53 protein-coding genes (2 of these 53 cut by a window edge) are annotated in these 57,671 nt (G+C 31.1%); 46 read left to right on the forward strand and 7 right to left on the reverse strand.

What is annotated here, in order from left to right; translation table 11 throughout:
* The 4 genes from recQ to OCU55_RS01695 form a co-directional block, all read left to right on the forward strand.
* On the forward strand, positions 1 to 597 hold the end of the coding sequence (gene recQ, locus OCU55_RS01680) for a DNA helicase RecQ (RefSeq protein ID WP_261850586.1). The gene continues 1,641 nt to the left of window position 1, outside the view; only the last 597 of its 2,238 coding nucleotides appear in the window; its start codon lies off the left edge, out of view; its stop codon occupies positions 595 to 597.
* 19 nt (positions 598 to 616) lie between these two features.
* Entirely contained in the window at positions 617 to 1,408 is a 792-nt protein-coding gene (locus OCU55_RS01685; protein WP_261850587.1) for an EFR1 family ferrodoxin, read from the forward strand.
* A gap of 465 nt (positions 1,409 to 1,873) precedes the next feature.
* Positions 1,874 to 3,106: an ammonium transporter gene (locus OCU55_RS01690; RefSeq protein WP_261850588.1), complete on the forward strand. Its 1,233-nt coding sequence runs from the start codon at positions 1,874 to 1,876 to the stop codon at positions 3,104 to 3,106.
* A gap of 31 nt (positions 3,107 to 3,137) precedes the next feature.
* Positions 3,138 to 3,503 (forward strand): P-II family nitrogen regulator, encoded by a 366-nt coding sequence (locus OCU55_RS01695; protein ID WP_261850589.1) that lies wholly within the window; start codon positions 3,138 to 3,140, stop codon positions 3,501 to 3,503.
* Positions 3,504 to 3,639: 136 nt separating this feature from the next.
* Here OCU55_RS01695 and OCU55_RS01700 read toward each other — a convergent pair whose 3' ends face one another.
* Positions 3,640 to 4,653 carry a polysaccharide deacetylase family protein gene (locus OCU55_RS01700; protein ID WP_261850590.1) on the reverse strand — a complete coding sequence of 338 codons (1,014 nt, stop codon included), beginning with the start codon at positions 4,651 to 4,653 and terminating at the stop codon, positions 3,640 to 3,642.
* A gap of 382 nt (positions 4,654 to 5,035) precedes the next feature.
* Here OCU55_RS01700 and OCU55_RS01705 point away from each other — a divergent pair, with 382 nt between their 5' ends.
* The 4 genes from OCU55_RS01705 (at position 5,036) to OCU55_RS01720 (ending at position 10,724) form a co-directional block, all read left to right on the forward strand.
* Positions 5,036 to 7,669, forward strand: coding sequence for an EAL domain-containing protein (locus tag OCU55_RS01705; protein WP_261850591.1), 2,634 nt, complete (start codon positions 5,036 to 5,038; stop codon positions 7,667 to 7,669).
* Between the two features lie 592 nt (positions 7,670 to 8,261).
* Entirely contained in the window at positions 8,262 to 8,390 is a 129-nt protein-coding gene (locus OCU55_RS01710) for a hypothetical protein (protein WP_261850592.1), read from the forward strand.
* A gap of 251 nt (positions 8,391 to 8,641) precedes the next feature.
* The gene (locus OCU55_RS01715; RefSeq protein ID WP_261850593.1) at positions 8,642 to 9,604 is read left to right on the forward strand and encodes a serine hydrolase; all 963 of its coding nucleotides are present in this window, start codon (positions 8,642 to 8,644) and stop codon (positions 9,602 to 9,604) included.
* A 133-nt stretch (positions 9,605 to 9,737) separates the two neighbouring features.
* Positions 9,738 to 10,724, forward strand: coding sequence for a Gfo/Idh/MocA family protein (locus OCU55_RS01720; protein WP_261850594.1), 987 nt, complete (start codon positions 9,738 to 9,740; stop codon positions 10,722 to 10,724).
* 96 nt (positions 10,725 to 10,820) lie between these two features.
* Here the strand turns inward: OCU55_RS01720 and ytaF are convergent, their stop codons facing one another.
* A complete protein-coding gene (gene ytaF / locus OCU55_RS01725; protein ID WP_261850595.1) occupies positions 10,821 to 11,519 on the reverse strand; it encodes a sporulation membrane protein YtaF in 699 nt (232 codons plus the stop codon).
* A 195-nt stretch (positions 11,520 to 11,714) separates the two neighbouring features.
* Positions 11,715 to 12,566: a C1 family peptidase gene (locus OCU55_RS01730; RefSeq protein ID WP_261850596.1), complete on the reverse strand. Its 852-nt coding sequence runs from the start codon at positions 12,564 to 12,566 to the stop codon at positions 11,715 to 11,717.
* Between the two features lie 268 nt (positions 12,567 to 12,834).
* Here OCU55_RS01730 and msrA point away from each other — a divergent pair, with 268 nt between their 5' ends.
* Complete coding sequence (gene msrA, locus OCU55_RS01735; RefSeq protein ID WP_261850597.1) at positions 12,835 to 13,308, forward strand: peptide-methionine (S)-S-oxide reductase MsrA; 474 nt, start codon at positions 12,835 to 12,837, stop codon at positions 13,306 to 13,308.
* 434 nt (positions 13,309 to 13,742) lie between these two features.
* Positions 13,743 to 14,603 carry a hypothetical protein gene (locus OCU55_RS01740; protein ID WP_261850598.1) on the forward strand — a complete coding sequence of 287 codons (861 nt, stop codon included), beginning with the start codon at positions 13,743 to 13,745 and terminating at the stop codon, positions 14,601 to 14,603.
* Between the two features lie 133 nt (positions 14,604 to 14,736).
* On the opposite strand, the gene OCU55_RS01745 is transcribed toward OCU55_RS01740, so the two are convergent.
* Entirely contained in the window at positions 14,737 to 15,297 is a 561-nt protein-coding gene (locus OCU55_RS01745; RefSeq protein WP_261850599.1) for a hypothetical protein, read from the reverse strand.
* Between the two features lie 245 nt (positions 15,298 to 15,542).
* On the opposite strand from OCU55_RS01745, the gene OCU55_RS01750 reads away from it, so the two are divergent.
* Entirely contained in the window at positions 15,543 to 15,818 is a 276-nt protein-coding gene (locus tag OCU55_RS01750; RefSeq protein WP_261850600.1) for a putative Se/S carrier protein, read from the forward strand.
* Between the two features lie 21 nt (positions 15,819 to 15,839).
* Complete coding sequence (locus tag OCU55_RS01755) at positions 15,840 to 16,985, forward strand: aminotransferase class V-fold PLP-dependent enzyme (RefSeq protein ID WP_261850601.1); 1,146 nt, start codon at positions 15,840 to 15,842, stop codon at positions 16,983 to 16,985.
* Positions 16,986 to 17,114: 129 nt separating this feature from the next.
* Here OCU55_RS01755 and OCU55_RS01760 read toward each other — a convergent pair whose 3' ends face one another.
* Both OCU55_RS01760 and OCU55_RS01765 read right to left on the reverse strand, forming a co-directional pair.
* Complete coding sequence (locus OCU55_RS01760) at positions 17,115 to 18,749, reverse strand: hypothetical protein (RefSeq protein WP_261850602.1); 1,635 nt, start codon at positions 18,747 to 18,749, stop codon at positions 17,115 to 17,117.
* A gap of 145 nt (positions 18,750 to 18,894) precedes the next feature.
* Positions 18,895 to 20,220: a hypothetical protein gene (locus tag OCU55_RS01765; protein ID WP_261850603.1), complete on the reverse strand. Its 1,326-nt coding sequence runs from the start codon at positions 20,218 to 20,220 to the stop codon at positions 18,895 to 18,897.
* Between the two features lie 229 nt (positions 20,221 to 20,449).
* Here OCU55_RS01765 and OCU55_RS01770 point away from each other — a divergent pair, with 229 nt between their 5' ends.
* From OCU55_RS01770 to recJ, 7 genes are all read left to right on the forward strand, one after another.
* The gene (locus tag OCU55_RS01770; protein WP_261850604.1) at positions 20,450 to 20,716 is read left to right on the forward strand and encodes a DUF1294 domain-containing protein; all 267 of its coding nucleotides are present in this window, start codon (positions 20,450 to 20,452) and stop codon (positions 20,714 to 20,716) included.
* A 256-nt stretch (positions 20,717 to 20,972) separates the two neighbouring features.
* A complete protein-coding gene (locus tag OCU55_RS01775; protein ID WP_261850605.1) occupies positions 20,973 to 22,385 on the forward strand; it encodes a glycosyltransferase family 2 protein in 1,413 nt (470 codons plus the stop codon).
* 659 nt (positions 22,386 to 23,044) lie between these two features.
* Positions 23,045 to 24,997: a DNA gyrase/topoisomerase IV subunit B gene (locus OCU55_RS01780; protein WP_261850606.1), complete on the forward strand. Its 1,953-nt coding sequence runs from the start codon at positions 23,045 to 23,047 to the stop codon at positions 24,995 to 24,997.
* 17 nt (positions 24,998 to 25,014) lie between these two features.
* Positions 25,015 to 27,945, forward strand: a complete 2,931-nt coding sequence (locus OCU55_RS01785) for a DNA topoisomerase IV subunit A (RefSeq protein ID WP_261850607.1) — start codon at positions 25,015 to 25,017, stop codon at positions 27,943 to 27,945.
* A gap of 15 nt (positions 27,946 to 27,960) precedes the next feature.
* Positions 27,961 to 28,521 carry a DJ-1 family glyoxalase III gene (locus OCU55_RS01790; RefSeq protein ID WP_261850608.1) on the forward strand — a complete coding sequence of 187 codons (561 nt, stop codon included), beginning with the start codon at positions 27,961 to 27,963 and terminating at the stop codon, positions 28,519 to 28,521.
* Positions 28,522 to 28,578: 57 nt separating this feature from the next.
* Positions 28,579 to 29,790, forward strand: a complete 1,212-nt coding sequence (locus OCU55_RS01795) for a M16 family metallopeptidase (protein WP_261850609.1) — start codon at positions 28,579 to 28,581, stop codon at positions 29,788 to 29,790.
* A gap of 11 nt (positions 29,791 to 29,801) precedes the next feature.
* Positions 29,802 to 31,577, forward strand: a complete 1,776-nt coding sequence (gene recJ / locus OCU55_RS01800; protein ID WP_261850610.1) for a single-stranded-DNA-specific exonuclease RecJ — start codon at positions 29,802 to 29,804, stop codon at positions 31,575 to 31,577.
* A gap of 120 nt (positions 31,578 to 31,697) precedes the next feature.
* On the opposite strand, the gene OCU55_RS01805 is transcribed toward recJ, so the two are convergent.
* Entirely contained in the window at positions 31,698 to 31,880 is a 183-nt protein-coding gene (locus tag OCU55_RS01805; protein WP_261850611.1) for an alpha/beta-type small acid-soluble spore protein, read from the reverse strand.
* A 281-nt stretch (positions 31,881 to 32,161) separates the two neighbouring features.
* Between OCU55_RS01805 and OCU55_RS01810 the strand changes: the two genes are divergently transcribed.
* The 27 genes from OCU55_RS01810 to fliD all read left to right on the forward strand — a co-directional run.
* Positions 32,162 to 33,244 (forward strand): undecaprenyldiphospho-muramoylpentapeptide beta-N-acetylglucosaminyltransferase, encoded by a 1,083-nt coding sequence (locus tag OCU55_RS01810; protein ID WP_261850612.1) that lies wholly within the window; start codon positions 32,162 to 32,164, stop codon positions 33,242 to 33,244.
* A 271-nt stretch (positions 33,245 to 33,515) separates the two neighbouring features.
* Entirely contained in the window at positions 33,516 to 33,941 is a 426-nt protein-coding gene (locus tag OCU55_RS01815; protein WP_183278526.1) for a flavodoxin, read from the forward strand.
* Between the two features lie 126 nt (positions 33,942 to 34,067).
* On the forward strand, positions 34,068 to 37,589 hold the full coding sequence (nifJ, locus tag OCU55_RS01820; RefSeq protein WP_261851494.1) for a pyruvate:ferredoxin (flavodoxin) oxidoreductase: 3,522 nt from the start codon (positions 34,068 to 34,070) through the stop codon (positions 37,587 to 37,589).
* 532 nt (positions 37,590 to 38,121) lie between these two features.
* A complete protein-coding gene (locus OCU55_RS01825; RefSeq protein WP_261850613.1) occupies positions 38,122 to 38,496 on the forward strand; it encodes a DUF1292 domain-containing protein in 375 nt (124 codons plus the stop codon).
* Between the two features lie 434 nt (positions 38,497 to 38,930).
* Positions 38,931 to 39,755 carry an aminotransferase class IV gene (locus tag OCU55_RS01830; protein ID WP_261850614.1) on the forward strand — a complete coding sequence of 275 codons (825 nt, stop codon included), beginning with the start codon at positions 38,931 to 38,933 and terminating at the stop codon, positions 39,753 to 39,755.
* 102 nt (positions 39,756 to 39,857) lie between these two features.
* A complete protein-coding gene (locus OCU55_RS01835; RefSeq protein WP_261850615.1) occupies positions 39,858 to 41,759 on the forward strand; it encodes a FapA family protein in 1,902 nt (633 codons plus the stop codon).
* An 11-nt stretch (positions 41,760 to 41,770) separates the two neighbouring features.
* Positions 41,771 to 42,220 (forward strand): chemotaxis protein CheW, encoded by a 450-nt coding sequence (locus OCU55_RS01840; RefSeq protein WP_200272629.1) that lies wholly within the window; start codon positions 41,771 to 41,773, stop codon positions 42,218 to 42,220.
* A 9-nt stretch (positions 42,221 to 42,229) separates the two neighbouring features.
* Positions 42,230 to 42,718 carry a chemotaxis protein CheD gene (locus tag OCU55_RS01845; protein ID WP_261850616.1) on the forward strand — a complete coding sequence of 163 codons (489 nt, stop codon included), beginning with the start codon at positions 42,230 to 42,232 and terminating at the stop codon, positions 42,716 to 42,718.
* Positions 42,719 to 42,731: 13 nt separating this feature from the next.
* Positions 42,732 to 43,772: a protein-glutamate methylesterase/protein-glutamine glutaminase gene (locus OCU55_RS01850; RefSeq protein WP_261850617.1), complete on the forward strand. Its 1,041-nt coding sequence runs from the start codon at positions 42,732 to 42,734 to the stop codon at positions 43,770 to 43,772.
* Positions 43,773 to 43,782: 10 nt separating this feature from the next.
* On the forward strand, positions 43,783 to 44,547 hold the full coding sequence (locus tag OCU55_RS01855; protein WP_261850618.1) for a CheR family methyltransferase: 765 nt from the start codon (positions 43,783 to 43,785) through the stop codon (positions 44,545 to 44,547).
* Positions 44,548 to 45,014: 467 nt separating this feature from the next.
* Positions 45,015 to 47,066: a chemotaxis protein CheA gene (locus OCU55_RS01860; protein WP_261850619.1), complete on the forward strand. Its 2,052-nt coding sequence runs from the start codon at positions 45,015 to 45,017 to the stop codon at positions 47,064 to 47,066.
* A gap of 20 nt (positions 47,067 to 47,086) precedes the next feature.
* Entirely contained in the window at positions 47,087 to 47,689 is a 603-nt protein-coding gene (locus OCU55_RS01865; RefSeq protein WP_183278517.1) for a chemotaxis protein CheC, read from the forward strand.
* A gap of 15 nt (positions 47,690 to 47,704) precedes the next feature.
* Positions 47,705 to 48,064, forward strand: a complete 360-nt coding sequence (locus OCU55_RS01870; protein ID WP_128212445.1) for a response regulator — start codon at positions 47,705 to 47,707, stop codon at positions 48,062 to 48,064.
* Between the two features lie 15 nt (positions 48,065 to 48,079).
* Positions 48,080 to 48,481 (forward strand): chemotaxis protein CheW, encoded by a 402-nt coding sequence (locus tag OCU55_RS01875; protein WP_261850620.1) that lies wholly within the window; start codon positions 48,080 to 48,082, stop codon positions 48,479 to 48,481.
* Between the two features lie 21 nt (positions 48,482 to 48,502).
* Positions 48,503 to 49,498, forward strand: a complete 996-nt coding sequence (gene fliM / locus OCU55_RS01880) for a flagellar motor switch protein FliM (protein ID WP_261850621.1) — start codon at positions 48,503 to 48,505, stop codon at positions 49,496 to 49,498.
* Positions 49,491 to 50,657 carry a flagellar motor switch phosphatase FliY gene (fliY, locus tag OCU55_RS01885; protein WP_261850622.1) on the forward strand — a complete coding sequence of 389 codons (1,167 nt, stop codon included), beginning with the start codon at positions 49,491 to 49,493 and terminating at the stop codon, positions 50,655 to 50,657. The genes fliM and fliY overlap by 8 nt, the downstream gene beginning before the upstream one ends.
* 351 nt (positions 50,658 to 51,008) lie before the next feature.
* Positions 51,009 to 51,287: a flagellar biosynthesis anti-sigma factor FlgM gene (gene flgM, locus OCU55_RS01890; RefSeq protein ID WP_261850623.1), complete on the forward strand. Its 279-nt coding sequence runs from the start codon at positions 51,009 to 51,011 to the stop codon at positions 51,285 to 51,287.
* A gap of 1 nt (position 51,288) precedes the next feature.
* The gene (locus tag OCU55_RS01895; protein WP_261850624.1) at positions 51,289 to 51,699 is read left to right on the forward strand and encodes a flagellar protein FlgN; all 411 of its coding nucleotides are present in this window, start codon (positions 51,289 to 51,291) and stop codon (positions 51,697 to 51,699) included.
* A 14-nt stretch (positions 51,700 to 51,713) separates the two neighbouring features.
* Complete coding sequence (flgK, locus tag OCU55_RS01900; protein ID WP_261850625.1) at positions 51,714 to 53,534, forward strand: flagellar hook-associated protein FlgK; 1,821 nt, start codon at positions 51,714 to 51,716, stop codon at positions 53,532 to 53,534.
* Positions 53,535 to 53,549: 15 nt separating this feature from the next.
* On the forward strand, positions 53,550 to 54,545 hold the full coding sequence (gene flgL, locus OCU55_RS01905; protein ID WP_261850626.1) for a flagellar hook-associated protein FlgL: 996 nt from the start codon (positions 53,550 to 53,552) through the stop codon (positions 54,543 to 54,545).
* A 19-nt stretch (positions 54,546 to 54,564) separates the two neighbouring features.
* Complete coding sequence (gene fliW / locus OCU55_RS01910) at positions 54,565 to 54,993, forward strand: flagellar assembly protein FliW (RefSeq protein WP_261850627.1); 429 nt, start codon at positions 54,565 to 54,567, stop codon at positions 54,991 to 54,993.
* A gap of 1 nt (position 54,994) precedes the next feature.
* Positions 54,995 to 55,210, forward strand: coding sequence for a carbon storage regulator CsrA (gene csrA, locus OCU55_RS01915; RefSeq protein WP_261850628.1), 216 nt, complete (start codon positions 54,995 to 54,997; stop codon positions 55,208 to 55,210).
* A gap of 10 nt (positions 55,211 to 55,220) precedes the next feature.
* A complete protein-coding gene (locus tag OCU55_RS01920; protein WP_261850629.1) occupies positions 55,221 to 55,577 on the forward strand; it encodes a flagellar protein FlaG in 357 nt (118 codons plus the stop codon).
* Between the two features lie 29 nt (positions 55,578 to 55,606).
* Positions 55,607 to 55,912: a hypothetical protein gene (locus OCU55_RS01925; RefSeq protein ID WP_261850630.1), complete on the forward strand. Its 306-nt coding sequence runs from the start codon at positions 55,607 to 55,609 to the stop codon at positions 55,910 to 55,912.
* A gap of 9 nt (positions 55,913 to 55,921) precedes the next feature.
* Positions 55,922 to 56,308 (forward strand): flagellar export chaperone FliS, encoded by a 387-nt coding sequence (fliS, locus tag OCU55_RS01930; protein ID WP_261850631.1) that lies wholly within the window; start codon positions 55,922 to 55,924, stop codon positions 56,306 to 56,308.
* 1 nt (position 56,309) lies between these two features.
* Complete coding sequence (gene fliT, locus OCU55_RS01935) at positions 56,310 to 56,648, forward strand: flagellar protein FliT (RefSeq protein WP_261850632.1); 339 nt, start codon at positions 56,310 to 56,312, stop codon at positions 56,646 to 56,648.
* Between the two features lie 15 nt (positions 56,649 to 56,663).
* Positions 56,664 to 57,671, forward strand: the 5' portion of a protein-coding gene (gene fliD, locus OCU55_RS01940; RefSeq protein WP_261850633.1) for a flagellar filament capping protein FliD. Its footprint extends 888 nt past the window's final position; only the first 1,008 of its 1,896 coding nucleotides appear in the window; its start codon is at positions 56,664 to 56,666; the stop codon falls past the right edge of the window.

Here is a 57,671-nt window from a genome sequence, read left to right on the forward strand (position 1 = left end):
CCGCCATATATTGTGTTTGGAGATTCAACCCTGAAGGAAATCAGTGGAAGAATGCCAAGAACTATGGAGCAGCTTAGCGATATATCTGGAGTAGGTGAGCTTAAGCTAAATAAGTATGGAGAAAAATTTCTTAATGTGGTTTTAGAATATGTGGAAACCAATAAAATTGAAGTACAGTTTGAGTACAAGAAGAAAGAAAAGAATATAAAGAGCAATTTGCAATCAATTGATTTAGATGAAGTCACTTCTAAAAAAGAAAAAAAAGTAAAAGAATCAAAAGAAGGAAAGAAAAAATCATATATGTTAACAATTGAAATGCTTAGAGAAAATCTTAGTTTATTAAATATAGCAAAAGAGCGTGAAATAACTATTTCTACTGTCTGTAGCCATTTAGAACAGTATGCTTTGGAAGGGAATCAAATAGATTTTTCAGTAGACTTTAGCGATATACTTAGTAAAGAACAAGAAACGGTTATACTAGAAGTTGCTAAGGAAGTTGGGGATGATAAACTTAAGCCAATAAAAGAAAAGGTTGACGATGCCATAACTTATGATCATATAAAAGTGGCATTATTAAAGAAAAGACTAGCAATATAAATTTTTATGGGGTGAGGGAATGATATTTTATTTTTCAGGTACAGGTAATTCACTATATGTAGCTAAGTCTATAGCTAAAAATATAGGAGATGATTATACGTCGATAGCGTCAATAATAAATGATCCTAGTGAAGAATATGTTTATTGCTTAAAAGAAAATGAAGCAGTAGGTTTTGTTTTTCCAACTTATGCTTGGGCAGCACCAAAGGTAGTAGAAGCTTTTATAGATAAGTTAATATTAAAGAATTATAAAGATAATTATATTTATTCTGTAGCGACTTGTGGAGGAAATAGTGGACATTTATTAAAAGCCTTTGGAAAGTTAATAAAAGAAAAAAATATGAGCTTAAATAGCGGATTTGTAGTTCGTATGCCAAATAACTATATTGTGTCTTCAGATATTGATAATCAGAAGCTTACTGAAGAAAAGCTTAGCAAAGCAAAAGATTATATAGAATATATAACTGAAAATATAAAGAATAGAAAAATAAATGTATTTGAAAGTGTAAACACTTTTTATGATAGACCTTTAACAAAGATAGTGAGTCCTCTTTTTAACAAATTTGCGCTAAATAATACCAAAAAGTTTTATGCAAATAGCAAGTGTATTTCTTGTGGATTATGTGAGAAGATTTGTGTTTCAAATACCATAAAAGTTAATGGAAAGCCTGTATGGGGAGATAAGTGTACACAATGCTTAGCTTGTATAAATTGGTGTCCAGCTAAAGCAATACAATACGGAAAAGGAACGGAGAAAAGGCAGAGGTATACTAATAAAAATATAAAATCTAATGAATTAGTAATTAGATAATCATAAATGTTTATGAAATTTAAAATTTAATCAATAGTAAAAATAAAACTAATTAAAATGATGAAAGTTCCAAACTCTCATTTAGAAATGCAGATGTGTAAAGAAATCACTAGTTAAAGATATATTAGTGATTTTTTTGTTTTACTTTTTATGAAATTATAACTTGAATAAATTATCATATTTTGATGTATAAAGGCTAAATATTATATCAAGTTTATTATTAAAATACAATGATTATCATCATAAAATCTAAAATAATATTAAATTAATCTCTAGATACTAATGAAAACGTTAGTAAAATCTTATTTTCATAAAAATGAGACGTTTTTCATTGAAAAATTAACAGATTGTTGATAGCCCCCTTGAAGATTCATAAAATAAGAATATGAAATAATTAATAATTTTAAATTTGTAGTTTAATAAATTTAACTACTGAAAAATAATATTAAAAAGGGGGAAAATTTTATGAACGGGGTAAACGGAGCAGATACAACCTTTGTGATCTTTGCAACAGCATTAGTTATGCTAATGACTCCAGGACTAGCTTTATTTTATGGAGGAATGGTAAGAAGAAAGAATGTGCTAAGTACTACAATGCATAGTTATGCGGCAGTAGCAATAGTATCAATTCAATGGATATTAATTGGGTACACATTATGTTTTGGAACAGATATTAGGGGAATTCTAGGAGGATTCAATTTCTTAGGGCTAAATGGTGTAACATTTGCACCAAATGCTGATTATGCAGCTACAATACCTCAACAAGCATTTATGTTGTTCCAACTTATGTTTGCAATAATAACTCCAGCACTAATATCTGGAGCAGTAGCTGAAAGAGTTAAATTTTTATCTTTTGCATTATTCATATTACTTTGGAGTACTTTTGTGTATGATCCTGTTGCACACTGGGTATGGGGTGTAGGTGGATGGATTAGAAATCTTGGAGCATTAGATTTTGCAGGAGGTAACGTTGTTCATATAAGTTCTGGTGTTTCAGCGTTAGTTTTTGCATTAGTACTAGGTAAGAGAAAGAGATTAGAAACAATAACTCCACACAATATACCAATGACAGTCCTTGGGGCAGGAGTGTTATGGTTTGGTTGGTTCGGATTTAATGCAGGAAGTGCTTTAGCTATAAATGATGTTGCACTTAACGCATTTATAACAACAAATACATCTGCTGCTATGTCAGCAATCAGTTGGGGATTATGTGAGTATTTACACAGAAAGAAAGTTACTTCATTAGGTATAGCTAGTGGTGCTGTAGCAGGTCTAGTAGCAATAACACCAGGTGCTGGTTTTGTAACGCCGTTCTCAGCAATAGCAATAGGTCTTATAGGTGGAGCAGTATGCTTCTATGCAGTAACTGTTCTTAAGAAAAAATTCGGATATGATGATGCTTTAGATGCATTTGGATGTCATGGAATAGGTGGTATTTGGGGTGGTATAGCAACTGGTATATTCGCTTCAAAAGCAGTAAATTCAGCAGGTGCAGATGGATTAATCCACGGAAATCTTCATCTGTTGGGTGCTCAATTAGTTGCTATACTGGCAACAGTTGCATATTCTGCTATAATTACATTTATAATATTAAAAGCAATGAATGCAGTATCAGCTTTAAGAGTAAAAGACGAAGACGAGCAAGTAGGATTAGATGTATCGCAACATGGTGAAGAGGCTTATGGTGGAATTATCTAATTAGCATATGAATGAAAAGGAGGCTATATAAATGGGAGAAAAGCTTAGTAAAATAGACATAATAATATCACCAGCTAGATTTGATGAATTAAAAGATGCATTGTGTGCTATCGGAATAACAGGGATGACAGTATCTAATGTATTAGGCTGTGGTATGCAAAAAGGCCATAAGGAGTATTATAGAGGCCTAGCAGTAGAAATGAATTTACTTCCTAAAATAAAACTAGAAATCGTCGTATGTGATGTTCCAGTTGATTTAGTAGTGGATACAGCTAAGAAGATACTTCATACAGGTAAAATTGGGGATGGAAAGATTTTTGTCTATGATGTGGAAAATGTTATAAGAATAAGCACTGGGCAAGAAGGAAGAGATGCGCTTCAGTATTCAAAAGAATAGATTTTATTTACTCAACAAAGAAAGATCGAACGGGATTAATTCCCTTTCGATCTTTTTTGTTAGGCCCTATTAAAGGACTATACTGGAAACTTTAACATAGCCTATTATTATTTTACTACATTATATAGTAACCAAATTACTCTAGGGTTTTAAACTCGTAGCCTTGGGCACTTAGATATTCAATTATACTAGGCAAGGCTTTAGCGGTCTCCTCTTTGCCATAAGTATCGTGCATAAGTATTATTACCTTATTCTTATTTGATACAGATTCCTTAACCATTTGAAGTAATTCTTGAGAAATCTTTTTCTTTCCTTCTGCATCTGAGTCAGAGGCATTCCAATCTACAGAGAGATATTTTTCTTGTTTTAACCGTTGATCAAAGTAAGGGAGATTGGGATCATGATAGTAAGATCTACTCATGTATCCGCCGGGAAGTCTTATAAGCCTAGTATTGAATTTATTTCCTAGGATATCCTTCAAAATAGTATTAGTTCTATATACTTCTGACATAAAGTAGTCTGTATCTATCTTATTATTAGGATATAGCTTGTTTAAATCATGCGAATAGGTGTGATTGCCAATAGCGTTACCGTAAGTATATATATTTCTGACCAAGCTTCTAGTATGAGAATTTTTTTGTATATTATTACCTAATAGAAAGAATGTTGCATTTATATTATATTTCTTTAATGTTTCTAAGACTTTTGGGGTAATAGTAGTTGATGGACCATCATCAAAAGTTAAATAGACAATTTTCTTTCCATCCTCTAAGAGAGCATCTTCAAATCTAATTGAAGTTTTTGTTGAATTTATAGGAATTATATCATTAATAGGAGTATTGGTATTAGTATTAGTGGTGTTAGAAATATTTTTAGAAGAAAGTATGGAATCTAATTCAAGATACTTGAAGTTAAAAATAGTGTCATTAGCTTCATAGGTAATTATCCAATTCTTTTCATTATAGAGATTCGAAAAATTATTCTGTTTGACAGTGAGGTCGTAATTGCTACTAATGATATACCTATCTATTAGGATTACAGTGGAAAGTATTAGAGTTAGAGTAAGAAAAATGATTGAAAATATAAAGAATTTCAGCATCTTCATAAGTTTTGTAAAAGTTTTCTTTACAAACTTAAAAATCTTTAACATAATTAAACTTATTACCTCCCCTAACGAAAAGTAATTATTTGATGGGTAACCGATTAATTTCAACATGATGCTTTAACATCGTCAGTTTATAATATGCTGATGGAGTTAGAAATGGAATAGAGATATTATTACAATGTTGTTACTTATTCCCTAAGGTCTCATGATAGAATATTAAAAAGATGATGTATAAAGAGTTAAGGTTAGATTTAACGATGTTTATTAGGACGAGGTAAAGTTTTTAACTTCAAGATAACATCTTCAATGAATAAGTTTTAGGGTTAAAGTTGTCCATCTTTATTGATAACTTCATAGTTAATAAGGTATAATTTTAAGATATGGATATCTAGATTTGATACAGTTACCAAAACTGGGAGGATTAGAAATGAAATTTATTTATAGATTAAGAATGAGATCAAAACTCATAATAGCATTTACAATAATATCACTTTTTAGTGGAGTAATGGGATTAGTTGCATTAAAAAATATTAGAGATCTCAATAATAATAGTGCGATTATGTATGAAAGAAATTCAAGAGTAATAAAAGATATTACCTTAGTCAAGTCAAACTTAGTCCAAATCAATCTTGATATTTATATGATATTAGATGATAAAAATTCCAATAAAATAAAAACTTTAGTAGACGAAATAAATAACTTGAAAAACAAGGATGATGAATTACTAGCTGATTATGAGAAACATATAGTAGAAAGTGATGATAGAAAATTATTCGGTGACTTGAAAAATATATTGAGTGTATATAGGCAATATAGAGAAAGGTTACTAGCGTATATAGATGAAGGAAATTATGATAAAGCGTGGACCATATATAATGATCTAGAGATAGTCAGTGATAATATAGTAAAAAATGTTGAAAATTATATTGAATTTAACTCAAGTGTTGCTGAGAAGTATGACAATTATAATAGACAGTTATATCGTGATACTATCATATCAATGATTACTATAGGGGTATTAGGTTTTCTAATTTCAATATTTGTAGGGTATTTTATAGCCTATAGGATTTCTGGGAAAATCAAGACAATATTAGATTTTGCAAAATCTTTGACTGAAGGTAATCTTGACCACAAAATAATTATGGAATCCAGAGATGAGATCGGGCAATTAGCCATTGCATTAAATAAGGCCGCTGATAAAAGAAAAGAGTACGAAGAGAACTTAATGGGGAGTTACGAGGAACTTGAAGCATCCTATGAAGAAGTTAGAGCTTTAGAGCAGGAAGTAAGAGAAAAATATAATGATTTAGAAGCTTCATTTGAGGAAATAACTGCCTTAGAGCAGGAGTTAAGAGAAAAGTATACAGAGATATCAATAAATGAAGAATTGCTAAGAAATAATGAAGAGTGGTACAAACTTATAACTGAGGCATCTTATGATGCACTTTGGGATTGGAATATAAAAGATGGAAAAATGTTTTTTTCAGATCAATGGTACAAGATATTAGGATATGATAAGGAAAAAACAAAAGACATAGATTGGACTAAGCTAGTTAATGAAGAAGACTACGAAAGAATGGTAAATGTTATAAAAGAAAATTGGGAGAAAAAGAATTCAGTCTTTACAATAGAGTACAGAATCAAAGATGTTAATGGTATTTATACATGGATGCAGACTATAGGGAAAACATTATTTGATTCAGAAGGGAAACCCTATAGATTAGCTGGATCACATAAAAATATAACAGATATAAAAGAATACCAACACAGATTAGAATACATAGCATACCATGATTATTTGACCGATTTGCCTAATAGGCAGTATATGCATAAAGTAGCAGAAAAGTATTTTGATAAAAGAGACATCTGCGAACATAGTAAAAGAGCATTAATATTTGTTGATATTGATAATTTTAAATACATAAACGATACTTTAGGACACAACTTTGGGGATTTTTTAATATGTGCTATTGCTGATAGACTTAATAGAATCAAGGGAGCAGATGATTTATTGATTAGATTAGGTGGAGATGAGTTTGTAATAATATTAAATTCAATCCAGGATAGAACTCAAGTAGAGAATTTCTGCAATGTCATGCTAGAAAGTTTTGAATCTTCATTTAATGTAGACAGTAACTACTTGCAGGTAACGTCTAGCATTGGAATTGCAATTTTTCCGGAAGATGGTGAAAGAATAGATGATCTTTTAACTAAAGCGGATATAGCGATGTATAAATCCAAAAGTTTAGGTAAAAACAACTACACATTCTTCCATTCAGGAATGAATGATAAAGTTATTGAAAGAATGGAGATAGAAAAGTACTTAAGAAATGCGTTAGATAAAAATGAATTTATACTTTATTATCAACCTCAAGTTGATGCTAATAGTGGTATGATATGTAGCTTTGAAGCCTTAATTAGATGGAATAGTCCAGAACTAGGCTTTGTGCCTCCTGATAGATTCATTACCTTAGCGGAAGAGAACCATAGGATAATAGAGATTGGAAACTGGGTGCTAAGGAATGCATGCGAGTTTATAAAAGAAGTACATACAAATGGTCATGATAAATGTTATATATCAATAAATGTATCGGTAATTCAATTAATGCAAAGCGATTTTGTAGATAATGTTTTAAAGATTATAAGTGATATTACAATAGATCCAAATTATATTGAATTAGAGATTACTGAATCCATATTTATTGAAACTTATGACAGTATAAGTGACAAATTAAATAGATTGAGAGATATAGGGATTAAAATAGCTCTAGATGATTTTGGGAAGGGGTACTCTTCATTAAGTTATCTGAAACAGCTACCTATAAGTACTTTAAAAATTGATAAGATATTCATAGATGATGTTGCTGAAGAACACAAGATATCTTTAGTAGAAAATATAATAGATATAGGACATAAGATGAATCTAAAAGTTGTTGCAGAAGGTGTAGAAACTGAAGAACAGTTGAATTATCTAAATAAATATAGCTGTGATAGAATACAGGGATATTATTTTAGTAGGCCGGTTCCTCAGAATGAAGCAATTAGTTTGCTTAATAGATAAAGTTAATAATTAGGAAAGAGCTTAGTATTGAATAATATTTCAATACTAAGCTTTTTTATTCTTTAGGAATTTATATCTCAATTATATCTGGGGATAATTATGCGAACAGACTTAAGACGTAATATAAGTTAAAGAATAAACTCATCTAAGAATGTCCGTTAGTTGAATTTTTATTTAATTAATTATGAAATTATGGAAACAATATAATATAGAGGTGGTGAATTTTTTTGAAAGATATAAATAAAGTTTACAAAATAAACAGAAGAAACATTCAGGATTACTTAGAATCTTCCAATAAAATAGAGACTAAGATGCAATCAATTATAGTAAGGCTTTACCCGCAATTGAAGTAGAGAAGTTATTTGACATAGAATTCGAATAAAATAATCCATATAAGCTAAGTCTATATACGAGAGAAGAAAGGGGTGCTTCTATGTTTGGAAAATATGTAGAAATAATTTTTACATCCATATCTGTTCTTATTGTTGTGTGGACTGTTTTAGTACTTGTTGTTGATAGAGAAAAGGTATGAGTAATTAGAAGGTTTTGATATACAAGATATAATATTATTAAAAAGTGGTTAGAGGTTTTTATGAGAAATAAGAATATAAGAGAAGTACAAGGCCTTTATGAACTAGCTTGCAAGTATAACATAAAATATTTGTTAGATAGTTCTTATTTTAAAATTAACCCGGAATATGATTTGTATGAAAAAGAGTGAATTAACAGGCTGATTATATTAAATTATGTGTTAAGTTTGTGTAATAATTATTTAAAGGCACATAATCTCACACACTCATCTCACAGTTATTATAAAAATACATTTTATAATAAATTAATATGGATGTACCACTTCGTAATAAAATTTATATTTTTAAATTCTCTCACCAGAAGTCGTGAGAGTTTTAAAAATAGATTTCGGTACGAACTGTTACATCTTAGAAAGTAATATTGTATGAGAGGTTGATAGGTGTGAAAAAGAAATACGTGTATACTTGTATGGTTGCAGCTATATTCATGATAGTTTTTGTAGGCTATAGAAACAATGGACAGGCTCAGGGGTTGGTGAATCAAGATGGAATCACTGCAAGTTCTAATACCAATGTATCACAAAATACAAATATGTTAATAGCTCAGCATAAAGAAGTAGATGATGAGAAAATAGAAGAATTAAAAGAAGCTGAGGAAATAAAATTAGATAAACAAAAAAAACTAGATGAACTTAAAGCAAAGGTTGAAGAATTTATTAAAGACAATAAGGACAATGTTGGGATAGCTTATTATGATTTAAATTCATCTTTAGGATTTAGCATAAATGGGGACAAGGCTTTTAAAGCTGCTAGTACTGTAAAGGTTCCTATCAGTATGGCTACTGTTGACCTTATAAAAGAAAATAAATTAACTATGGATCAAGGTGTTGTTTACTTATCTCAGGATTATGAGGATGGAGCTGGTATATTGCAAGGTACCAGTAGACTAAGTAAACCGATAAATATAAGTACATTAATTGATTACTCAATAAAGTATTCAGACAATATAGCTGTAAATATGCTTTTAAGGACTATAACACCAGATTATAAATATTCGTATATTGAGAATATAGTCAAGCATACAGTAAACAGATCGGAAAACGAAACATCGGCTTTAGATTCTTTAGAAATATTAAAAAAGTTATATTTTAATAATGACAATAATGAGTATTTTAAGACAATTATTGATGATATGAAAAATACAGTTTATCATGATAGAATTGATAAGTACATACCGCAAGAAATTGTTGCGCATAAGATTGGAGATTATGAAGATTACGTAAATGATATAGGAATAATATATTCTAATGAGCCTTATATATTAACAGTATTTACAAAGAATACAAATGGAGATCCTGATGAGCTTATAGCAAAACTTTCTAAGTATATATATGAAAATAGATAAAGTTGAAATCTTTTACTGTTAATATTAAAATTATTTTAGTATACAATTATATACTTAGATTGTAATAATGGTGAGCTTTTTTATTGTTTATGAGCTAAAGTATATAATGTGATTCTTACCTTAGGAGGAAAGTATGATTAGATTTGGTGTTATAGGTACAAGTTGGATAACTCATGCATTTATAAAAGGTGCTAGTAATGTAAAGGATTTTAAGCTGACGGCTATTTATTCCCGTGACTTAGAGAAGGCTAAGGAATTTGGTAAAACATATGGGCAAATAACTTATTTTGAATCACTGGAAGAGATGGCTCAAAGTGATCTTATAGATGCAGTATATATAGCAAGTCCTAATTCATTGCACTGTGAACAGTCCATATTATTTCTTAAGAATAAAAAACATGTAATATGTGAAAAAGCATTTGCTTCTAACTCAAAGGAAGTAGAAGCTATGATAAAAGAGGCAGTGAAAAATAAGGTTGTATTGATGGAAGCTTTGAAGTCTCATTATCTTCCTAATTTTAAAGTTATAGAAGAAAATATCTATAAGTTAGGAAAAATAAGAAGATATTTAGGGAACTACTGTCAGTACTCATCAAGATATGATACTTATAAATCTGGAATAAGAGTTAACACTTTCGATGCAAGTTTCTCAAACGGATCAATAATGGATATAGGTATATATTGTGTTCACCCAATGGTAAAGCTTTTTGGGGTTCCAAAACAAATAACTGCATCTGCGTATATTCTGGAATCTGGGGTAGATGGAGAAGGCTCAGTGTTAGCAAAATACGATGATATGGATGCTGTAATAATGCACTCTAAAATAGCTTATTCCTATTCGCCAAGTGAGATACAAGGTGAGAATGGAACAATGATTATAGACAAAATAGGGTCTCCGGAAAAGGTTGAAATAATTTATAGGAATGGTACAAGAGAAGAGCTGACTGTTCCTCAAATTGAAGATAACATGTTTTATGAGGCAGAAGAATTTATTAATCTCATAAACGAAGGAAAGCTTGAATCAAAGATTAATTCTCATGAACATTCTCTAAATGTGATGAAGATAGTAGATGAGATAAGAGAGCAAACAGGAGTTCAATTTCCTGCTGATATTAAATAGTTTATTCAATTATAAAACACCAATTTAAATATATAAATTGGTGTTTTATAATTTTCATAATATATTATGATATCTTAAAATTGGTACTTTAGTTGTTCAATTTAATACCAATTCAAATAATCCCAAGGCTATTAATATTAATGCCGAAATTAATGGAGCTGCACTACCTAACTTTTTGGCTAAAAACTTATTGCCTAAAAACATACCAATTGGAATAACAATTATACTAAAAATAAAAGTGAATAAGGTGGTTTTAATTATATCTAAACCTGCTATGCTTCCACCTATACCAAGCCCTACATTGTTAATTGCTAATGCTACAGATAATGAAAAAGATTCCTTCAAATCTATTGTACCAGAATGATCAAAATCGGCTTCTTCAGGATTATCTAGCAGATTCATGCAACCTAGTTTGACATTAGAATCTGATTGTATGATTGAGCGTATGTTTTTAATGGATTTGTAATAGTCATATAAAAACCATAAGCCAATTAGCAATAAAATAGAACTGCCAATGATATTGGCTATATGGGGAGCAAGTAAATTTGCAAGGACCAAACCTAGAGACATAGATATAAAGGTACCTAAAGAAGAAACAATGCTTATGACTATATTACTAAAGAAGCTTATTTTTATATTCTTTACTCCGTAGGCAAGAGCCACAGTAAAGTTATCGATACTACTTGTAAAAACAAATAGTATTATTGCAAGTAAATTCATGGTATCCCTCCTTTGTGACTTAATTTCAATATATTGTAAGGGAGAGATATATGTTACAGATATTGAGAGGTGCAAATTAAAATTAAAATAGGAACATATTGAAAAATATACTCTTTCAAAGCATGAAATTTAGATTTACATATAATAGTTTATAGTGTACTAACTTGAAGTTTATAAATGTTCGAAAATCATTAATTCACATGATTTTCGAACAAATACAAATAGAGTTATTTATAACAAGTGTATATAGTTGTTCTAGCAAAGAATAGTTTAATTTTCAAACAACCAATTCTTGTTCAGGACATACCAAAAATCATTGGCTAGACCTTTTAAGATATATTCGTAAGGAAGATAACCATAACCATCTTCACCCCAGTTTTCACCCCATGAGTTTCTTATTATTAAGGCGCCTGAGCTAGAATGTCCGGTTAGTTTATTAATTGACAAGTATTTATCGTCATAACCTACAGCCATAACCGAATGACCACCTATTAGCTGATTATTGATAGTTGGAAATAATATCTCCCCTGATTTTTCGGCATAATCTATGCAGTCGTACACGGAAAAACCAAAAATACATGGAAGTTGTAAATATAGCAGTTCCTTAATTTTTTGAAGAAGATTCTCCGAATCTTTGTTTATATCGAGTTTAAAAAAAATCAAATCCTTATAGTTATCTCTAAACCCATAACAAAAGGCTTTGGGTTCTTCATCAATTTGAGTAGAGCTTGTAGAATAATATCTTTCAGGAGGCATACCAAATTGAATTAAGGACTTTAGTGCGGTGCGAAATGATACGCCCGTATCTCCAATGTTCCCTATAAGGGACCTGGAATTTTTATAAACAAAAAGAGATGAACCATCAGTGTTTTTTCCGAACACTCTATTTTCAAAGTATTCAATTAGACTTACCAATGCCTCAGTTGTGGAAGAATTGATTAGTCCTTGGTTTTTTATTGGTGAACACCATTTTCTGAGATCTATAAAACTTGGGAGATTATCTTCAGTTTTTTTATTTGATGCATAAATATTGTTTATAATAACTTTGACTTCAGGGGTATCCTCTGTATAATCATTTATGTCGTTGTAATCAGGAATCCAGCCCAATCTATGATGTAGCATAAAAAAACCTCCTTAGTAAAGAAATAGTTTATAAGTAATTATTTCTCTCATATACATATATGCAAGAAAAGTGTAATTTGAAATAGAAAAAAGTCAAAAAAACACAAATAAAGGTAAAGATATTGTATTATAGTTATATTTTGATAAAATATAATTACAATTAATTAATATTTATTACAAGTTAGTTTGCGTAATTTAGCCAATTAGGTATAAGTTAGCATTGTGCAGAAAATCCTATATAAAATATAGGAATAAGGAGGGCATGTATATGAATGAAATAGTATTTGCAGGTGGTTGCTTTTGGGGAGTAGAAGAGTTTATGTCTAGAAAAAATGGTGTGAAAGAAACTAAAGTTGGATATGCAAATGGAGAAAAAAATGATCCTACTTATGAACAAGTATGCACAGGAACCACTGGGCATGCAGAAGCTTGTTATGTAAAGTACGATGAAGAAGCTATATCTTTGAATCAGCTATTAGAGGAATATTGGAGTATAGTAGAACCAACAGTAATTAATAGGCAAGGAAATGATATAGGGCATCAATATAGAACTGGAATTTACTATATTGATAAAGAGGATTTGAAAGTGATTGAACAAAGTAAGGAAGAACAGCAGAAAAACTATAGTAAACCAATTGTAACTGAAATAACACCGCTAAAATGTTTCTATGATGCAGAGGAATATCATCAAAAATATTTAAAGAAAAACCCAGGCGGTTATTGCCATATAAAATTAGATTAGTGCTAATTTACTTAAAGTCCAATATTGATTCTATCAGATAGAATCAATATTGGACTTTGTTTCTTTACAGGAAAAATCAGTTGTTTTTTATTTTAAAATTATTTATAAAAAATTTAAAATTTTTATAAATTATGGATAACAAATAGTGATGCTATTGAATATTATATACCGAACGACTCATAAATTATGTGTAATGATTAATTCAGTAGGAATTTACTGTATAAGAAGGTCTTAAATGATGACAGATTTATTCACAATATTTAATGATTTGCAAAAATATTTTTATGATTAACTACGTATTTATGCAAGTTAAAGAAATATATAAAAAATTTAGCAAAATGATGCTATATCACAAGGTAATAAGAACACTTTTATATTAGCAACATAATATATTATTGAAGTGTCTAACGTAAAATGGAATAGGAGGATATATTATGCAAGAAAATTTTGAGGTAAAAGGAATGGCTCCATGCCCTTCACCAATCAGCGATGAATGTATAATAGCTCACAGAGTATATGGAAAATGCAGACAACAAGATTGCTTGAGACCATTCGATAGTACAGTTTTAACACCACCTCCAGGAGCAATTGAAATAAGTTCATCTAGATTAGGAGAGGTAGGAACTATTGGTGGTAGTGTAATAGTTGGCGGACCTATCACTCCAGGCGAAATAATTGCTTTTAATAGCACAGTATCTACAGTAAGGATTGTGCCAGGATCATTTAGAGTATCTGACATAAGAGTTACAGTTAATCCAAGTGCATTTGGGCAAGATGGATTTTATGACGTAACAATAGTATATACTTTTACGTATTTAATCAATTTGCTTGATGCAACTGGAACTTCAATACCAGTAACTCTTACTGTAACTGGAGAAACACCAACTGCAATTACTAACATTTGTGCTTTCACAACTTACACAAAAACTCTATGTCTATTCGGCGGAGAAGCTAGTGAACAAACAATTACTACTGCTAATACTTTATATAGCCCACAAACAGCAAATGTAAACTTTGGCAATCTACCATACGCACTAGTTCAAGCAATTGCTAATCCATTACAACAACCTATAATTGGAGTATATGAAAATGCTCCAGGAACAATAGAATATCATGCTGATGTTGTTATAGGTTTATTCACAATTATCAAACTTTATAGAATAGTTAACATGACAGTTAGCTCAACTGGAGATTGTGATATACCAGAATGTGAACCTATTACAGGAGATCCATGTGAATTCTTTAATAGCTTACCATTCCCATTCGAAGACTTTGACCCACCAACAACTTTATAGAATAAATAGTGCCAACATATTTAACGATATGTTGGCACTATTTATTTCATCAACAAAATTTATTAAGGATAAATCTATAATTGACGATAATTTTATAAGAAAAAAGGGTTGCCTATTGGCAACCCTTATAAAATTATGGCACTATAACGTCTGGTATTACAGGATCACCTAATGCTCCTGCAATTGATTCTTCTTCAGCAGTGATATTGTAGAATAATCCCTGTGCAGTACTGTTAACAGTTAAACTAGCTGCAGCAACTGTGATTCCAGTAGTAACTACGTAAGCTCTAAAGAAATAATCGGTTTCTCCTCCACATAATGGAATAACTGGGTCATCCACAAATTGGAATGGAAGAATATCATAAATTGTTGTTCCAACAGTAGCAAGGGTCAATCCATTTATTATAGTTTGTCTTGATCTAAATATTGGAGCAGTTGAAGTATTGCTTCTAAAAACTTCTAAAACTACATCTAAGGATCCTGCTGCAGTTAGTGCTGCTAATGTAGTAAATACTAAAGGAATTGTCCCTTCGATGAAAACTACATCATTCTTAGAAGATAAAGGTAATGCTAAACTTCCTATGGTAACTGGAGTTCCAATACCAGCTGTAGTAGGAACAGTAATAGGAATATTTGTTGAACCTGTTATTGTAGCAAAATTAGTTGGGGTCTCAATTAAAAAAGGTGTAGCCATGAATTAAAAACCTCCCTTTCATGTAAATCTATTATATATTATGATATTTGTCGTATTTTGGTTACTAATGTAATAGTAAGAAAATGTTTTAAGAAATATACTAGAAAAGCTTAAGTGCAATCTACTTAGCTTTTATTCATGGGTCTAGAAAAAATCTGACTAGATACTTTATTTTAAATAAACAGTGTAATTTTTGTGTTTATTCGAATATATTATATTAAATCGATTTATAGCAGGTGAATTAAATGAGAGACTTAAATGTATGTATAATAGCTTTTTCTTCCACTAGTCAAAGTGTAAATCTTTATAAGATATTAAAAAATAAAAAATATAATGTGGTTATGATACAAACACCTTGTACAATATCAGCAGGCTGTGCTAGGTCAATAGAGATTAAAGAACAGGATTTAGAGGACATAGTAAATGAAATAAAGCAAAATAATCTCGAAATTAAAGGAATATACAGAAGAGTTTTAAATGAGAGTACAAGACGTTATTATTACTCAGAGCTTGATATCTAAATCAATTTTAGGGAGGTTAATATGGTTTATATAGATAATGCCGCCACATCTTTTCCTAAGCCAGAATCTGTTTATGATTCGGTTTTAGATTGCATGAAAAGATATTGTGCAAACCCAGGAAGAGGTTCCCATAAACTATCACTGGAATGTGAGATGAAGATATTAGATACAAGGCAAAGTATAAGTGAACTATTTAATATAGATAATATGATGAATCTTATCTTCACTAATAATACTACTGAGGGATTAAATATGGCAATTAAAGGTGTATTAAAGAGTGGGGATCATGTAATAACAACTTCTATTGAGCATAATTCTGTATATAGGCCTTTGAGAAAACTAACTGAAATAGGAGTTGAAGTCTCAATTGTTTCTGTGGATGAAAAAGGATATGTAAATTTACAGGAACTACAAAAAAATATAAAAACAAACTCTAAGGCATTGATAATAAACCATGGCTCAAACGTATTAGGGACAGTTCAAGATATTGAGGAAATAGGAAGTATAGCAAAAAAAAATAATCTTGTATTTATTGTAGATGTAGCCCAAACCGCTGGGGTTTTTAATATAGATGTAAAGAAAATGAATATTGATATTATGGCATTTCCTGGGCATAAATGCTTATATGGGCCACAAGGAATTGGAGGACTTTATGTAAGCGAATCAATTAAGATTGACACTTTTAAGGAAGGAGGTACTGGCAGTAATTCAAATATAATGGAGCAGCCAGATTTTATGCCAGATAAATTTGAAAGTGGTACATTAAATACTCCTGGGATTGTTGGGCTTGGCGCTGGAGTAAACTTTATTACAAGTGTAGGTCTAAATGAAATAAGAAGACATGATCAGGAATTAGCTTTATATCTAACCTCAGAACTACAAAAGCTACCATATATTATTATGTATGGAGAAGATGATTGTGAAAAGAAGTGTCCAGTAGTCTCTTTCAATATAGATGGGTATGATAGCTCAGAGGTAGGTGAATTTTTAAATAATAAGGATATATACTTGCGTACAGGATATCATTGTGCTCCTATCATTCATAATATAATAGGAACTAAGAATCTAGGTACAGTTAGAGCAAGTTTTGCATATTTTAATACAATAGAAGACGTAGAAAAGTTATTATCTGCAGTAAAAGAATTGTATGGACAAAATAGTATATAACATATAAAAGTTAGAGGAGTTGCATAGACTATAAGCTTTGCTACTCCTCTTAATTATTGGTTGAAAATATAGTTGTATGTTTTAAAATAAAAATAAATTAACAAGAGAAAAAGTTTATTAGCTATAAAGTTACTCCTCATCATTGAATATACGTTTTATAAATGAAGACTTTTTTTGCTTAGCACTAAGCTCTTCTATTGCGCTATTCAAATTATTTACCTGATTAAGAAGTTCTAAATTCTTTTGAGTAAGGGAAGATAAAGTTTTCTCTTTGCTTGTTAGCTGTTCTTTTAAGGTTTCAATTGTTTGAGTCAGCATAGCTATTTGATTAGCCTCGGCGGATTTTAAAGATTGTATCTGGTTCAAATTAGAGTTGCTTTTGTAGGTGTTTATTTGATTATCCAAATTAGATATTACCTTATTTAGCTCTTCTATCTTATTCTTATATGTGGATACGACGCTATGTTTATCTGCAAGTCTTTTTTCTAGATCAGTTATCTTATTTTCTTTATTAAGTAAGTTTTGATATAAAGATGCAATATTTGTCTTTAACTTTAAGTTTTCTTCATCATTTATATTAGTGGCCTTTGATAAATTCTTCATTTTATCCTCGTTGAGAGTTACTTTATATTTAAGATCTTTGATTGTATTTTCAAGTGTGTTTATATGCTGTTGTTTTTCAAAGAGCTGTTTCTCATATTCGATTAACTTTAATGCATTCATTTTCAATGAGTTGTCGCTAACTTGATCTGTTTTATCATAAGACTTTTCTTTATCAAGCAAGGAAATGTCAAAATAGTAAGAACTGCCAATAATCAAGTTATCTTTATTATTTTTAGAAAAGAATATATTATTTACTACTATTGGATTATTGGTTTGATAGCTAACTTTGAAAATGATATTGTTTGGTTCAAGTTGGATATCATTTGAACTAGATTCTCCTTTCAAGAAGTCCACAATCCTAGTTGATATCGCTTGATCAGTCACTGATGTAAAAAAGAATTTGCCGTGAAAAAAAGCTGTTGAGCAGGCTAGTAATCTAGAATTACTATTTATGGAGCTTCTAACCATATTGGAAGGAATTCCATAGCCATACTTAAGTTGGCCTTTTCTTTGACTATTAATCTTATAACAATATGATAGTACCTCGCCATCAGCTACAATAAAAGAGTAGTCTTCAATTGGCAGGTAAGAGGTATCTAAAATGTTAAAACCTTCCCAGTTATTTTTAACAGCGTCATATTTCCTAAAACCAAGACAGCTGGTTTTCATTTTTTTGTTATAGCATAGATAGATGCTATTACCTACTGTACACGATATAAACGAGTAAGGAATGGAGTTATCAATTATATCTAACATAAGTGGTGAAGTAAGTTTTAAATCTGATGTGATGAGTCTATGATATAAAAATGTTGTATTATCTGTTGTTTTTGAATAGATAATATTTAAATAATTATTAAGTGAAAGTATCTCTATGTAATCGCTGGCTAAATGATTATTGGTAATTATTGAACTTGTTAGGGATTCATCAATCATGCAATGCATGATTATACTATTGTTGAGAGCCTGAGTAAAAATGTATATGGTATCGTTCTTTGTCAAGATAGCACTAAGTAAGGCTTTACAATTGTCAATAATAACTCTTTCATTGCCAAAGCCATTATTATCAAAAGTTCTAAGACAAACTTGAGATTCATTCTGGTAGATATACCAAATAGAATTTCCTATTTCTAAGGCGTACTCGTTATATTTATTAGCTAACATAATATAATTACATCCTCCATACTTATATATTAATAATGGTCAAATTAGGCTTACTAATAGATGCCGCTCTAAAATAATTTTCATATCAAAGTGATAAATCTATTAATATAGAATATGCAGTGACAACATGGAGATAGTACTTGATTTACTTATTATTCTTATTGTGAAGCTGTAATAATTCATCTATAACTTTACTTTTATCATCTATTACATTTAATAAGTTTGATATCAAATCTTCATAGTATTTTCTAGTCTTAATATTAAAGCCAATAAATCTGGATAATTTTCTCTCATACTGCTTATTTGTAGAATCAAGAGAGTTTCTTAAAATATCAATTTCCTTATTTTTTTCATGAAGCAATTTTAAATACTTTAAAGTAAGAGAGTTCATAGCAGATAATAGGTGATTTATAAATTTATCATTATTTTTTGTTAAGTTATTTTCATAAGTATTAGTATCTGTAGCTGATGGGATTAAAGATAGTTCAATTTGAGAACTTTCAATATCAGGTTTTTTTAAAAGTTCATTATCAAATAGTGATTTAGCAAAGATCTTTTCTGATATAAATCCGCTAAATACAGAAATTGTAGAAGAAATCTTAAATATTGTTCCTGCAATGTTGTTGTTATTATTTTCAATGGTAACGACACTTGTCCAATTTTTAAGATCATATGAAGTTGTAATATAAAAATTAAGTCCAGTAGACCAATTTAGATAAAACTTATTGTTATAAAAAGATACCATAGGTTTTGTTACAGGGACATTGACATTAATCTGATTTTCGTCTGAAAAAAGAAATTTGTCCTGGAAGCAAGTGATAGATTTTTCAAAAAGCAAAATATCTTTATTAATGGTTTTATTATAAAAGATAATAATTTCATTTTCACCAGATAAAACATTTATAGCAAAGGCGTTAGGAATATCGAAGGATCGTATTTTAGTTGAATTATTATCGTTTATTACATGTAGTGAATAAATATTTTTTGTATAGTCTTCGTAAATTAATAAAATTAGTTTATCATTTAATAACGTAGTATATAATGGACAGGAGTATTTTAAGGAATTAATTTTACATAATTCATATGATTGACAACTATTTGACACAATTCCATGGTAAATATATGATATAGTATTTTTAAAATTAGACAATCTATAGAAAAAGTGGATTGATGTTTTAGTAATCGCTAGTGATATGAAGTCCATCTTTCTATATGGATAGTTTGAAGTTTTAAGCCATTTAGTTTCTACTTCATCTAATTTTGAAATATTGAACTTAAGCAATCCTAACTTAGAATCAACGGTGAGAAATAATATAAAAATGTAATTTGTACTATATTTTACATCGAACATCTCTACATTTTGTTGAAGTATTCTATGAAATGTAGAATTAAATAATTCTATCGATGCATTTTTAAGTTTTATGTAAAAAATATTTTTATTAAAATTAATAACTAAAAACTTATTATTCATAAAATCACCACAATCTATTATTTTGGATATATAATTTGAAAATATACAAACTTGTACCCAATATAAAATTATGATGTATATGCAACATTTAGCACATAAGTAACATAAATAATGTTATGGATGTACCACTTCATAAGAAAATTTATATTTTCAAATTCTCCTCTCAGAATCCAAAGGAGTTTTGAAAATAGTTTTTAGATTGAAGTGGTACATCTTTAGAGGAGTAAAGATGATAATATATTATATTTTATTTATAAACCTTATTGGATTTTTAATTATGTATATAGACAAGAGGAGAGCGATAAAAGGTAAGTGGAGAATTTCAGAAAAGACTTTATTCTTAGTTGCCATAATAGGAGGAAGTTTAGGAGCAATTATCTCAATGAATTTATTTAGGCATAAAACTAAACATTGGTATTTTAAATATGGACTACCATTTTTATTTTGTGTACAAATAATATTAATAATTATTGGGAAAAATATTTTTGGGAAATAAGAATTTTATATTTAAAAGACGAAAAAAGATGAAAGTATCAAAAAACAAACGATTACATTCTTTATATGTAAATACAGTACCGCTTTAAAATGAAAAAGTATAAATATTAATATGCAAATAGACTTGATTTTTTCTTGTGATTGAAATATAGTATATAAGGATTTTGAACTGTATTTATAATCGAGATTTTTAATATTTATTGTTATAAAATACAAATTCCAGTATATGGTACTAATAAAAAATGGGAGTGAATTACATGGGGAATTTTGTTTATTATATAACCGCTGCTACCAAGGTATTCCAAATTGTAGTCTACACACTAACTTTGTATTATTTAATGTTAAGCTTGTTTGGGCTATACAGACGAAAAGAGAAGAAGAACTATACTCCAAATAAAAAATTTGCTATGATAGTTGCTGCTCACAACGAAGAAGTGGTTATTGCAAACCTTATTGAAAGTTTGAAACATCAAGACTATCCAAAAGAGCTATATGATATTTTTGTGATTGCAGACAATTGTACTGATTCAACTGCAGAGATATCAAGAAAACATGGCGCTAAGGTCTTTGAAAGAATGAATAAGGAAAAAAGAGGTAAAGGTTACGCACTTGAATGGATGTTTGATAAGATATTCAAGATGGACAAGAAGTATGATGCTATAGCAATATTTGATGCAGATAATTTAGTTTCACCTAATTTTATCAAAGAAATGAATTCAAAGATGTGTGAAGGATACAAGGTTGTACAGGGATATTTAGATAGCAAGAACCCAGAAGATTCATGGATTACTCAAAGTTACTCTATATCCTTTTGGTCTTCAAATAGAGCATTTCAGTTAGCTAGAGCTAATCTAGGACTATCTAATCAAATAGGTGGTACAGGATTCGCGGTGGATGTAGAAATACTCAAAAAGCTGGGATGGGGTGCAACATGCCTTACTGAAGATTTAGAGTTTACTTGTAAACTAGTATTAAATGGAGAAAAAGTAGGATGGGCTCACGATGCTATAGTATTTGATGAGAAGCCTCTTACTTTAAAAGACTCATGGAATCAGAGAAAAAGATGGATGCAAGGTTTCTCAGATGTAGCTTCTAGATTTTTTGTTAGGCTTATAAAAAAAGCAGTTAAAGATAGAGATTATGTAGCTTTTGATTGTGCACTTTATGTGGCACAGCCTTTTATGACTCTGATGGTAGCTTTGTCACTTTGTCTTACTGCTATCCAAAGTAATTTTGGTATAGGATTGTTTACAGTGGATCAAATGTTCTCTGGAGATAGTATATGGATATGGAGAGGTTTTAGTATGTTCCAATTCCTACTTACTCCTTTTATATTGATAATGGATAGAAAACTTACAAAGAAATTTTTTGCTGCTCTGCTATTATATTCAACAAATGTTTTAGTTTTGCCATGGTTTATAGGAATAATGGAAAAGACTAAAGATTTTACGTTTATAGCATCGGTGAATATAGTATTTACACTTGGATTCATAGCTGTTATTATGATTACAATGGGTAAGAAAGCTACTTTGATGTTTTTTAGATACCTTCTATATGGAATATATACTTTGACTTGGGTGCCAATAACAATACAAGGAATAATGAATAAAAACAATAAAGAGTGGTCACATACTAAACATGTTAGACAAATTGGAATATATGATGTATAGATTGATACCCAATGCTTAAGCATTGGGTATTTTGTTTTACTAATGTGTTTAAATTAAGTGCAATCTAATAAATAAGATAACTCTGATATTTATTGATATATTGTTTTCAAAGTACCTTATTATTTAAGTAAGATTTAAAATATAGATGTAAATGAAAGTGGCTTACGTAAAAAATCAACAATATATAAAAATTTGAGATAAGGTAAGGTTTGAAAATGTATAAAATTTCAATATTATTACAATTATCTTGATAATAGTTGAAATATTAATTACAATTACATGATGTAGTGAATTTGTAGAATTAATAAAAATACATACATGCGAACGAATGTTTGACATAATTTATTAAAGTATTTATACTTTGATAATGAGGAAACGAAATCTTAGTTTATATATGGATGTACCACTTCATAATAAAACTTATTATTTTTAAATTCTCTCACCAGAATTCGTGAGAATTTTAAAAATACATTTCGGTTGGAATTGGTACATCTTTAGATATGGTTGAATCATGAAGATGAATTCACTAAGATACTATTATTAGATTGTGGTGATGGAATTCACAAATTCTGTAGGTATAATTCAAGAATTGAAATACAGGATACGAAAGAATAATATATAGTGTGTTATATAGGTATTAATTGCTTTGGAGGAGAATGATGGAAAAGGAAATTTTAAATAGCAGTTATGATGTTACAGATCTTACGTCACTTGAAAAACTTGAACCAGTTAGGATAAGACCTGGAATGTATATTGGGTCCACTGGGAGTAAAGGACTGCATCATTGTGTATGGGAAGTTCTTGATAATGCTATTGATGAAATAACAAATGGATTTGGAGATACAGCAATTGTATTATTAAATAAAGATAAAAGTGTAACCGTTGTTGATAATGGAAGAGGGGTACCAACTGGGATACACCCTATTAAGAAAAAATCTGGCGTAGAGATGGTGTATACTGAGCTTCATACAGGTGGTAAGTTCGATAATAAAAACTATAAGACTTCTGGAGGTCTGCATGGAGTTGGAGCTGCTGTAGTAAATGCATTGTCAAAATGGCTAGAAGTAGAAGTGTATCAAAATGGTAAGATATACAGACAAAGGTTTGAGTATGCAATGGATAAGCAATTAAAAAAGCTTATGCCTGGTACACCAGTAACTAAGTTAGAGATCATAGGCGAGACTGATAAGACTGGTACTAAAGTAACCTTCATGCCTGATGATGAAGTTTTTTCCAGTATAGATTTTAAATTTGATGTAATAGACGAGAGATTAAAAGAGTTAGCTTTTCAGAATAAAGGAATAAAGCTAAAATTTATTGATGATAGAAAAGAAGAAAATATAATAAAAGAGTACTATTCAGAGAGAGGTTTATTAGATTTTATAGAATATCTTAATGAGAGTAAAACACCGATCCATCAGGAACCAATTTTATTTTCAGGTGAAAAAGAGATCGATGGTATAAAGATGTATGGAGAGGCGTGTATACAGTTCACTGATTCATCAACAGAGTATATAGCCAGCTATGTAAATAATATACCTACAACTGAAGCTGGTACTCATGAAACTGGATTTAAGACAGGAATGACAAGAGCCTATAAAGAATGGGCTAAAAAGCTTGGTTTAGTTAAGGAGAAAGATAAGGAATTCGAAGGTGATGACTTAAGAGAAGGCATGACTGCAATAGTAAGAATAAAGATATCTAATCCTATGTTTGAAGGTCAAACTAAAACTAAACTTGGCAATAATGAAGCTTATACTATGATGAATGAACTCGCATATATCAGATTTTCTGAATGGATTGAAGATAATAAGGAAATAGCTACAGCTGTAATTAATAATGCTCTAGATGCTGCAGCTAGAAGAGAGAAGATAAGAAAAATAAATGAAGCAGAAAAGAAAAAGATAGGAAAAGGTGCTGCGCCTCTTGCTGGAAAAATAGCTGTTTGTACTTTAAAAGATAACACTCAAACTGAGTTTATAGTAGTGGAAGGTGATTCTGCTGGTGGATCTGCTAAACAGGCTAGAGACAGAAGATTTCAGACTATAATGCCCTCAAAGGGAAAGATAATGAATACTGAAAAGCAAAAACTAGAGAATGTACTTGCTAGTGAAGAGTTAAAGATATTTAATGCAGCAATAGGTACTGGAACTTTAGATAACTATAAAGAGAAAGATTTAAGATATGATAAGATTATAATAATGAGTGATGCAGATGTTGATGGATATCATATTAGAACCTTGTGGATGACATACATTTATAGATATATGAGACCTTTGATTGCCAATGGTCATCTTTATCTAGCACAGCCACCTTTGTACAAGGTATATAAGAATACAAAGAGTGGAGAAGTCTCTCAATATGCTTATAGTGATCAAGAATTAGAGCAGGCAAAGAAAAAAATCGGAAAAGGTGCTTTGATACAGCGATATAAGGGACTCGGAGAAATGAATCCAGAACAGTTGTGGGACACGACACTCAATCCGGAGACGAGAACACTATATCAGGTTAATATAGATGATGCTGCGAAGGCTGAAAAAATGGTTTCTTTACTTATGGGAGATGTTGTTGAGCCACGTAAGAAGTATCTTTATAAATATGCCGAGTTTTAGACAGGGGGAGTAATTAAATGGCAAAAAAGAATGAAGCAATTCCTAAGGATAATAATATAATTCCTATAGCTATAGAAGAAGCTATGCCTGATAACTACCTGCCGTATGCAGTTGAGGTAGCAAGGGATAGAGCTTTGCCTGATGTAAGAGATGGTTTAAAGCCAGTTCATAGGAGAATTCTTTATGGTGCATACCTTCTAAGAGCTTTTCCTGATAAACCATATTATAAATCTGCAAGAATAGTTGGAGATATCTTAGGTAAATTTCACCCGCATGGTGACTCTTCTGTTTATGAATCTATGGTAATATTGGCTCAAAATTTTTCTACTAGAGAACCACTTATAGATGGACATGGTAACTGGGGATCAATTGATGGTGATAGTGCAGCTGCTATGAGATATACAGAAGCTAGACTTGCACCTATTGCTATGGAAATGATTAGAGATATTGATAAGGGAATCGTAGAGATGGTCCCTAACTATTCTGACACTGAATTGGAACCTAAAGTTTTACCTAGTAGATATCCAAATCTTTTAGTGAATGGAGCTTTCGGTATAGCAGTAGGTTTAGCTACAAACATACCACCTCATAATCTTAAAGAAGTTTCGGATGGAGTATTAGCTTACATAGAAAACCCGGAGATAACGACAAAGGAATTAATGCACTTTATAAAAGGGCCAGATCTTCCAACAGGAGGCATATTAATAGGCAAAAATTCTATGCTTTCTGCATATGAAACTGGAGAAGGAAAAGTTACACTAAGAGCTAAGACAAGTATTGAGAAGCTAGAAAATGGAAGATTGGGTATTGTTATAACTGAGTTTCCGTATAGAAGAAATAAGGCTAAGCTGCTTCAGCTTATTTCTGAGATGACTGGAGATAAGAGGCATGCTAAAGCTTTAGAGGCTATAACGGATATAAGAGATGAATCAGATAGAACAGGTATTAGGGCTGTAATTGAACTTAGAAAAAATGCTGACGAAAATATTGCTGATAAGGTGCTTAAATATTTATTTAAAAAGACAGATCTTCAGTGTAATATAAGTTTTAATATGGTTGCTCTTGCAGATGGTAAGCCTGAAACAATGGGTCTAAAGACCATAATAGGTCACTATGTTAACCATCAAAAGGACATCGTTACAAGACGAACTATAAGAGAATTAGAAGTTGCAGAAAAGAGGTTTCATATTGTAGAAGGCTTCATAAAGGCTATCGATATAATGGATCAAATAATTGAAACAATTAGAGCTTCTAAATCTAAAAAAGATGCTTCAATAAATCTAATAGATAGATTTGGGTTTAGTGAGATTCAAGCTGAAGCCATATTGGAGTTAATGCTTTATAGGTTAACTGGTCTTGAAATCAAAGAATTCCAAAAGGAACATAAAGAACTAGATAAGATTATAAAAAGATTAAGAAAAATATTAAGTGATGAAAAAGAACTTCTGGAGGTAGTAAAAGAAGAGCTAAAAGAAGTTACTGATAAATTTGCTAGTGCTAGAAGAACTGCAGTAATCGAAGATGATAGTGAAGCAAAAATAGATATAGAGGAACTTATAATAGCTGAAGATGTTATGGTAACCCTATCAAATGATGGATTTATAAAGAGAGTGCCTTTGAAATCTTATAATAGGTCAAACTCAAATCCAGAAGATATTGAATACAGAGAAGGCGATTACCTTAAGTATTGTTTTAATTCTAATACAAAGGATAATATATTATTTTTCACTGATAAGGGTAATATGTATCAAGCTAAGTGTAACCTTATACCAGAGTACAAGTGGAAGGATAAGGGCCAAAGAATTGATGAAGTCATAAAGGTATTATCTTTAGATGAAGAAAAGATAATAATGGCCTTATCGGTAGATAACTTTATGCCAAATAAATGCTTTGAATTTATAACTTCAAAGGCAGTTATAAAGAAGACTGCCATGGATAAATTCGTAACAGCTTACTCTAAGCTTTTAGCTATTAGATTAAAGGAAAACGAAAAGCTTGTAGATGTAAGATTAATAGATTTTGAAAAAGAAGCTAAGTTTATACATTTAAAAACAAAGTTAGGCTTAGACTTCCAAGTTGAAGAACCTGAATTAGAGCTTGTTGATAGAAATATAATAGGAAATCCGTTGAGTCCTATAAGCCAAGAAGATGAAGTTGTAAAAATAGAGTACATAGATGAATACAATTTTGCTGATTTTATAGTTGGTGTAAATAAAAAAGGAAATATGAAAATATATAAGAAAGCATTAAAAGACGTCTTTATGAAGACTGCTACACTTTCGAATGAACAAATTTTGATATTTACATCAAAGGGTAATATGTACAAAATTCCAAGTTATTTAATACAAAACATTTCTGATGAGATAAATATAAGAATGCTAGTAGATGGATTTAGTGATGATGAAGTGGTATTAAGTTTGAGTTCTGAAAAAGACTTTAACGACGAAAAGTCTGTAATGTTTTTTACAAAGAATGGATTAGTAAAGAAGACGATAATGAAGGAATTTGAAGGAAATAGCAGCAACCAAGTAGCATACAAGTTGAAAAGTAATGATGATGAAGTGGTTGCAGTGAAGGTTTATAAAAATATAGGCAGTTCTGATATTCTAATGGTAACTAAAAAGGGCATGGTTATAAAGTTCTCTGAAGAAAATGTTTCGCCTATGGGAAGAGTTGCATCTGGAGTAACAGGAATAAGTTTGAAGGAAGATGACTCTGTTGTTTTCGGATCAGTTTTAAAGTCGGTTATTGAAAGTAAAAATAACAAGAGTTATAATGAAATTGCAGCGGAAATGGTTTCAGCTGAGAGAATTATTTTAGTTTCAAATAGTGGTGATAAAAAAGAAATTATGTTAGAGGACATCAAGACGCAAAATAGAGCTGGTAGAGGGAATTGTCTAATTGTTGTACTGCAAAATGATTATATTAAAGAAGTGCAACTTAAATAGGAGGTTAGAAGTTATATGAAGAAGGTATTGGTATTACTAGCGGAAGGTTTTGAAGAAATTGAAGCGCTTACTGTAGTTGACGTGCTTAGAAGAGCAAATGTAGAGTGTCAAACGTGTAGTATTAAAGATAAAGAGGTATCTGGATCTCATGATATATTAGTATTGGCGGATATGACTTTAGAAAGTGAAGATTTAAATAGCTATGATGCTATAGTTTTACCAGGAGGTATGCCAGGAGCTTCTAATCTTAAAGAAAATATAAGAGTTATTGAGCTTGTTAAAGATTACTATGCTTCAGGAAAAATTGTTGCAGCAATTTGTGCTGCACCAATCGTTTTAGCTAAAGCAGGAATAATTGACGGTAAGCTAATGACTTCGTATCCGTCTTTTGATAAGCAATTAGAACACTGTATTTATAAAGATGAACTAGTTGTGGTAGATGGAAATATAATAACAAGTAGAGGGCCGGCTACTACATTGCCTTTTGCATTCAAACTTCTAGAAAAACTAGGGTATGAACAAGAAGCTAATGATTTAAAAGAAGGTATGATGTACAATTTTTTACTTAACCAATAGTATTCGTTCCTAGAGGAGGTCCTCTAGGAACTTTTAAATTTTTTTTGGAGGTTTTTTATGGAGAAGTTTGTTTTAAATAATGGAATTAGGCTATTATATGAACATAGAGAGTCTTACGTAACCTCATTTTGTATTGGATTTGATGCTGGTGCTAATGCAGAAGTGGATTTCAAGCTTGGAACAGCACATGCACTTGAACATATGTTATTTAAGGGAACAACTACACTAGATGAAGATGAAATTAATTTAAAATGTGATAGACTTTTTGGATTTAATAATGCAATGACAAACTTTCCATATTGTATTTATTACGGAACTTCCTCTAATGAAGATTTTGTTGAAGCCTTCTCTTTATATTCGGACATAATACTAAACCCTGCCTTAAGTGAGGTTGGATTTAAGGAAGAGATGGATGTAATACTACAAGAATTTAATGAATGGAAGGAAGATTTTGGACAGTATTGTGAAGATGAGCTTTTCTACAATTCATATGAAAGAAAAAGGCTGAAAAATATTATTATCGGCACTGAAGTTTCTATAAAGGAGATCCATATAGATGAATTAAAGCGGTTCTATAAAAGGTATTATGTACCTGAAAATTGCGTAATTTCAGTAATTACAAGCATTTCTTTTGAAGATATAAAAACAGTGGTAAATAATATATTCTCTGATTTTAAAGGAGAATATATTAAACCAATATACAATAATGAGTCTATAAGCTCAGGGATTCACTATAAGGAAGTTAGTGGATTTGAGGGCGCAAAAATACAATATGTGTATGATATAAGCATGTTAGATACAAAAGAAGTTGAAGCTCTTAGAATATTCAATATGTGGCTTGGTGAAGGCGTGAGTTCTAGATTGTTTGATAAGGTTAGAACAAAAGGTGGATTAGCATATGAGATATTCAGTGCTGTGAAAAATGAAGCTAATATAAAGTTATTTTCTATTAACTGTAGTACATCTAAAAATAGTGTAGATAGATGTATTGATATTATAGATTTACTTGTTGATAATGCAGTTGGTGATTTTCAGACATTAACACAAGTAGATATTAATTATTTAATAAAGAGATTGAAACTAAAACGAGCTCTAGACTTAGAAAAGAGTATTGTATTAGCAAATAGACTCACAATCTACGAACTTATGTACAAAAGAGGTAAAATGGTTTTCGATGAATTGGAATTTGAATACGAAATTAGTAATAAAGATATAATTAATGTGATAAAAAAAGTATTTGTGAACCCTTCGAAGCAAGTACTTTGGTAATGGAGATATATATGAGTGAAAATTGGCTTTTGATAAATAAAGGAATTGCAGATGCAAATAAGCTTATAAAGGAATTAAATATAAGTCAATTCACTGCGAGATTGTTGGTAAATAGAGATATAACTAATGTAAAGCAGGCTGAGAAGTTTTTATATGGCGAGTTAAATGACTTGTATGATGGTCACCTTATGAAAGATATGGATAAGGCAGTAGATATGATAAAGCTTGCTATTGAAAATAATAGAAAAATTATAATATATGGAGATTACGATTGCGATGGTGTTAACAGCACAGTAATTCTAAATAATGCTTTAAAGAACTGTAATGCAAACTATAATTACTATATTCCAAATCGAGAAGACGAAGGTTATGGAATGAATAGTAATAGAATAAGAAAGTTAAAAGAAGAGGGATATGAGTTAATATTGACCTGTGATAATGGTATTGCTGCTTTTGAGCAGGTGGATTTAGCTAAATCTCTAGGCATGGATGTAATAATTACTGATCACCATGATATTCCTATTTTTAAAGAGGATGATGGGACTACCATTGAGAAGTTCCCTGATGCAGATGCGGTTGTTAATCCTAAAAGAAATGATTGTAAGTATCCATTTAAGAAGCTATGTGGTGCTGGGGTAGCATTTAAATTAGTTCAGTGTCTATACGAAGCTTTGGGGATTCCCAAAAATAATGCTTATGATTTGCTTGAATTTGCAGCTATAGCTACTGTATGTGATGTGGTAGACTTAATAGACGAAAATAGGATATTAGTAAAAGAAGGTTTAAAAAGAATTAACAACACTAAGAATATAGGATTGAAAGCTTTGATGAAGCAAACTAATCTAGAGGGTAAAGTAGTAGGCGCATATCATCTTGGATTTATAATAGGACCTTGCGTAAATGCTACTGGTAGATTAGAAACTGCAGATTTGTCAGTTGAATTGCTTATTACAAATGAGAATGATAGAGCATCAGAACTTGCAAAAGAACTACATGAATTGAATCAAAGAAGACAAGAGATGACTACTGAGAGTGTTGAGCTTATCGAAGATCAAATTGTAAGAAATCATATGGAAAAAGATAAGGTTTTGGTAGTTTATAATGATAGAATTCATGAAAGTATTGCTGGTATTGTGGCAGGTAGAATTAGAGAAAAGTATAATGTGCCAGCTTTGATTTTGACGCAAGGAAAAGAAATGGCTAAAGGATCAGGACGGTCTATAGAAGAGTATAATATGTTTGAAGAACTTTCTAGTTGTAAAGAATTATTAGATAAGTTTGGTGGGCATCCAATGGCAGCAGGCTTATCTGTTAAAGAAGAGAATATACCTAAACTTAGAGTGAAGTTGCTGCAAAGCTGTAAGCTAAAGGATGAAGATATAGTTCCAAAAGTTAGGATTGATTTACGACTTCCTTTAGCGTATGTAAATGAACAGGTTGTGGATGAATTAGAGAAGCTTGAGCCATTTGGAAAAGGAAATAATACTCCTTTGTTTGGGGAAAAGTCTGTGGAAACTCTTAGGATATGGACTATAGGGAAGGAAAAGAATATATTAAAGTTTAGATTTAAGATGCTAGGTAGCAATTATAGCATTGACGGAATTTGCTTTAATAAATATGAGGAATTTAAAGAACAATTCATCGATAAATATGGGGAAAATGAATTTCTTAGCATTTTAGATACTTCATTTTGTGATTTTAAAATGGATTTCCTTTTCTACCCATCTATAAATGAGTATAATGGCAATAGAAGTATTCAGGCGATAATTAAGAGTATTAGATTATGATAAAAAATCTATAATTACTTTATTTTAATAATGAAACTAACTTGATAGATTTACTAAATTGTAATTTCATAAGAATTGAAAAGGGATACGGTATACCGTATCCCTTTTGACTTAAGTAAACTATAAACTTTTTTCATATTGTTCAATCATTCTTTTTACCATTTCTCCACCGATTTTTCCACATTGGTTTGCAGAAATAGTTCCGTTATAGTCTGAAAATTGAACCCCTAATTCATTAGCCACTTCATATTTGAATTTAGACAAACCATTTTTAGATTCTGGTATTAATAATTTTTGAGCCATAAAATATACCTCCTATTTAATTAAAGTATTGATTTTAATAAACAGTAAATAAAACTTAACGGTACCTTTAACTGTACCAAACTTTAAAGATTTTAAGCTGTTTTATATTAGTCATACGATGGTATTTTGCCTTTAAAGTTATAAATTGATATTATAGAATTGATGGAATAATAGTAATTAATTAAATTTATATTGAAAAATCTAGTTCATCTTTTTACATGATTTTAATATAATATAGATGGTTATAATTCAATTAGGGAAAAATTTAAGGGGATGATTTTTTGGAAAAATATAAAATAATTATGACTGGTGGAGGAACGGCAGGCCATGTAACTCCTAACCTTGCGCTAGTACCTGAGCTGATGAAACAAAACTTTGATATAAAATACATAGGAAGTAAAGATGGTATAGAAAAAGATATAATAAAAAATTCCTCTAATATGGAGTACTTTGGGATATCTAGTGGTAAGCTTAGGAGATATTTTGATGTGAAAAATTTCTCTGATCCATTTAAAGTTGTAAAAGGAATGGTAGAGGCTTATAAGATAATAACAAAAGAAAAACCTGATATAGTGTTCTCCAAGGGAGGATTTGTTACTGTCCCTGTTGTTATAGCCGCATCAATTAAAAAGATACCTGTAGTATCTCATGAATCAGATATAACTCCTGGACTTGCTAATAAGCTAGTAGCGCCATTTTGTAATAAGCTCTGTGTAACTTTTCCGGAGAGTTTAAAATATATAAAAGATAGCAAAGGTGTTTATACAGGTACACCTATAAGAAAAGAACTCTTTGAAGGTAGTGCTGTTAAAGGAAAGAAGCTGTGTGGCTTTAATGATAATAAGCCTGTATTATTCGTTATTGGCGGAAGTCTTGGGTCAAAAGTAATAAATGAAACTATAAGAAACTCATTAAAAGAATTGGTGGGAAAATATAATATAATTCATATATGTGGAAAGGGTAACTTTGATTCATCTTGTAAAGATATAAAAGGATATGTTCAATTTGAGTACGTATCGGAAGAGTTGCCACACTTAATGAATGCTGCAGATTATATTATTTCAAGAGCAGGAGCAAATGTAATATTTGAAATACTGGCTTTAAGGAAACCTAATATTCTTATTCCTCTATCTGCAAAGGTTAGTAGAGGAGATCAGGTATTAAATGCAAAGTCATTTAAGGAAAATGGATATAGCCTTGTTATAGAAGATGAAGAACTGACAAGAGAAAAGCTTCTAGAACAGCTAGAAATTTTAAAAAATGATAGAAATAAATATATAAGTAATATGCGTAATAGCAAAGGCAAGGATGGAATATCTAATATAGTTTCAGTGATAATGAATTCTGTTAAAGTGAAAAAATAATTTTTTCAAAAATGCGGAATTGAGAGAAAATTTAAAAAATAGCTGGCTAAAATAGAATAATTAGCATTAACAAGTAAATAAGGGATTTTGTAATGAAAATAGGTGGTATTATACTGGTTTGTGCTCTGCAAGAATAAATTTACGGAATATATTAAAATATGAAACTTGAAAAATAATTTCCATACTGTATAATATTTATGTGGACAAAGGGCAGAATTTGTAGCCACAACAAGTTGTTAAGAATTTAACAAGCGAATGAGGTGCTGTTACGATGAAGAAAGTATCAATAATTTACTGGAGCAACGGGGGAAACGTTGAAGTTTTAGCAGATGCAATAGCAGCAAGTGCCAAGGAAAATGGTGCACAAGTTATGATTAAACATGTAACTGATGCTACTGTTGATGATGTTATTAATGCCGATTCAGTTGCTTTTGGAAGTCCATCAATGGACAGTAATAGAATAGAACAACAAGAGATGGAACCTTACATAAACCAATTTAAGTTACTGCCTAACAATGGCAAAAAACTAATTCTTTTTGGATCATACGGTTGGGATGAAGGTCAATTCATAATCGATTGGTCAGATAGAATGAAAGATTATGGTTTTAATGTAGTTGATATTCTTGCAGTTAAAGAATCACCTAGTGAAGAGCAACTTAGAAAAGCTAGAGAACTAGGAAAAGAGCTTGCAAGATAGAACTCTCAGTAAATAATCAAAAATAACAGTCAATCTTATTTTTCTAAAATTTTATTATTTTAGAATAACTCATCATACAAAACAATTATCAAAACAATATAAGAAAGAGGGGTCAACTCGATGGCAATTAGAAAAATGAAAACTATGGATGGTAATACTGCTGCTGCACATATCGCATATGCATTTACAGACGTAGCAGCTATATACCCAATAACACCATCATCACCAATGGCAGAGCATGTTGATGAATGGGTTGCTCAAGGAAGAAAGAACATATTTGGACAAAAGGTAAAGGTAATGGAAATGCAATCAGAAGCTGGTGCAGCTGGTGCAGTTCACGGTTCATTACAAGCAGGAGCTTTAACTACAACTTTTACAGCTTCTCAAGGTTTACTATTAATGATCCCAAATATGTACAAGATTGCTGGTGAATTACTACCAGGAGTATTCCATGTTTCAGCTAGAGCATTAGCTGCAAATTCATTAAATATATTCGGTGACCATCAAGACGTTATGGCTGCAAGACAAACTGGTTTTGCAATGTTAGCTGAAGGTTCTGTACAAGAAGTTATGGATTTATCAGCAGTTGCTCACCTTACAGCTATAAAATCAAGAATACCATTTGTTAATTTCTTCGATGGATTCAGAACATCACATGAAATACAAAAGATAGAAGTTTTAGAGTATGATGAATTAGCTAAACTTCTTGATACTGATGCAGTAGAAGCGTTCAGAAGAAGAGCTTTAAATCCTGATCATCCAGTTACAAGAGGTACAGCTCAAAACCCTGATGTATACTTCCAAGAAAGAGAAGTTGTTAATAAATATTACGATGCTATACCAGAAATAGTTGAAGGCTATATGGCTGAAATAACTAAATTAACTGGTAGAGAATATCACACATTTGACTACTATGGAGCTCCAGATGCTGATAGAGTTATAGTTGCTATGGGTTCAGTTACTGACCTTGTAGAAGAAACTATAGATTACTTAAATGCAAATGGAAACAAAGTTGGTCTAGTAAAGGTAAGATTATTCAGACCATTCTCAGTTGAAAGAATGTTAAAGGTTATACCTTCAACTGTTAAGAAAATAGCTGTTTTAGACAGAACTAAAGAACCAGGATCAGCTGCTGAGCCATTATTCTTAGAAGTTAAGAATGCATTCTACGGAAAAGAAAATGCTCCAGTTGTAGTTGGTGGAAGATATGGACTAGGTTCAAAGGACACAGTTCCAGCTCACATAGTTTCAGTTTATGAAAACTTACTTAAGGACGAGCCTAAAGATGGATTCACAGTTGCTATAGTTGATGACGTTACTCATACATCATTAGATGCTATAACTGCTGATATAGATACAACTCCAGTAGGAACTAAAGCTTGTAAGTTCTGGGGACTTGGATCAGACGGTACTGTTGGTGCTAACAAGAGTGCTATAAAGATAATCGGAGACCATACTGATATGTATGCTCAAGGTTACTTTGCATATGATTCAAAGAAATCTGGTGGTATAACAGTATCACATTTAAGATTTGGTAAGAAAGCTATAAAATCACCTTACTTAATAAACAAAGCTGATTTCGTTGCTTGTCATAACCAATCATATGTGTACAAGTACAATGTATTAGATGGATTAAAGAAGAATGGATCATTCTTACTTAACACTATCTGGACACCAGAAGAAGTAGAAGAAAAATTACCAGCAAGCTATAAGAGATATATCGCTAAAAACAACATTAAGTTCTACACTTTAAATGCTGTTAAGATAGCTCAAGAAATTGGTCTTGGTGGAAGAATAAACATGATAATGCAATCTGCATTCTTCAAGTTAGCTGATATAATTCCAGTAGAAGATGCTATTAAGTATTTAAAAGATGCAGTTGTATCTTCATACGGTAAAAAAGGACAAAACGTTGTTGATATGAACAATGCTGCTATAGACAAGGGTGTTGATTCAGTTGTTGCTATAGAAGTTCCTGCAAGCTGGGCTGATGCAGTTGATGCAGAAGTTGTTGAAACTAAGGTTAAGCCAGAATTCGTAACTAAGATAGTTGAACCAATGAACAGACAAGAAGGAGACTTACTTCCAGTATCAGCTTTCCTAGGCGGAATGGAAGATGGAACTTTTGAAAATGGTACAGCTGCTTACGAAAAGAGAGGTATAGCTATAAACGTACCAGAATGGCAAGCAGATAAGTGTATACAATGTAACCAATGTTCATATGTATGTCCACACGCTGTAATCAGACCATTCTTATTAAGCGAAACAGAAAAGAGCAATGCTCCAGAAGGAATGAAGATAGTAGCAGCTAAGGCTCTTAAGACTGCTGAACCTATGTCATTCACAATGGCAGTAAGCCCACTTGACTGTTCAGGATGCGGAAACTGTGCTCAAGTTTGTCCAGCTCCAGAAAAAGCTTTAATAATGAAACCACAAGCTTCACAACATGTTGAAATACCAAACTGGGAATATGCTACTGAAGCTGTTGCTCCAAAAGCTAACCCAATGAGCAAGACAACATTAAAAGGAAGCCAATTTGAACAACCATTACTTGAGTTCTCAGGTGCTTGCGCTGGTTGTGGAGAAACTCCATACGCTAAGCTAGTAACTCAATTATATGGTGATAGAATGATGGTAGCTAATGCTACTGGATGTTCATCAATTTGGGGAGGATCTGCTCCTTCAACTCCATACACTAAGAATCATCTTGGACATGGTCCAGCATGGGCAAACTCATTATTCGAAGATAATGCTGAGTTTGGAATGGGTATGTACCTTGGAGTTGCTGCTATAAGAGAAAGATTAGCTGTAACAGTTAAATCTGCTTTAGAAGCTGATTTAAGTGAAACAACTAAGGCTGCTTTAGCTGATTGGTTAGAAAATATAAACAACGGTGAAGGTACTAGAGATAGAGCTAACAGAGTTATAGCTGCTTTAGAAACTGAAACTGCTGAAATAGCAAAAGAAATATTAAACGAAAAAGATTTCTTAGTTAAGAGATCACAATGGATCTTCGGTGGAGACGGTTGGGCTTACGACATCGGTTTCGGTGGATTAGATCACGTTCTTGCATCAGGAGAAGATATAAATGTACTTGTATTTGATACAGAAGTTTACTCAAACACAGGTGGACAATCATCTAAGTCAACTCCAACTGCTGCTATAGCTAAGTTTGCTGCTAGTGGTAAGAGAACTAAGAAGAAAGATCTTGGAATGATGGCTATGAGCTATGGTTATGTATATGTTGCTCAGATTTCAATGGGTGCAGATAAGAACCAAACTCTTAAGGCTATAGCTGAAGCTGAAGCTTATCCAGGTCCATCATTAATAATAGCTTACGCTCCATGTATAAACCATGGATTAAAAGCTGGTATGGGTAACAGCCAATTAGAAGCTAAGAAGGCTGTTGAATCAGGATACTGGGCAATGTACAGATACAACCCAACACTTAAGGAACAAGGAAAGAAGTCATTCTCACTTGATTCTAAGGAACCAACTGCTGACTTTAAGGCATTCTTAATGGGCGAAGTAAGATATGCTTCACTTGCTAAGGCATTCCCAGAAGCTGCAGATGCTTTATTTGAAAAGACTTATGAAGATGCGATGGAAAGATTAGCAAACTACAAGAGACTTGCTACTCAAGAATAGTTAAATAATAGTAAGGGGACTAGCTAAGCTAGTTCCCTTATTTTTTCGAAATATTTCAAATAAGCATATACCATTATTTATGAAAATCTAAATTAATATATTGATAGAATTACTAAAATTATTTATCTGAGTTAGATTTATTAGAATAAATAACTTAGTGTCTAAGTTGGATACTATAGGATTTATTGGGTTAAGGATAAGTTTTGTGAAAAAATTTAATAACTATGTATGAGTTTCAAAAATAATTTGAATTTATTCTAGATATACAGTCCATCTATATATTATTTTTTAGTAAAAATATATTTTGAAATTGTTATATCTTTACAAAGAAATGTATAATATTACTATGCTGGTATTGAGAATAAAAGTAATACATGTAAGTTTTCTGTGTATAAAGCTATAATAAATATAATAATATTTATTATAGAATAAAAAAAGCTTTTATTAATCTTAATATTAGGGTAAAATTAAAACATACTATTTAATTAAAGGAGGTGAATTTCACACATCACTTAGATTGTGTGAATCACATATGTCAGATAAAGAAAAAGATACTTGCGGATGTGGCTGTGGCTGCGAAGATAATGGTTTAGAATTAAAAGAAGAAAATACATGTGGCTGTGGCGACGAAGGTTGCGGAGACGAAGACTGTGGATGTGGCCATGACCATGATCATGATCATGAAAGTTTCGTTGTAGATTTAGAAGATGAAAGCGGCAATGTAGTAAGTTGTGAAGTTATAGATGCTTTTGAATATAAGGAAAAAGAATATGTTTTAGTTCAAAACCCTAATGATGGATCAGTATACTTATTTAAATCAGAGGGTGAAGAAGGAGAACTTTCAATACCTGATGATGAAGAATTTGAAGAAGTTACAAAGTACTATGAGTCTGAATTAGCTCAATAGTTGAAAAAGGCGGTTTATACCGCCTTTTTACTGTATAATAACAAATAAAATTTTTATGCTGGCTAAGCCTAATGATTTCAATTTATTTGAGCAGTTTTTTGGCGTACAGTAAAAAAACAAAGTTTATTCGCTTGCTAAATTTTCCGCATGTACATTCGGAAAGGCAGATGTGTAAAAAAACTCGCTGAAGAAGGTCGCTTCAGCGAGTTTTTTTTCAATAAGTTTTAAAATTGTAGATAGTTATTTAATCACATAATTGTATGGTATTTATTAATTAATATATAATATAAACTAGATAATTAAAGATGGATCAGTTCGATTTGAAAGCTATATTTAAAACTCTCACGGGTTCTGGTAAGAAAATTTAAATATAGGGATTATTACGAAGTGCCACATCTGTAAAATTAATAAAATTGTGAATTGAGGAGATAAAAATGAGTGAATGTTATTTAAATAAATTTATTTTAAATGGTACATCTAGAGTTAAAGAAAAATTTGACGATAATATACTAAGAAGAAAAGGAATAGTGTATGAAGTTATAAGAGTAATAGATGGAGTACCTCTTTTTTTAGAAAAACATCTTGAAAGAATGAACAACTCATTTTCTTTAATTAATAAGGAGATGAAGTATAATAAGGAGGAAATAAAGGAGCAAATTGAAACTCTAATAAAAGATGTCAACGTATTTGAAGGAAATATCAAATTATTAATGGATTCAGAAAATGATGAAAGGAATCTTTTAGTATACTTTGTTAAGCATTCATATCCTACAAAGGATCAATATGAAAATGGTGTAAATACTACACTATTCTTTGGTGAAAGAGAAAATCCTAACGCAAAAATAGTGAATACGGATTTCAGAACATTGGTGAATGAACAAATAAGTGAAAAAAATAGTTACGAGGCCATTTTAGTAGATAGAAATGGTTTTATAACAGAAGGTAGTAAATCTAATATATTTATGGTAAGAAATGATGAGATAATAACATCGCCATTGGAAGATGTACTTCCAGGGGTGACCAGGGGTTCTATCATAGATATTTGTAAAGAAAATAATATATCAATAAGGGAGGAAAAAATATCTTACAAAGATATTAGTTCATTAGATGGAATGTTTATAACAGGTACATCTCCTAAGATTCTTCCAATTGTAGATGTTGATAAAATAACTTTAAATTCGCCAAAGAACACGTTAATTTTAGAATTGATAAGATTATATAATAAAAAAATTGATGAATATATTAAATCTGCTAAATAATATTTGAATGAAATTATAATTCACATTAAAATTTAAATTACAATTAAACCTTAATATGGTATACTAAAAACAGTAAATGGCTCTTGGGGGGTGTGAGTAATTATGGAATATGTATATGAAGCATTAACTATTGAAGAATGCATCAAGTTGGCAGAAGCTGAGCTTAATATATCTGCAGAAGATTTTGATTATGAAGTGATTGAAAAAAAAGGTATGCTTAGAAGAAAATACAAGATTAGAGTTTCACCCAAGAATAATACGTCAAATTGTGATGGAAAGATTTCTATAAAAAACGGAAGTTTTATAGTAACTAATCCTCTTGAGGATGGGACTCCTGCGAAAATATTCACGAGTGAAAATATTAATATATATGTAGATAATAAAAAAGTTGAAGGTTTTTGTAGTATAACCGAAAATAATTCTATAAGGTATGATATTATAAATCAAGAAGCAAAAAGAGAAATAAATATAGTTACATCAGATGATGATATGACTGCAATGGCTTCTGTTAAATATATACCTAAGAGAGTGTATAAATTATGTGATTCAGAAAGCGTGAGTGTATTAAGCTTAAACATAGAACTTGACTACGAAGAATACCCTCCAAAGTTTAATGAGCTTGAAATTAAAAAGATTTTATCTGAAAGAGGTATTGTAAGTGGTATAATTTTGGAAAACTTAAAATCTTTGTGCGCAGGAGGGGAACAAGGTGAAATCCTAGTTGCAGAAGGTAAAAGAGTTAAAGATACAGTACACGACCAATTGACTATACTTTTTAAGGACAAACAAAAAAAGATAGTGTCTGAAGATGAGACAATTGACTTTAGGAATATCAGTCAAATAGCTACTGTTCAATCAGGAGAAATAATAGCAACATTGACAAAAGGTTCAGAGGGAAAACCTGGCATAAGCATAAGTGGCAAGGTAATTAAGCCTGAAAAATATAAAGAATTGCAATTGAATGCAGGCGAAGGATGTAAAATTTATGGTAGTGATATAATTGCTACAGTAGATGGAAGACCAGACTTTAAAAATAATACTATTTCAGTGAATAAAATATATGAAGCTACCTCTGATGTGAATCTAGCTTCTGGAAATCTCAATTTCACTGGCGATATACATATAGGAGCTAATGTTAGTCAAGGAATGACTATAAAAGCTGGCAAATCAATATCTATTGATGGTTCTGTAGAGGGCTCACATATTATATCAAACGATCAAACTTTGATAAAAGGTAGCATAATTGGATCAACCATTGAAGCTGGAGGAAAAGACTTCCTAATACAACAACAATTAGACGAATTAGAAAACTTAAAAAGCTCAATGTTACAGCTTACTAGTACAGTACTAGAAATTAAAGAACATAATTTATTAGGACTTGACAGAAGTGATGGTGAAATAATAAAGGTTTTAATTGAGAATAAGTTTAAAAATATAACAACAAATTCGTTAAACATAATTAGATTGTTTTCTAAATCTGATGAAGAAGGTAAAAATATAAGTAGGCTGGTAAAGCAAATGCTGATAGGTCTTGGACCAACCACGATAAAGCATTTTAGCGAGTTGGACAAGTTAGCGGTATTAGCAGATGGATATGTTAAAAACATCCAAGGGAAAATTAATATACCTGCGGATATTATTATAAACTATTGCCAAGATTCTACAATAAGTTCCTCGGGGAGTATATACCTAAATGGCAAAGGACAATATATATCTCATTTAACATGCAGTGGAAGTATAATTTTTACTCAAAACGGCAGTGTGTCTAGAGGGGGATATTTAAAAGCTGAGAATGAAATAAGATGTAAGACAATTGGCAGTACTGGTGGAGTTAAGACGAAAGCTTCAGTTTCGAAAAATGGGCACATATATGCTGATATTGCATATCACAATACCATTTTTGCAATTGGAGAAAGAGAAATAGTCCTAGAAGAGCCTTCGAGGGATATTCATGTATACATGGATGAGCTTGGAGATATAATAATAGATAAGTTTCGCTTATAAGGGGGATTAAGATGGCTAACAAGGAAATAAAATTACTGATTTTTAGTTTAAATGGAGAACATTACGCTACTGACATAATGGAAGTAGAAAGAATATTAGGTTATGAAACACCAACTGTGTTACCTGATGTACCAAGCTTCGTTGACGGAGTTATTAATTATGAGGAAAGTATTTTACCTGTAGTTAATTTATCTAAAAAATTTGGTTTTAATACTAAAGTAAATTTAGCTGAAACAAAGATTATTGTTGTTAAAGAAAGTGAATCTAAAATGGGCATTATTGTAGATAATGTCTACGAGGTTAAAGATGTGGAGGTTAATTTAATAGAAAATCCTCCAGCAATTGCTGCAAGTATTTCAAGAAGATACATAAAAGGACTAATAAGATTAAAGGAAAATATAGTAATCCTCTTAGATTTATCTAAAATTTTAACAGAGGAAGAAAAAACTAAGTTGCTATAAGGTGGTTCTATGATAGATGCAGAAATTAAAGTAGGTATTGCTGATTTAAATACTGTAAGTTATCCTGATAAAATAATGACCATAGGACTAGGTTCTTGCGTTGGAATAGCAGTATTTGATAAAGTTAAATTGATTGGCGGGTTATCACATATAATGTTACCTGATTCAACTCAGTTTAAAGAAGTGAAAAATCCGTATAAGTTTGCTGATTTAGCTATTCCGATACTAATTGAAAAAATGGAAAAGTTAGGATGCCAAAAAAGGAACCTGGCTGTAAAAATAGCTGGAGGAGCATCGATGTTTAATTTTTCCGATAAAAGCATGATAAGTGATATTGGAAAAAGAAATGGTGAAGCTGTAGCGAAGACTTTGAAAGAATTACAACTTCAAGTTCTTGCGGCGCACCTAGGTGGAAACAAAGGCAGAACAATGGTTTTAGATTCAAAAACTGGCAAGGTAATAATAAAGATTGTAGGACAAGGTATTATAGAACTTTAATGGAGTGATAATCTTGAATAAAATAAAAGTTATGGTAGTAGACGATTCTGCGCTTATGAGAAAGATAATTTCTGACATGATAAACGAAGAGACAGATATGGAAGTTATAGCTACTGCAAGAAATGGTGAGGAGTTCGTTGACAAGGTCGGAGGTTATAATCCAGATGTAATTACCTTAGACGTAGAAATGCCTAAAATGGATGGTATCACTGCACTGAAAAAACTGAAACTCACTAATAGAAATGCTAAGGTTATAATGTTAAGTAGCTTAACCACAAGCTCCTCTAGAACAACACTGGATTGTTTAGATGCTGGTGCTGCTGATTTCGTTTCAAAACCATCAGGATCGATCTCACTTGATATTAATAAGGTTAAGCTTGAGCTAGTACATAAAATAAGAGCAGTAGCATCCATAAAAAGATCATTGTTTGATTTTAAAGTTGAGGCAAAGGAACCTGCAAGATTTATTACTACTAAGAAAGCTTCTAATAAAATAGAGGCAGTAGTAATTGGTGCTTCTACAGGTGGTCCCAGAGCACTTCAAACTGTATTGACAGAACTCCCTAAGGATTTAGAGATTCCTGTGTTAGTCGTTCAGCATATGCCAGCGGGATTTACAAAGACTTTTGCAGAAAGATTAAATAATCTTTGTAACCTTAAGGTTGTAGAAGCAGAAAACGATATGAGAATTGAGAAAAATGTTATATATATTGCTCCAGGTGGTTATCACATGGAAGTATCTAAGGATAAAAGAATTTCATTAAATCAAGAACCAAGTATATGGGGAGTAAGACCAGCAGTAGATAAACTATTTAATAGCTCGGCTGTTGTCTATGGTAAGAACTTATTATCTGTAGTACTCACTGGGATGGGAAAAGATGGTGCGCAAGGCACAGTGGGTATAAAAAATGCTGGAGGACATACAATTTCTGAGGATGAGTCCACTTGTACTATTTATGGAATGCCTAAAGCCACTTTTGAAACAGGAAAAGTTGATGAAGTATTACCATTAGGATATATAGCAAAAAAAATCGTTACATTAGTGAAAGGATAGTAGATAAACTATGGATTTTAGCCAATTTCATCAATGGGTACATAAAGAGCTAGGGATTAATTTATCTGCGTATAAACCAACCCAGCTTAATAGAAGAATAGAAAGTTTAATGACAAGATTAGGGGTAAAATCATTAGAAGAGTATACGAAGTTGATTAAAACTGATAGAGAGCATAGACAAAGATTCTTGGACTTTATAACTATTAATGTTACAGAGTTTTTTAGAAATCCAGAATTATTTGAAGAGTTAGAGGCTATCTTGAAAAAAGAGTCCGCAGCTAATAATAGTCTTAAGATTTGGAGTGCTGCGTGTTCTATAGGTTGTGAACCGTATTCAATCTCTATGATTTTGAATAATGTAAGTCCTAATGGAAGACATAAGATATTAGCCACTGATATAGATAATACAATTCTTCAGAAAGCTAAGCTTGGAGAATATACTGATAACGAAATGAAAAATGTAAAATCTAGAGAATTGGAAAAGTACTTTAAGAAAGTTAAAGATAAGTATTATATAGAACAAAATGTGAAAAATATGGTTACTTTCAAAAAGCATGACCTTATACTAGATAGTTATGAGAATAACTTTGACTTAATTGTATGTAGAAATGTAGTTATCTATTTTAATGTAGATGTTAAGAATGATATATACAAGAGATTTGCCGCATCACTTAAAAAAGGTGGTTTATTATTTGTAGGGGCTACTGAAAGTATATATAATTACAAAGACTTTGGTTTTGAAAAAGCTTCTACTTTTATTTATAGAAAGTTATAAAAGTTAATAATTGCTATAAAGAAATTAACTACTTCGTACGAATAATAAGTGTTGAATAATTGAAAAGGTTAGGCAATTTTCACATATTTTAAATGAATATATGATATATAATTGATGGATATTACAAAGAAATGACTATTCAAATTTATTATTTAAATATAATTAATATTTATTGATTGGTTAAATTTTCTCGTAATAACTAATAATTATTATCTGTGATTATGAATTCAAGAGAAGTAGTGATTAATAACTGTTAGGTGCTAATAAGGAATACAGGAGACACAACAATTAATAATTGTTGTGTGCTACAAAGAATAACAGGAGGCGTAACAATTAATAATTGTTACGTGCCAACAAGGAATACAGGAGGCAGAACAATTAATAATTGTTCTGTGCCAACAAGGAATACAGGAGGCAGAACAATTAATAATTGTTCTGTGCTAACAAGGAATACAGGAGGGATAACAATGGACACATCTCAATATCTTTCAATGTTCTTAGAAGAGTCCATGGACAATTTGCAGACTCTAAATGAATCTTTACTTGACTTAGAACAAAAGCCAGATGATATTGACAAGTTAAATGAAATATTTAGAGTAGCTCATACTATAAAAGGTATGGCAGCAACAATGGGATTTAGTGATATAGCAGAACTAACTCATAAAATGGAGGATGTTCTTTCTAAATTTAGAGAAGGCGAACTGAAAGTTACTCAAAATGTAGTTACAGTGCTTTTCGATTGCCTAGATACTCTTGAAAGAATGGTAAATAATATATCAGAAGGTATAGAAGAAAAAGTTGAAATAGATAATATAATGAAAGATCTACATGATATAAGCACTAATGAGCAGCAGGACAGTGTTGCTGTTGATATAGTAGAAGAAGTATTAGAAAATAAGAGTTCATCAGATTATGTAATTGACATAAATGAATATGATATGAATGTAATTAAGCAAGCTCATGAAAAGGGTTATAAGGCTATAAGAGTTTTTATAAGTCTTAATGAGAATACTTTGTTAAAGTCTGCTAGAGCTTTTCTAATATTTAAGGAGTTAGAAGAGCATGGAGAAGTAATAAAATCATACCCTTCTACAGAAGATATAGAAAACGAAAACTTTGATTTTAGTATTGAACTTATTGTAATTACTACACTAAATGCTGAAGAAATTGAGAAACTTGTTAAAAATATCTCAGAAGTGGATAAAGTTTCTGCAGAAGAAGTCGAATTAAGAATAGAAAAAGTAAATGAAACTGTAAAAACTAAAGATGAACCGGTAGCTAAGGCTGAAGTAAATGAAACGTCAAAACCGTTAACCCCTAAATCTATAGTTACGAATAAAGAAAAAGTTGAAGAAAAGAAGAGCAATAATCCATCTGCTCAAACAAAAAAAGTTCATCAATCAGTAAGAGTTGATTTGGAACGTCTAGATAAGCTTATGAACATGGTTTCTGAGTTAGTTATACATAGAACTAGATTAGAACAAATAAGCACAAGTTATAGAGCTCAAGAGCTAAATGAAACTCTTGAACAAGTTGCTAGAACAACTTCTGACTTGCAAGATCTTGTTATGAAGATAAGAATGCTTCCTCTAGAGGTTGTATTTAATAGATTCCCTAGAATGATTAGAGATCTTTCTGTAGAATTGAATAAGGAAATTAACTTTATTGTTGAAGGTCAAGACACAGAATTAGATAGAACTGTAATAGATGAAATCGGGGAACCATTAATTCACTTATTAAGAAATGCGGCAGATCATGGAGTAGAAAGCAAAGAAGATAGAGCAAAGTCAGGTAAAGATCCTGTAGGTACTATAAGACTGTCAGCATATCAAGAAGGCACAAAGGCCGTAATAAAAGTAGAAGATGACGGTAATGGTATTGATGTTGAAAAGGTTAGACGTAAAGCTGAAAAAGTAGGTATAAACACTGAAGGAATGACTGAAAATGATATAAAGAATTTAATTTTCTCTCAAGGCTTTAGTACTAACGAAGTAGTAACAGATATATCAGGTAGAGGCGTAGGTATGGATGTTGTAAAAACAAAGATATCTGCACTTGGAGGAACTGTTGATGTAGTAAGTGAAATAGGAAAAGGTTCAAGTTTTATAATAAGACTTCCTCTAACACTTCAAATTATTCAAGCGTTGCTTGTTAAGGTTGGAGAAGAAACACTTGCAATATCTCTAGGTTTTATAGACAGAGTTATCGACTATAAGGAAGATAGAATAAAGAAGACTAATGGAAGAGAAGTTATAGTATATAGAGAAAATGTTATACCTCTAATTAGATTAAATGAAACTTTACAAATTGATACTAGCAAAAAGGATAAGAATTTTATTATAATAGTTAAGGTTGGAGATAAAGTTGTTGGTCTTTTAGTTGATTCTTTATTAGGACAGCAAGAAATAGTAATAAAACCTTTAGGAAAAACTCTTGAAGGACTAAACGAGTATATAGGAGCAACAATACTTGGTAATGGTCTTGTTACACTTATACTTGATGTAGGTGCTTTAATCTAGGAACTAGAAGGAGGATTGTGATGGATTATACTCAATTAAGTGCACTTCAACTAGATGCTCTTAAAGAAGTAAGTAATATTGGTGCAGGAAATGCAGCAACTGCTCTTTCTCAATTGTTAAACAGAAAAATTGATATGACAGTTCCAAGTGTTAATGTAATAGATTTTATGGATATTTATAATTTTGTTTCTGAAGAAGAGTTGGTGGCAGCAGTACTAGTAAAAGTACTTGGCGATGCACCAGGAAATATTTTATTTGTATTTGAAAAATCTATAGCTTCTAATATAATAGAAGTACTGACTGGAATGAAGGAAGATGAGTTTAGCGAGATGGGAAATTCAGTGCTATGTGAAATAGGTAATATTATTTCAGCAGCATACATGAATTCAATAGCAAGACTTACAAACTTGAGCATTATGCCATCAGTTCCAGCTGTGGCATTTGATATGCTAAGTGCGATTTTAAGCTCTACTTTTGTAGAGTCAGCACAGTATTCAGATAGTGTATTGGAAATAGAAACAATGCTATTAGGCGAGGATTCAGAAAATATTGGTGGACATTTTTACTTTGTTCCTAATCCTGGATCTTTAGAAAAAATATTAAATTCAATAGGCGTAATATAGATAGGGGGATTCTAAATGGCTAGAGTATTAATTGTTGATGACGCAGCATTTATGAGAATGATGATAAAGGATATTCTTGAAAAAAACGGATTTGAGGTTGTAGGTGAAGCAAGTAATGGAATTAAGGCTGTAGAGCTTTATAAAAAGGAAAAACCAGATGTAGTAACTATGGATATAACAATGCCAGACATGGATGGAATTGAAGCGGTTAAAAATATCAAAGCATTTGATCCAGCAGCTAAGGTAATAATGTGCAGTGCCATGGGCCAACAAGGTATGGTTATGGATGCAATAAGAGCCGGTGCAAAAGATTTTATAGTAAAACCATTCCAAGCAGATAGAGTGTTAGAAGCAATCAAAAAGGCAATTGGTTAATAAGGGGGCATGAAAATGCAAGTTGTTGTTTTTAAGATTAGTGATGAACTTTTTGCTGTAGAAACATCTAAAGTTCAGAGCATTACTGATATGACAGAAGTGACCAAAGTACCAAAAGCCCCAGAGCATATAAGAGGACTTATAAACCTTAGAGGTAGCATAATACCTTTATTGGATATAAATCTGCTACTTAATATATCTAAGTCGTCAAAGGTTCAAAGTAACATAATAATATTGAATGTTGATGATGAACAAGTAGGTATATCTGTTGATGAGGTTGAAGAGGTTTTAGAAATTGATGAAAAACTTATTCAAAGACTTGAGAATGAAAAGTATCAAAGCTATGTAAAAGGTATAGTGAATTTTGATGATAAACTAGTTACATTAGTAGATATAAATAAAATACTAAAAATTTAATTAGTGAAGTGAGGTAAGCGTATGGCAGATGTATTATCACAAAGTGAAATAGACGCCCTATTGTCTGCCTTGTCTGCTGGAGAGCTTGAGCCAGAGGAATTGCAAAAAGATGAAGAAAAGCAAAAAGTGAAAGTTTATGACTTTAGAAGTCCTCAAAAGTTTTCTAAAGAGCATATAAGGGCACTTGAACTTATACATGATAATTTTGCAAGAATAATTTCTAATTTTCTTACTGCTCAGGTGAGAAAAAATACAAAGGTTAAGATAGAAAACATTGAGCAGGTAACCTATGAGGAATTTATTCATAGTGTATCTAATCCAACTACATTGCTTTTGTTTAAGATGCCACCTTTAAATGGTTCAATTCTTTTTGAGATGAATCCTAGTTTTTCCTTTCAAGTTATTGATATACTTCTAGGAGGAACGGGAGAGAGAAGACATGTAAGTAAAGAGTTTACAGATATAGACAAAAATATAATAACTCAAGTAGGAACAGGGGTACTATCAAACCTAAAGCTTGCTTGGGAAGATGTCATGGATATTGATATAGAAGTAGAAAGTTTAGAAACTAATCCTGCTTTAAATCAAACATTAGCTCCAAATGAACCAGTGGCATTAATAACTTTTTCAGTAGAAATGGGTAAGAGTAATACTTTTATAAATCTTTGTATACCTTACTTAAGTATTGAGAAGATTCTTGATAAACTAGTAATGAGAAACTGGTTCCAAGCAGGTGCTGAGGAAGATCTTGAACATACAAGACATGATATAGAAAAGAGATTAGATGTCGTAGATGTGAATGTTAAGGTAGAGCTTGGTAATACAGAAATTAGCATTGATGATTTCTTAAAATTGGTGACAGGTGATGTGATTAAACTTGATAACAAGTATAATAGTCCTGTAACAGTAGTAGTTGAAGACGAAAAATGTTACCTGGCCAAACCAGGTATAGTTGGTAAAAATATGGGAGTAGCCATACTTGACATTATAGGTAAGGATGTGGAAGATTATGAGTAATGGATTTCTTACACAAGAAGAGATAGATTCTTTGTTAAATGGTCCATCAACACCAGCCGAATCCACAACAGGTAACACTGAAGAAAGTATTTCAGATATAGATAAAGATCTGTTAGGTGAGATAGGAAATATTTCAATGGGTTCAGCTTCAACAGCTCTTTCCCAGATAATTAATCAGTCGGTTAATATTACTACTCCAGTAGTAAGTACAACAACTTTGGGAGAGCTGAAAGAGCAATTTCATATTCCTAATATAGTACTTGAAGTAGAATATACTTCAGGAATATTAGGTAAAAATATATTAATAATGCAAATCAATGATGCTGCAGTAATAGCTAACCTTATGATGGGTGGAGATGGTACTGTAAATACTACAGAATTATCAGAAATAGAACTAAGTGCAGTTCAGGAAGCAATGAACCAGATGATTGGTTCTGCAGCAACCTCAATGGCTACTATGTTTGCAAGAGAAGTAAACATATCGCCACCTATTTCAAAGACTTGGGATGAAGCAAATGAGCCAATTTCCGAAGGAATTAGCGATGACGATGTTTTAGTTAAGGTATCATTTAAACTAACAATTGGTGATTTGGTAGATAGTAACATAATGCAGTTATTACCACTAAAAACTGCAAAGAAGATTGTTTCAATAATGATGGGAGAAGAGCAGCAAAGTGAACCAGCTATTGAGCAGCCTAGAGTGGAAGAAAGAGCACCACAACAGGAAGTAAGAACAGCTAGTAATCACGAACCATCAAATACATATCATGTCCAAGAAAGTCACAATGACTATAATCACTTTGTACAAGAGAAACCTATATATCAAGAGCAAAGAACTCCTGTGGAAGTTCATCAAGCATCTTTTGATAATTTAACTTCAAGTCCGTCTGGGCCAGCACATAAAAATATAGATTTAATACTAGATGTTCCATTAGAAATATCTGTGGTTCTTGGTAGAACTAAGAAAAGCATTAAAGATATTTTATCTTTAAGTAATGGATCCTTAATTGAACTAGATAAAGTTGCTGATGAGCCTGTAGAGATTTTAGTAAATGGCAAAAGAGTAGCATTTGGTGAAGTTGTGGTAGTTGATGAAAACTTTGGAGTAAGAATCACAAGTATCGTAAGCAACGCAGAGAGAATAAAGTCTTTGAAGTGATAAAAAGCACTGTTCCTGAATCAAGCAGGAAAGTGCTTTTTATTATTTCAAAGATATTTCAATTTTAAGCGTTGTTTGAAATTAAATGGTCAAACATCCAATGCTTTGATGAACTTAAGAAAAAAATAAAATAAACTTTAGAAGTTTTGGAAACAATATAAATGTTAATATTTTGTTAATAAATTATGGTTTTTTCTAACAGGTACATAATAGGGTATAGGATGTCAAAAATGACACTTAAAATGAATTTTGATAATTAGGAAATTTTTACAAATATAAAAACTAAGTATAAACTAATTTATTCATTGCACGATAATATAAGTAGTGAATACAGTACAGTGGAGGTAAGTTATGAATATCAAAGGGGTAGGACCAACTAGAAATGTAATTGATATATATAATGTTAACAAAGTAAAAGCAACTCAAAAAGCTGAAAGCGTGAAAAAAGATAGTTTAGAAATATCAGGCGCGGCTAGAGCTTTAAGTAACTTTTCTTTAGGAGATGATGTAATGCCTAGAAGTGAAAAGGTAGAAGCATTAAGAATGCAAGTTGCAAATGGAACATATAAGCCAGACAATGAAAAAATAGCACAATCAATGATTAATTCTATAAGTGAAGGAAGGGTTTAATATGTACGAAGAGCTTATTAATGTAATACTTAGTGAAAAAGAAGCGCTTAATAAGCTTCTTTCGTTACTAGACAATCAATATTCGTTTATATTAAAAAAAGATATATTTGGATTAGATGATGTTGCAAACAAAATACAAGCTTGTAATAAAGAGATAGCAGAAGAAGAAGTTAAAAGAAGAAAGCTTGTTAAAAGCAATTCTATGAAAGATGTTGTATTTTCTTCAGGGAACGAAAGACTGGAAGAAAGTTATAGAGATATTTTGAAACTTTTAGAAGCTGTGAGACTTCAGAAGGATACTAATGATTTACTCTTAAAACAACAACTTTCATATACTAATCAAATGTTAAATTATATAAATCCGAACAGAGAAATGAAAACTTATAACTCATACGGAAAAATGTCAAGGTAGTAGGGGGAGGAAATATGTCAGGTTTATTTTCTACATTTAATATAGCAAAAAGAGGTATGGAAGTTCAGCAAAAAGCTATCGATGTAACTTCGCATAATATAGCAAATGCAAATACGGCCGGATACTCAAGACAAAGAGCAAACATAGAAACTACAAGACCACAATCTTTAGGTGGTATGGAAGCAGGACAACTCGGAACAGGAGCTCAGGTTTCAACAGTTGATAGAATTAGAGATACTTTTTTAGATTATCAAGTAAGAAATGAGACTAGTATATCTGGTCAATATAGTACTAGAGATAATTTTTTAAGCCAGATTGAAGATGTTTTTACAGAACCATCTGATACTGGTATATCGTCATTAATGGGAAAATTCTTCGATTCATGGCAACAGTTGTCCAAGCAACCACAGAGTTCAAATGCAAGAACTGTAGTTGTTCAGCAAACATTAGCTCTTACAGATGCTTTAAATCATACATATACACAGCTTAAAGATCTAAAAAATAATGCTCAAAGTCTTATAAAGAATACTGTTACTGACATGAACAGTACTTTAAATCAAATTGGTGAACTAAATAAAGAAATAATAAGTGTTAAAAATGCTGGAGATACACCTAATGATTTAATGGATAAAAGAGATCTATTAATAGATCAGTTATCTAGCAAATTTAACTTAAGTATAGATAAGAAAGCTTTTGAAGGAATTAATTTAAAACCAGCAGATGTAAATGGGATGAAGGCTCCAGAACTAGTTAAGGCTGATGGAGATACTCAGGTAGCTAGATTTTCATATATAAGCAGTATGGAAAAAGATCCGACTGATGATTCTGGTACTACTTATAAGATAACCTATTATAAGCTTGGAAATATGGACAGTGAAAATAATAAACAAACAATAACTTTAACAAATGTAAGTCCTGATCAAGCTAAAGAAATTGAAGAAACAAGAGTTATATGGTCAAATAGTGATGGAGTTGCTACTAAAGCAGATGGATATCCATTAAAAGATGGATCAACTGTAGATGTACAAGAACTTAAGTTGTTTTCTCCAACAGCTGGTGAAGTAAAAGGAAATATAACAATACAAAAAGATATTGATAATTATATAGATCAAGTAAACAAATTAGCTAAATCTATTGCATTTACAGTTAATGCTGTACATAGTGGTATGTCAAGTACAACAACTAATGGATTCCCTGATAAAGATTATATGCCTTTATTCGTAAATAAATCAGTAGCTAATTATAGTGTAAATGGACAGATTATAAATCTAGATGATACATTAAAAAATGAATCAGAGATAACAGCTGGTAACATAACGGTAAATAAAGAAATTCTTAACGATGTTATGAAACTAAAGACAAAAACGAGAGATTCTAACTTCGCTTATGCTGATCAAAACACTGTAGATGGTGAAGGTGATGGAGCTAGAGCCTTGGCTATAGCGCAGCTTAAGAATAATTTACTTGATATTCAGGATGTAGGAACTACAGTGAATTCAAGAGCAGATCTTTTCGATATGTCAAAAGGAAAAGCAGTACTAAAGGATAATGGGTTAACAATCGAAAATAATAATAATGGAACTACTTTAGAAGCGTACTTTAAAGATTCTATAGATAAATTAGGGGTACAAGCTCAAGAAGCAACCAGAATGGTAACTAACCAGCAACAACTTTTAGATTCGTTAAATCAAACTAAAGATAGTGTGTCTGGAGTTTCACTTGATGAAGAGATGGCTAACTTAGTACAATTTCAACATGCATATAGTGCAAACGCAAAGGTTATCTCAACAGTGGACGAGCTTCTTGATGTAGTAGTAAATGGATTAAAGAAATAATAAAGGAGTATTTAAATGAGAGTTACTAATAGAATGTTATCAAATAACTTCCTAAGTGATATGAGAACAAATCTCAATAGTATGAAAACCCTTCAATCTCAGTTGTCATCAGGAAAAGAAATAAGAAGACCATCAGATGACCCTTTCAAAGTTGCAAGAGCTATGCAGCTTAACACAGATATATCTGCCAATAAGCAGTACAATGAAAATATAAGCGATACTATAAACTACCTTGATGCTACAGATACATCTTTAGATCAAATCACTCAATCTTTTCAAAGAATAAGAGAACTTGTAGTATCATCTGGAAATGCAGCTTATGGCTCAGACGAAAGAAGAGCTATAAAGGATGAACTTAATCAGAAGGTTTCAGAAGTATCTCAAATATTAAATTCAAATTTCGATGGTAAGTATATCTTCGGTGGTAGTAAGGTAACATCAAAACCAATGGGAGTTAAGGATTTTGATGCAAATGGAAATAAAGGGTTATTCTTTGCAGGAAAAGAAGGCGAAGAACTTTCAATAAACTCTACAGATATTACTATGTCAAGCCAAATGGATATGATAAGAGCAAAACTACCTGTGGAAGTATCACAAGGTGTAACTATGGATTACAATGTAAGTGCATACGATGTGTTAAATTTCACAAGTGAAAAAGGAAAGCAAATAAATGTTAGCAATTTGTTGAATAATATAATTACTAACTTAGATTCATCTTCTCCTGATGCACAAAGCAAACTTACAGGAGAAAACCTAGATGACTTAACTGCTGCAGCTAGTAATATACTGAAAATCAGATCAGAAGTTGGAGCTAAACAAAATAGAATGGATTCTGCAAAAGATAAAAATGATCAAGAAAATTACAATTTAACTGATGTATTATCTAATACAGAAGATATAGATATAACTCAAAAAACAATGGAATACAGTACGATGCAGACTGTGTATATGGCATCACTACAAACAAGTGCAAAAATAATTCAGCCATCTCTAATGGATTACTTGAGATAGCAGTATTGGAGGGGATTTTATGAAACTAGAGACTAAATACCATGGTATATTAAATTATGAAGAAGACGATATAATCACTTTTGCTAAAGGATTACCAGGTCTTCAAGATTTGAAAAAGTTTATACTTGTTGATTTTGAAGAGAATCCAATCTTTAAGATACTACACTCAGTTGAAGACGAGGAGGTTGGGTTAGTCACAGTTTCCCCTTTCGATTTTATAAATGAATATGAATTTGAGCTTAAGGATTCTATAGTAGAAAGACTTACAATAAAGGATTCTAATGAAATTTTAGTATTAAATACAGTGACCCTTAGTTCTAAAGTTGAAAATATTACTACTAACTTAAAAGCACCTATAATAATAAATACAAAATCAAAGCTTGGGGAACAAATAATCATAGATAATGAAAAGTATATGATAAAACATCCTCTACTAAGGAGTGAGTAATATGTTAGTACTAACTAGAAAGAAAGGTCAATCATTACTGATTGGTGATGATATTGAAATTTCAGTAATAAAGCTTGATGATGGAAGTGTAAAACTTGCAATTAGCGCACCGAAAGAACTAAGTATTCTTAGAAAAGAACTTGTTAAAGAAATTGAAGATGAGAATAAAAATGCTACTATAATAGATTTAAGTATTCTTAAAAATCTCAATAAATAGAGGTGTACGTATGGAGATAAGGGTTAATCAGGGAACTGGAATACAGACAAATGTTGATTCAACTAATCAACCAAAACCAATAATAACTGATATATCTGTACAAGAAGACAAAAAAACTATAGATACAAAAGATAAAAATGATGATCGAGAGATAAAAAAAGCTGTAGATAAACTTAATAAGTTCCTTGAAGGTGATAGTGCTCATGCAGTATATGAGATGCATGATAAATTTAAAAATGACCTGATGATTAAAATAGTTGATGATAAAACTAAAGAGGTACTTATGGAAGTGCCTCCTAAAAAAATATTGGACATGGTTGCTAAACTGTGTGAGATGGTCGGAGTTGTTTTTGATAAAAAAGTATAAGTAGATTTAAGTGTTTGGGAGGAATCTATATGGAATTTAAGTTAAATAAAATAGATACCGACCTAAGAGAAAAGCTTAACGAACAAACTAGGGATGGTAAGGTTCATTCTAAGGATGGAATAAAGATTGAAACACAAGTTGATAGCTATAAATATAGAGAACCGAATAAACAAAAAAAGAAAGACAAGCATAAAGAGTCTTTTAAAGAAGTAATAAAAGAACAGAAGACGGTAACTGTAGATGGATATAAGCCTGATACTGTTGAAGTTGAGGTAGTAAAGGAAAAAGACTCGAAAGAAAACTATAGAGGTGTATTTATAGATGTTAAAAAATAGGAGGATATTATGTACGCAAATAACGGATACAATGTATATAAAAACAATAGTGTAAATTATGCATCCAAGGAACAACTATTACTTATGCTGCTAGATGGAGCGGTAAAATATGCTAAGATAGGTAGACAAGCAATTGAAGATAAGGATATAAAAAAGGCTCATGAGAATATTAAAAAGACTGAAGATATATTTACAGAACTTATGGTAAGCCTAGATACAAATGCTGGTGATTGGGCAAAATCACTATTTGCAGTATACGAATTCATCAATTATCAACTTATGCAAGCTAATATAAAAAAAGACACTTCAATAATGGATACAGTAATTCCTATGATAGAAGATATAAGAAATACTTGGCAGGAAGCAGAAAAACTTTCAAAGGCAGCAGTAAGATAATATGAATTCCTTAAGAGAAACACTATTAGGTTATAAGGAATTAACTGATAAATTACTTTTATCAATAGAAGAAGAAGATGAAGAAAACTTTCTTAGACTAATAGAAGCTAAACAAGATTTAATTGATTCGATTAATCAAATTGGTTATGATCCGAAAATGTTTAGTGAAATTTCTAAAGAACTAGGGTTACTCGAGCAAGACAAAAAACTACATCAGATTATTGAAGAAAAAAAGCTTTCTATAAAGGAAGAGATAAAGAAAATAAATGATAAAAAGAATGCAGCTACTGCATATAACAATACTTATAGAGGGTTTAACCTTATAAACAAAAAGATTTAGAATGGAGGGATTTTTTTGAATATATCAGGAGCATCTGGTAGTAGTAGCAGTACTACCGATTACACCAGAATAACAGGAATGGCCAGTGGACTAGATGTTGATGGACTAGTAAAACAAGCTTTAAGTGCAGATCAAACAAAAATAGATAAGGTGAAGCAGGATTCTCAATATGTTCAATGGCAACAAGAGGCTTATGTAGGTTATATAAAAGACCTTAAAGATTTTGCTAACTCTTTTGACATATTACAAGCAGATAACATGATGACTTCATCAACCTATACTGGAACTTCAGTTTCCACAGCCATGGCATCTACAGGGGTAGCGGGAGATAATTACTTAACGGCATCTACATACCCTGGAGCAGTAAAGGGAAACTATCAAGTTAAAATTAATAATCTTGCTGGTACTGCTAAAAGTCAAAGAGATTTTGATAGTGTTAATGTTACTTTGCCTAGCACTGTAGCAAGCTCTATAACTTCCCAGTCTATAAAACTAAATCTAACTGATACAAATGGAAACACTACATCAACTAGTATTGACTTTAGTGGATATGCAGGTAGTGGTACTGCTGATGATATAACACAATATATTAATGATCAGTTGAAAGCTGCTGGAGCATCAGCAAAAGTAAATGCTACTAATAGTAATGGTGTTATTACATTTACATCAACATCATCTGATAAAATAAGTGTAGATAGCAGCACAAAGTTTTATGGCCTGGAAGGGTTTAGTGGAAAGGTAATTAGTGGAGGTTTCAACACAAGTACTAAGCTAAGTGATTTGGGAATTGGAGCTAACAGTACTATTAACATCCAAGTAGACCCTACAGATCCTACTAAGAAATGTTCCATAAATTTGAGTTCTACTGATACAGTGAATGATTTAATGAATAAGCTTAAGAATACTTATATTGGAAGCTCTCCTTTATATACATATATAAATGTTAATTATAGCGAGCTAAATAATAAACTTACTATAGAGAGTAAAAATACTGGTTCATCAAGTGGAATTACAATTAGTGAT

This window comes from Clostridium folliculivorans (genome assembly GCF_024341905.1).
Lineage (GTDB): Bacteria > Bacillota > Clostridia > Clostridiales > Clostridiaceae > Clostridium_AR > Clostridium_AR folliculivorans.

What these genes read in the sequence shown, in the direction of transcription:
- OCU55_RS01685 (WP_261850587.1), top strand. Translation starts at nt 617, where the DNA reads ATGATATTTTATTTTTCAGGTACAGGTAATTCACTATATGTAGCTAAG.
- OCU55_RS01690 (WP_261850588.1), top strand. Translation starts at nt 1,874, where the DNA reads ATGAACGGGGTAAACGGAGCAGATACAACCTTTGTGATCTTTGCAACA.
- OCU55_RS01695 (WP_261850589.1), top strand. Translation starts at nt 3,138, where the DNA reads ATGGGAGAAAAGCTTAGTAAAATAGACATAATAATATCACCAGCTAGA.
- OCU55_RS01700 (WP_261850590.1), bottom strand. Translation starts at nt 4,653, where the DNA reads ATGTTAAAGATTTTTAAGTTTGTAAAGAAAACTTTTACAAAACTTATG.
- OCU55_RS01705 (WP_261850591.1), top strand. Translation starts at nt 5,036, where the DNA reads ATGAAATTTATTTATAGATTAAGAATGAGATCAAAACTCATAATAGCA.
- OCU55_RS01710 (WP_261850592.1), top strand. Translation starts at nt 8,262, where the DNA reads ATGAGAAATAAGAATATAAGAGAAGTACAAGGCCTTTATGAACTAGCT.
- OCU55_RS01720 (WP_261850594.1), top strand. Translation starts at nt 9,738, where the DNA reads ATGATTAGATTTGGTGTTATAGGTACAAGTTGGATAACTCATGCATTT.
- OCU55_RS01730 (WP_261850596.1), bottom strand. Translation starts at nt 12,566, where the DNA reads ATGCTACATCATAGATTGGGCTGGATTCCTGATTACAACGACATAAAT.
- msrA (WP_261850597.1), top strand. Translation starts at nt 12,835, where the DNA reads ATGAATGAAATAGTATTTGCAGGTGGTTGCTTTTGGGGAGTAGAAGAG.
- OCU55_RS01740 (WP_261850598.1), top strand. Translation starts at nt 13,743, where the DNA reads ATGCAAGAAAATTTTGAGGTAAAAGGAATGGCTCCATGCCCTTCACCA.
- OCU55_RS01745 (WP_261850599.1), bottom strand. Translation starts at nt 15,297, where the DNA reads ATGGCTACACCTTTTTTAATTGAGACCCCAACTAATTTTGCTACAATA.
- OCU55_RS01750 (WP_261850600.1), top strand. Translation starts at nt 15,543, where the DNA reads ATGAGAGACTTAAATGTATGTATAATAGCTTTTTCTTCCACTAGTCAA.
- OCU55_RS01755 (WP_261850601.1), top strand. Translation starts at nt 15,840, where the DNA reads ATGGTTTATATAGATAATGCCGCCACATCTTTTCCTAAGCCAGAATCT.
- OCU55_RS01760 (WP_261850602.1), bottom strand. Translation starts at nt 18,749, where the DNA reads ATGTTAGCTAATAAATATAACGAGTACGCCTTAGAAATAGGAAATTCT.
- OCU55_RS01765 (WP_261850603.1), bottom strand. Translation starts at nt 20,220, where the DNA reads ATGAATAATAAGTTTTTAGTTATTAATTTTAATAAAAATATTTTTTAC.
- OCU55_RS01770 (WP_261850604.1), top strand. Translation starts at nt 20,450, where the DNA reads ATGATAATATATTATATTTTATTTATAAACCTTATTGGATTTTTAATT.
- OCU55_RS01775 (WP_261850605.1), top strand. Translation starts at nt 20,973, where the DNA reads ATGGGGAATTTTGTTTATTATATAACCGCTGCTACCAAGGTATTCCAA.
- OCU55_RS01780 (WP_261850606.1), top strand. Translation starts at nt 23,045, where the DNA reads ATGGAAAAGGAAATTTTAAATAGCAGTTATGATGTTACAGATCTTACG.
- OCU55_RS01785 (WP_261850607.1), top strand. Translation starts at nt 25,015, where the DNA reads ATGGCAAAAAAGAATGAAGCAATTCCTAAGGATAATAATATAATTCCT.
- OCU55_RS01790 (WP_261850608.1), top strand. Translation starts at nt 27,961, where the DNA reads ATGAAGAAGGTATTGGTATTACTAGCGGAAGGTTTTGAAGAAATTGAA.
- OCU55_RS01795 (WP_261850609.1), top strand. Translation starts at nt 28,579, where the DNA reads ATGGAGAAGTTTGTTTTAAATAATGGAATTAGGCTATTATATGAACAT.
- recJ (WP_261850610.1), top strand. Translation starts at nt 29,802, where the DNA reads ATGAGTGAAAATTGGCTTTTGATAAATAAAGGAATTGCAGATGCAAAT.
- OCU55_RS01805 (WP_261850611.1), bottom strand. Translation starts at nt 31,880, where the DNA reads ATGGCTCAAAAATTATTAATACCAGAATCTAAAAATGGTTTGTCTAAA.
- OCU55_RS01815 (WP_183278526.1), top strand. Translation starts at nt 33,516, where the DNA reads ATGAAGAAAGTATCAATAATTTACTGGAGCAACGGGGGAAACGTTGAA.
- OCU55_RS01825 (WP_261850613.1), top strand. Translation starts at nt 38,122, where the DNA reads ATGTCAGATAAAGAAAAAGATACTTGCGGATGTGGCTGTGGCTGCGAA.
- OCU55_RS01830 (WP_261850614.1), top strand. Translation starts at nt 38,931, where the DNA reads ATGAGTGAATGTTATTTAAATAAATTTATTTTAAATGGTACATCTAGA.
- OCU55_RS01835 (WP_261850615.1), top strand. Translation starts at nt 39,858, where the DNA reads ATGGAATATGTATATGAAGCATTAACTATTGAAGAATGCATCAAGTTG.
- OCU55_RS01840 (WP_200272629.1), top strand. Translation starts at nt 41,771, where the DNA reads ATGGCTAACAAGGAAATAAAATTACTGATTTTTAGTTTAAATGGAGAA.
- OCU55_RS01845 (WP_261850616.1), top strand. Translation starts at nt 42,230, where the DNA reads ATGATAGATGCAGAAATTAAAGTAGGTATTGCTGATTTAAATACTGTA.
- OCU55_RS01855 (WP_261850618.1), top strand. Translation starts at nt 43,783, where the DNA reads ATGGATTTTAGCCAATTTCATCAATGGGTACATAAAGAGCTAGGGATT.
- OCU55_RS01860 (WP_261850619.1), top strand. Translation starts at nt 45,015, where the DNA reads ATGGACACATCTCAATATCTTTCAATGTTCTTAGAAGAGTCCATGGAC.
- OCU55_RS01865 (WP_183278517.1), top strand. Translation starts at nt 47,087, where the DNA reads ATGGATTATACTCAATTAAGTGCACTTCAACTAGATGCTCTTAAAGAA.
- OCU55_RS01870 (WP_128212445.1), top strand. Translation starts at nt 47,705, where the DNA reads ATGGCTAGAGTATTAATTGTTGATGACGCAGCATTTATGAGAATGATG.
- OCU55_RS01875 (WP_261850620.1), top strand. Translation starts at nt 48,080, where the DNA reads ATGCAAGTTGTTGTTTTTAAGATTAGTGATGAACTTTTTGCTGTAGAA.
- fliM (WP_261850621.1), top strand. Translation starts at nt 48,503, where the DNA reads ATGGCAGATGTATTATCACAAAGTGAAATAGACGCCCTATTGTCTGCC.
- fliY (WP_261850622.1), top strand. Translation starts at nt 49,491, where the DNA reads ATGAGTAATGGATTTCTTACACAAGAAGAGATAGATTCTTTGTTAAAT.
- flgM (WP_261850623.1), top strand. Translation starts at nt 51,009, where the DNA reads ATGAATATCAAAGGGGTAGGACCAACTAGAAATGTAATTGATATATAT.
- OCU55_RS01895 (WP_261850624.1), top strand. Translation starts at nt 51,289, where the DNA reads ATGTACGAAGAGCTTATTAATGTAATACTTAGTGAAAAAGAAGCGCTT.
- flgK (WP_261850625.1), top strand. Translation starts at nt 51,714, where the DNA reads ATGTCAGGTTTATTTTCTACATTTAATATAGCAAAAAGAGGTATGGAA.
- flgL (WP_261850626.1), top strand. Translation starts at nt 53,550, where the DNA reads ATGAGAGTTACTAATAGAATGTTATCAAATAACTTCCTAAGTGATATG.
- fliW (WP_261850627.1), top strand. Translation starts at nt 54,565, where the DNA reads ATGAAACTAGAGACTAAATACCATGGTATATTAAATTATGAAGAAGAC.
- csrA (WP_261850628.1), top strand. Translation starts at nt 54,995, where the DNA reads ATGTTAGTACTAACTAGAAAGAAAGGTCAATCATTACTGATTGGTGAT.
- OCU55_RS01920 (WP_261850629.1), top strand. Translation starts at nt 55,221, where the DNA reads ATGGAGATAAGGGTTAATCAGGGAACTGGAATACAGACAAATGTTGAT.
- OCU55_RS01925 (WP_261850630.1), top strand. Translation starts at nt 55,607, where the DNA reads ATGGAATTTAAGTTAAATAAAATAGATACCGACCTAAGAGAAAAGCTT.
- fliS (WP_261850631.1), top strand. Translation starts at nt 55,922, where the DNA reads ATGTACGCAAATAACGGATACAATGTATATAAAAACAATAGTGTAAAT.
- fliT (WP_261850632.1), top strand. Translation starts at nt 56,310, where the DNA reads ATGAATTCCTTAAGAGAAACACTATTAGGTTATAAGGAATTAACTGAT.